This is a genomic window from Candidatus Eisenbacteria bacterium, assembly GCA_030017955.1.
Lineage (GTDB): Bacteria > Eisenbacteria > RBG-16-71-46 > JASEGR01 > JASEGR01 > JASEGR01.
Window position 1 is genome coordinate 1 of sequence record JASEGR010000004.1, and the last position, 57,671, is coordinate 57,671.

45 protein-coding genes and 1 tRNA gene (1 of these 46 running past the window's edge) are annotated in these 57,671 nt (G+C 52.6%); 44 read left to right on the top strand and 2 right to left on the bottom strand.

Annotated elements, in window-relative coordinates; translation table 11 throughout:
* From QME66_01035 to QME66_01160, 26 genes are all read left to right on the top strand, one after another.
* Window positions 1-395 (top strand): transposase (locus QME66_01035; protein MDI6807552.1); only part of this gene is annotated, 395 nt, incomplete at its 5' end.
* Window positions 396-877: 482 nt separating this feature from the next.
* Entirely contained in the window at window positions 878-2,431 is a 1,554-nt protein-coding gene (gpmI, locus tag QME66_01040; GenBank protein MDI6807553.1) for a 2,3-bisphosphoglycerate-independent phosphoglycerate mutase, read from the top strand.
* Window positions 2,432-3,511: 1,080 nt separating this feature from the next.
* Window positions 3,512-4,594, top strand: a complete 1,083-nt coding sequence (locus QME66_01045; protein ID MDI6807554.1) for an ATP-dependent 6-phosphofructokinase — start codon at window positions 3,512-3,514, stop codon at window positions 4,592-4,594.
* Window positions 4,595-4,696: 102 nt separating this feature from the next.
* Window positions 4,697-5,182 carry a GNAT family N-acetyltransferase gene (locus QME66_01050; GenBank protein MDI6807555.1) on the top strand — a complete coding sequence of 162 codons (486 nt, stop codon included), beginning with the start codon at window positions 4,697-4,699 and terminating at the stop codon, window positions 5,180-5,182.
* A 347-nt stretch (window positions 5,183-5,529) separates the two neighbouring features.
* A complete protein-coding gene (locus tag QME66_01055) occupies window positions 5,530-6,198 on the top strand; it encodes a hypothetical protein (protein ID MDI6807556.1) in 669 nt (222 codons plus the stop codon).
* Between the two features lie 33 nt (window positions 6,199-6,231).
* On the top strand, window positions 6,232-6,855 hold the full coding sequence (locus QME66_01060; protein MDI6807557.1) for a DUF1801 domain-containing protein: 624 nt from the start codon (window positions 6,232-6,234) through the stop codon (window positions 6,853-6,855).
* A gap of 123 nt (window positions 6,856-6,978) precedes the next feature.
* A complete protein-coding gene (locus QME66_01065; protein MDI6807558.1) occupies window positions 6,979-7,104 on the top strand; it encodes a hypothetical protein in 126 nt (41 codons plus the stop codon).
* Entirely contained in the window at window positions 7,091-7,549 is a 459-nt protein-coding gene (locus QME66_01070; GenBank protein MDI6807559.1) for a VOC family protein, read from the top strand. The genes QME66_01065 and QME66_01070 overlap by 14 nt, the downstream gene beginning before the upstream one ends.
* 93 nt (window positions 7,550-7,642) lie before the next feature.
* On the top strand, window positions 7,643-8,119 hold the full coding sequence (locus tag QME66_01075; protein MDI6807560.1) for a (2Fe-2S)-binding protein: 477 nt from the start codon (window positions 7,643-7,645) through the stop codon (window positions 8,117-8,119).
* A 1-nt stretch (window position 8,120) separates the two neighbouring features.
* Window positions 8,121-10,268 carry a molybdopterin-dependent oxidoreductase gene (locus tag QME66_01080; protein MDI6807561.1) on the top strand — a complete coding sequence of 716 codons (2,148 nt, stop codon included), beginning with the start codon at window positions 8,121-8,123 and terminating at the stop codon, window positions 10,266-10,268.
* A gap of 156 nt (window positions 10,269-10,424) precedes the next feature.
* The gene (locus QME66_01085) at window positions 10,425-11,462 is read left to right on the top strand and encodes a LacI family DNA-binding transcriptional regulator (GenBank protein MDI6807562.1); all 1,038 of its coding nucleotides are present in this window, start codon (window positions 10,425-10,427) and stop codon (window positions 11,460-11,462) included.
* Window positions 11,463-11,484: 22 nt separating this feature from the next.
* Complete coding sequence (locus tag QME66_01090; protein ID MDI6807563.1) at window positions 11,485-15,792, top strand: T9SS type A sorting domain-containing protein; 4,308 nt, start codon at window positions 11,485-11,487, stop codon at window positions 15,790-15,792.
* Window positions 15,793-15,962: 170 nt separating this feature from the next.
* Window positions 15,963-17,132, top strand: coding sequence for a hypothetical protein (locus QME66_01095; GenBank protein ID MDI6807564.1), 1,170 nt, complete (start codon window positions 15,963-15,965; stop codon window positions 17,130-17,132).
* Between the two features lie 263 nt (window positions 17,133-17,395).
* The gene (locus tag QME66_01100) at window positions 17,396-18,274 is read left to right on the top strand and encodes a hypothetical protein (GenBank protein MDI6807565.1); all 879 of its coding nucleotides are present in this window, start codon (window positions 17,396-17,398) and stop codon (window positions 18,272-18,274) included.
* A complete protein-coding gene (locus tag QME66_01105; GenBank protein ID MDI6807566.1) occupies window positions 18,271-19,884 on the top strand; it encodes a hypothetical protein in 1,614 nt (537 codons plus the stop codon). Before QME66_01100 ends, QME66_01105 begins: the two co-directional genes overlap by 4 nt.
* Before the next feature lie 5 nt (window positions 19,885-19,889).
* Window positions 19,890-22,070, top strand: coding sequence for a glycogen-binding domain-containing protein (locus QME66_01110; GenBank protein ID MDI6807567.1), 2,181 nt, complete (start codon window positions 19,890-19,892; stop codon window positions 22,068-22,070).
* Window positions 22,071-22,093: 23 nt separating this feature from the next.
* Window positions 22,094-22,489 carry a glycogen-binding domain-containing protein gene (locus QME66_01115; protein ID MDI6807568.1) on the top strand — a complete coding sequence of 132 codons (396 nt, stop codon included), beginning with the start codon at window positions 22,094-22,096 and terminating at the stop codon, window positions 22,487-22,489.
* A 61-nt stretch (window positions 22,490-22,550) separates the two neighbouring features.
* Window positions 22,551-23,747 (top strand): carboxypeptidase regulatory-like domain-containing protein, encoded by a 1,197-nt coding sequence (locus QME66_01120; GenBank protein MDI6807569.1) that lies wholly within the window; start codon window positions 22,551-22,553, stop codon window positions 23,745-23,747.
* Window positions 23,744-24,451: a hypothetical protein gene (locus QME66_01125; GenBank protein MDI6807570.1), complete on the top strand. Its 708-nt coding sequence runs from the start codon at window positions 23,744-23,746 to the stop codon at window positions 24,449-24,451. The genes QME66_01120 and QME66_01125 overlap by 4 nt, the downstream gene beginning before the upstream one ends.
* Window positions 24,452-24,523: 72 nt before the next feature.
* Window positions 24,524-27,652, top strand: coding sequence for a glucodextranase DOMON-like domain-containing protein (locus QME66_01130; GenBank protein MDI6807571.1), 3,129 nt, complete (start codon window positions 24,524-24,526; stop codon window positions 27,650-27,652).
* A 56-nt stretch (window positions 27,653-27,708) separates the two neighbouring features.
* Window positions 27,709-28,935: an extracellular solute-binding protein gene (locus QME66_01135; protein ID MDI6807572.1), complete on the top strand. Its 1,227-nt coding sequence runs from the start codon at window positions 27,709-27,711 to the stop codon at window positions 28,933-28,935.
* A 2-nt stretch (window positions 28,936-28,937) separates the two neighbouring features.
* Window positions 28,938-29,834: a sugar ABC transporter permease gene (locus QME66_01140; GenBank protein MDI6807573.1), complete on the top strand. Its 897-nt coding sequence runs from the start codon at window positions 28,938-28,940 to the stop codon at window positions 29,832-29,834.
* A 143-nt stretch (window positions 29,835-29,977) separates the two neighbouring features.
* A complete protein-coding gene (locus QME66_01145) occupies window positions 29,978-30,802 on the top strand; it encodes a sugar ABC transporter permease (GenBank protein MDI6807574.1) in 825 nt (274 codons plus the stop codon).
* Between the two features lie 209 nt (window positions 30,803-31,011).
* Complete coding sequence (locus tag QME66_01150; GenBank protein MDI6807575.1) at window positions 31,012-31,755, top strand: hypothetical protein; 744 nt, start codon at window positions 31,012-31,014, stop codon at window positions 31,753-31,755.
* A gap of 179 nt (window positions 31,756-31,934) precedes the next feature.
* Window positions 31,935-32,789 carry a hypothetical protein gene (locus QME66_01155; protein ID MDI6807576.1) on the top strand — a complete coding sequence of 285 codons (855 nt, stop codon included), beginning with the start codon at window positions 31,935-31,937 and terminating at the stop codon, window positions 32,787-32,789.
* A gap of 160 nt (window positions 32,790-32,949) precedes the next feature.
* Window positions 32,950-35,340: a FlgD immunoglobulin-like domain containing protein gene (locus tag QME66_01160; GenBank protein MDI6807577.1), complete on the top strand. Its 2,391-nt coding sequence runs from the start codon at window positions 32,950-32,952 to the stop codon at window positions 35,338-35,340.
* A 350-nt stretch (window positions 35,341-35,690) separates the two neighbouring features.
* Here QME66_01160 and QME66_01165 read toward each other — a convergent pair whose 3' ends face one another.
* Both QME66_01165 and QME66_01170 read right to left on the bottom strand, forming a co-directional pair.
* Complete coding sequence (locus QME66_01165; GenBank protein MDI6807578.1) at window positions 35,691-37,829, bottom strand: alpha amylase N-terminal ig-like domain-containing protein; 2,139 nt, start codon at window positions 37,827-37,829, stop codon at window positions 35,691-35,693.
* Entirely contained in the window at window positions 37,829-38,563 is a 735-nt protein-coding gene (locus QME66_01170; GenBank protein ID MDI6807579.1) for a hypothetical protein, read from the bottom strand. The genes QME66_01165 and QME66_01170 overlap by 1 nt, the downstream gene beginning before the upstream one ends.
* A 237-nt stretch (window positions 38,564-38,800) precedes the next feature.
* Between QME66_01170 and QME66_01175 the strand changes: the two genes are divergently transcribed.
* The 18 genes from QME66_01175 to QME66_01260 form a co-directional block, all read left to right on the top strand.
* Window positions 38,801-42,055: a 5'-nucleotidase C-terminal domain-containing protein gene (locus QME66_01175; GenBank protein ID MDI6807580.1), complete on the top strand. Its 3,255-nt coding sequence runs from the start codon at window positions 38,801-38,803 to the stop codon at window positions 42,053-42,055.
* A gap of 12 nt (window positions 42,056-42,067) precedes the next feature.
* On the top strand, window positions 42,068-42,304 hold the full coding sequence (locus QME66_01180) for a hypothetical protein (protein ID MDI6807581.1): 237 nt from the start codon (window positions 42,068-42,070) through the stop codon (window positions 42,302-42,304).
* 147 nt (window positions 42,305-42,451) lie between these two features.
* Window positions 42,452-43,138: a phosphate propanoyltransferase gene (gene pduL, locus QME66_01185; GenBank protein MDI6807582.1), complete on the top strand. Its 687-nt coding sequence runs from the start codon at window positions 42,452-42,454 to the stop codon at window positions 43,136-43,138.
* Window positions 43,138-43,416: a BMC domain-containing protein gene (locus tag QME66_01190; GenBank protein ID MDI6807583.1), complete on the top strand. Its 279-nt coding sequence runs from the start codon at window positions 43,138-43,140 to the stop codon at window positions 43,414-43,416. The genes pduL and QME66_01190 overlap by 1 nt, the downstream gene beginning before the upstream one ends.
* A gap of 96 nt (window positions 43,417-43,512) precedes the next feature.
* The gene (eutM, locus tag QME66_01195) at window positions 43,513-43,812 is read left to right on the top strand and encodes an ethanolamine utilization microcompartment protein EutM (protein ID MDI6807584.1); all 300 of its coding nucleotides are present in this window, start codon (window positions 43,513-43,515) and stop codon (window positions 43,810-43,812) included.
* Window positions 43,813-43,916: 104 nt separating this feature from the next.
* Window positions 43,917-44,234, top strand: a complete 318-nt coding sequence (locus tag QME66_01200; protein ID MDI6807585.1) for a EutN/CcmL family microcompartment protein — start codon at window positions 43,917-43,919, stop codon at window positions 44,232-44,234.
* 83 nt (window positions 44,235-44,317) lie between these two features.
* Entirely contained in the window at window positions 44,318-45,769 is a 1,452-nt protein-coding gene (locus tag QME66_01205) for an aldehyde dehydrogenase EutE (protein MDI6807586.1), read from the top strand.
* Window positions 45,770-45,777: 8 nt separating this feature from the next.
* A complete protein-coding gene (locus QME66_01210; protein MDI6807587.1) occupies window positions 45,778-47,100 on the top strand; it encodes a 4Fe-4S dicluster domain-containing protein in 1,323 nt (440 codons plus the stop codon).
* Between the two features lie 114 nt (window positions 47,101-47,214).
* On the top strand, window positions 47,215-47,775 hold the full coding sequence (locus tag QME66_01215; GenBank protein ID MDI6807588.1) for a BMC domain-containing protein: 561 nt from the start codon (window positions 47,215-47,217) through the stop codon (window positions 47,773-47,775).
* A gap of 73 nt (window positions 47,776-47,848) precedes the next feature.
* Complete coding sequence (miaB, locus tag QME66_01220; protein MDI6807589.1) at window positions 47,849-49,186, top strand: tRNA (N6-isopentenyl adenosine(37)-C2)-methylthiotransferase MiaB; 1,338 nt, start codon at window positions 47,849-47,851, stop codon at window positions 49,184-49,186.
* Window positions 49,177-49,515, top strand: coding sequence for a LapA family protein (locus tag QME66_01225; GenBank protein ID MDI6807590.1), 339 nt, complete (start codon window positions 49,177-49,179; stop codon window positions 49,513-49,515). Before miaB ends, QME66_01225 begins: the two co-directional genes overlap by 10 nt.
* Window positions 49,516-49,517: 2 nt before the next feature.
* Window positions 49,518-50,660 (top strand): tetratricopeptide repeat protein, encoded by a 1,143-nt coding sequence (locus QME66_01230; GenBank protein ID MDI6807591.1) that lies wholly within the window; start codon window positions 49,518-49,520, stop codon window positions 50,658-50,660.
* Window positions 50,605-51,207 carry a tetratricopeptide repeat protein gene (locus tag QME66_01235; protein ID MDI6807592.1) on the top strand — a complete coding sequence of 201 codons (603 nt, stop codon included), beginning with the start codon at window positions 50,605-50,607 and terminating at the stop codon, window positions 51,205-51,207. The genes QME66_01230 and QME66_01235 overlap by 56 nt, the downstream gene beginning before the upstream one ends.
* Entirely contained in the window at window positions 51,170-53,797 is a 2,628-nt protein-coding gene (gene mutS / locus QME66_01240) for a DNA mismatch repair protein MutS (protein MDI6807593.1), read from the top strand. Before QME66_01235 ends, mutS begins: the two co-directional genes overlap by 38 nt.
* Window positions 53,794-55,605 carry a DNA mismatch repair endonuclease MutL gene (gene mutL / locus QME66_01245; GenBank protein MDI6807594.1) on the top strand — a complete coding sequence of 604 codons (1,812 nt, stop codon included), beginning with the start codon at window positions 53,794-53,796 and terminating at the stop codon, window positions 55,603-55,605. The genes mutS and mutL overlap by 4 nt, the downstream gene beginning before the upstream one ends.
* Window positions 55,592-56,527: a tRNA (adenosine(37)-N6)-dimethylallyltransferase MiaA gene (miaA, locus tag QME66_01250; GenBank protein ID MDI6807595.1), complete on the top strand. Its 936-nt coding sequence runs from the start codon at window positions 55,592-55,594 to the stop codon at window positions 56,525-56,527. The genes mutL and miaA overlap by 14 nt, the downstream gene beginning before the upstream one ends.
* 176 nt (window positions 56,528-56,703) lie before the next feature.
* Window positions 56,704-56,778: transfer RNA gene (locus QME66_01255), tRNA-Gly, on the top strand.
* A gap of 45 nt (window positions 56,779-56,823) precedes the next feature.
* Window positions 56,824-57,671, top strand: partial view of a DUF512 domain-containing protein gene (locus QME66_01260; protein ID MDI6807596.1) — the 5' portion only. Its footprint extends 472 nt past the window's final position; the window shows 848 of its 1,320 coding nt (coding positions 1-848); it begins with the start codon at window positions 56,824-56,826; the stop codon falls past the right edge of the window.

Below are 57,671 nucleotides of genomic sequence, written 5' to 3' on the forward strand. Positions count from 1 at the left end.
GTCGTATCGGTTTCCTCGATGTTCAGAATCATCAGAGATTGACTTTTCTCACCAATCACTTTCTACTCCCAGCTCTGACCATCGCCCAACTTTACAAATGCCGCTGGCAGGTCGAACTCTTCTTCCGCTGGATCAAACAACACCTGCGGATCAAATCGTTTTATGGAACATCCGAAAACGCTGTCAAAACTCAAATATGGACCGCCATTTCGGTCTATGTCCTGGTCGCCATCATCAAAAAGCAACTCAACCTGCAAATCAGTCTCTACACTTTTCTGCAAATCTTAAGCGTCACGATCTTTGAGAATCGTCCTATTTTACAAGTGGTTACGGATTTCAATGACCTGACCCAAGAAAGACATCCCCGTAACCTCCAGCTATTCTTGGACTTCTAATCGGACACCAGTGATGTAGGAAGCATCTTTTTTTGACTCAAGGGTTCTGGTCGTAAGGCCGGAACCCTCGTTTTTTTGTACACTCGCCAGCCGGTTACTCCTGGAGATGTCCTTTCCCTCCTGCCGAAAATGTCGATCCTTCTCGGACTTGCTCACTCGAATTTGTGAACTCGGCCTTCGGACGGGGCGTGCTCGCTCCGCTGTGCGCCCGTCGCTAAGCTCGTCGCTCCTGCTCGCCGCGACAGCGACCCTCAGACAGCACAAATTCGTCCCCTTCGGGGTCGTTCCCTCGTCCAGGAAGGGAGTCCAGAGATTTTCAGAAAGTCGGTTCAAGGACATCTCCGGACCGCCTGACAACTGCCCTCCTCACCGATGCCGGCCTGAGCCCCACGACCAGCAAGGCATTGTCCCGAAGTCGAGAGCTTTTCTTCTTGGGAGTTGTGTGGTAAGTTAGCACGCAGAAAGGATGCTCCAGTAACCGCATGCCGGAACACGTGCTAAAACCAGGTTTCCCCGTAATGCTTCTCGTCATGGACGGGTGGGGACTCGCAAAGGATGGCCCTGGAAATGCGGTCTCACTCGCCAGACTCCCGAACATGAAGTTTTTCGGGTCCAATTTTCCATGCTCCAGGCTCCTGGCTTGCGAAGGAGCGGTCGGACTTCCCCAGGGTCAAATGGGTAACTCAGAGGTCGGCCATCTCAACCTGGGGGCGGGAAGGATTGTTTATCAGGAGTTCACAAGAATCGACAAGGCCATCGAGGACGGGTCCTTTGTCAGAAACGAACAATTCCTTAGGGCAATAGATCATGCCAGGAAAAGCGGTTCTTCGCTTCATCTGATGGGGTTGGTTTCGGACGGAGGAGTTCACAGCCATGTAAGACATTTGAGCGCGCTCCTTGGTCTCGCCCTCAAACGCGGTATGGAGAAAGTATTCATTCACGCCTTCCTTGACGGGAGAGATGTCCCACCGAAAAGCGCATTGGAGTATCTGGGAACGCTTGAAGATGACCTGAAGAAGTTGCGAAGCGGAAAAATAGCAACCGTGATGGGGCGCTACTACGGCATGGACAGGGACAAGAGATGGGACAGAGTAGAGAAGGCTTTTGATGCGATCGCCCGTGGCAGCGGAATCAAAGTGAAGACCTCGCTGGAAGCCGTCGAACGCGCCTACGAGAGGGCAGAAACCGATGAGTTTGTCTTGCCGACGGTCATAGAGACTACGGAAGGGAAACCGGTAGGACCTGTGAGTGAGCATGACTCAATAATATTTTTCAATTTCAGGCCCGACAGAGCCAGGGAGATAACACGAGCGTTCACAGAGATCAAATTCGATGGATTTGAGAGGAAGCGAATCTACAGTGACCTCTGTTTTGTCTGCATGACTCAATACCAGGCGGGAATCCCGGCTGCAGTCGCTTTTCCCCTGGTGGAGATAAAGGATACGCTTGGCGAGGTGCTTTCGAAGCGAGGCCTGACCCAGCTTAGAATCGCTGAGACCGAGAAGTATGCGCACGTGACATTCTTTTTCAACGGTGGAGATGAGAAAGCGTTTCCTGGAGAGGACAGATTCCTGGTGCAATCTCCGAACGTTGCAACTTATGACCTTATGCCCCAAATGAGTGCCTACGGTGTGGCCGATGAGGCAGAGAAGCGGATTCTCTCCCGGTCTTACGATTTCATAGTTTTGAACTTTGCCAACGCGGACATGGTTGGGCACACTGGCGTTATCCCGGCTGCAGTCGCTGCGGTCGAGGCCGTTGATGAGTGTGCAGGACGAATTGTGAGTGCTGTTCAGGGCCTTGGCGGGACTGCCTTCATAACTTCAGATCATGGAAATGCCGACGCGATGCTGGATGAGGAAGGAAAGGAGCAGACTGCTCACAGCATGAATCCTGTTCCCGCCATCCTTGTCTCTCGGAAAAAGTTCAAGGGCCTGAGAGACGGAATTCTTGCTGATGTTGCACCGACCGTGCTTGATATTATGGGCATAGAGAAACCGCCCGCAATGACAGGTCAATCCCTACTAATCCGCTGACCACTGAAACAAATCCCCACGCTCACGGAATTCGTCGCGGGCTCAAGCCGGCAGGCGACACGGATGTTCATCGCAGATCCGCTAGCGCAAAATCTCTCAATCGGACACTGGTTTTCCCCCAAAATGCAAGAGGACACCTTCCTGCCACTGGCTTACACCAACCAGCCATTCCACCCGGAGACGGCGAGAAAGATTTTTGGAATAGATTCGCAACTCTTTCGGTTTCCATGATATTGGAAGCCGTTGAAGAGTCGAATTCACTGTCCAAGACAACATGGTTCGTGAGCTGGCTTATTCGTGGCACAAGGATTGCTCAACTCTCCTAGTGAAGCACGCCATTGAAGTGGTCGAACGAGGCACCGACTACGGGGCGGGACAACCCGCGCGCGAGCGCGGGTCCTGAAAAGAGATGGGGTGGGGTGACGAAAACGACACCCGAGACTTTCACAGCATGCTCCACCCCAGTTTCAATAGAATCCCTGCCGTGTTCGTGATTGACTAGGACGTGGGCTGATCCTGTAAAAAAGAAATCGAGTTGCACGCATTCCTTGCGCACGACACTAGCGGGGAAATTTTGAAGGGGCAAGCAATTGCCCCTTTTTCATTTCTCAGGCCACATAACTCATCCGGTCACGATCTATGACTCGCGTCGGCATCGGTTCCCCGGCACGAACTCGACTGCGCTTCCGGTGCTCGTCAGCCACTCGCTCTTCGAGATGTCCGTTCCCTCCTGCCGAAAATGTCGATCCTTCCTCGACTCGCTCACTCGAATTTGCGAACTCGACCTTCGGTCTCAGACAGCGCAAATTCGCCCCTTCGGGGTCGCTCCCTCGTCCAAGAAGGAAGTCCAGAGATTTTCAGAAAGTCGGTTCAAGGACATCTCGCGACCGACGCCACCGAACAACGATCCTCCAATTTCTTGCGGCTTGACAGACGGAAGTGTGGGGGCGTAGAAGGATAGAGCGCGCCGTGAAAGCGACGAGCATTCTTCATGCCTTGCAGACGTCCGTTGTGCGACACAGGTAGTTGGCGCCGGGCAGCAGAACTAAGCTGTCGGGATTTTCGAGAAAGGCTGGGCCGATGAAAAAGATAGCGATACTGACCGGGGGTGGAGATTGTCCTGGGCTTAATGCGGTGATAAGGGCGGTCGTGAAAACCGCCTACCATGACTATGGAGTGCCCACCGTCGGGATCAAGGATGGATTCAAAGGTCTGGTGGAGGGCAGATGGAAAGACCTCAAAGAGAGCGATGTTTCCGGAATTCTCGATAAGGGCGGCACCATCCTGGGAACTACGAACAGGGACGACCCGTTTCACATAAACAGGATTGTGAACGGGAAAGAAGTCAGTGTGGACGAGTCGGACCGAGTGGTATCGAATCTTAAGGAAATCGGTGCGACGTGCCTCATTGTGGTCGGCGGAGACGGTTCCCTCAAGATTGCGAGCGAGCTATGCGCAAAGGGTGTTCCGGTGGTCGGCGTTCCGAAGACAATTGACAACGACCTTGAGGCAACCGACATCACATTCGGTTTTCACACTGCCGTGGCGACTGCGACTGAGGCGATTGATAAGCTTCACACGACTGCGGAATCTCACCACAGGATAATGCTTCTTGAAGTTATGGGAAGGTACGCAGGCTGGATTGCAATCGAGTCCGGACTTGCCGGCGGAGGCGATGTAATCCTCATCCCGGAAATACCTTTCAAGATCGGGAAGATCGTGGAGACAATTGAAGGTAGGATAAAAAGGGGAAGAGGATTCAGCATAGTTGTGGTTGCGGAGGGTGCCCATGCCGAGGGTGAAGAGATGACTTTCGGGCGCACAGTGAAAGGAAGCCCTGAGCCGAAGAGGCTCGGCGGAGTCAGCATCGGACTTGCCCAGAAACTCGAAGAAGCAACCGGCTATGAGACGAGAGCCACAGTTCTGGGACATCTCCAGAGGGGTGGTTCACCAACACCTTTTGACAGAATTCTGGCCACCAGGTTTGGCGCTCATGCCGCTTCTCTAGCGATTAGTGAAAGATATGGGACGATGTCGGCATTGAAAGGTGAGCGGATCAAGGAAGTCCCTATCTGCGATGCAATCGGAAAGATGAAGAAGGTAGACCCAAACGGTGATCTCGTAAAACTCGGGCGCTCCCTTGGCGTCAGTTTTGGCACCTAAAATAGTGACAGGCACCTATTTTTTGGCCCCGATGTTCTGAGAAATGGAATCGGTGCATGACCCGCGAGTGAACGGTCACTTACCTGGCCTCGAGAATTCACGATGACATTCGAAATCCGAGAACTGAACGAAAGCCATAAGGACTGGGCAAGGCACCTGCTCGAAGAGTGGTGGGGGTCAAGCAAGATTGTAACCCGCGGGAGAATCCATGACGCCGACGCTCTCCCTGGGTTCGTTGCTGTCGAAGAAAGCAGGCCGGTCGGTCTTGTCACATACCGAATCGAGAACAAAGAGTGCGAGATCGTCTCGATGAACAGCTTGGTCGGAGGGAAGGGAGTTGGTTCAGCACTGATTGCCAATGTGAGAGATGTCGCCACCAGGGCACAATGCAGTCGGCTCTGGCTTATCACAACAAACGACAATCTTGCTGCGCTGCGTTTCTACCAGAAACGAGGTTTCGTACTTGCCGCTGTCCACAGAAATGCCCTTCAGGAATCGCGCAAGCTCAAGCCCACAATTCCCATGGTCGGATTGGATGGCATTCCTTTGAGGGACGAGATTGAACTCGAGATTCTGCTCCGGGGATGACTGGATGGGGGGAGTTGAAAGCCTGGCCAAGGTTGGCAAACTCCCCGGCTCACAGAATGCAGTGCACCAGCAAGAAATCCATTGCCCGTTTGAGCATTCCTCTGACCCTCACAGTGCTTATCCAGTCACCTAGTGACCGCACGCAGTACAACCCGGGAAAAGACAAAACGACCCGTCACTCCAACTAGATTTGAGAAGCGAGATTACGGCTTTCTTGCGGCCAGCGTGAGTTTAGGTTATGCTGCGCCGTCGCAGTGTTTATCATGTTATTCTTGCAGTATACATTTTGTCACACGTTGGGAGAGACGCAGGCAGCTGCGGCTGCCTGCTGAGCTATGGAGGGTGCGATGAATTTGAGAAGGGCGCTTTTGATTGGGCTGGTTGCGGGACTTGTAATGGGATTCGCTTTGTTCTTGACAGGCGCCATGGCTTCCCGAGTGGTCTATGGGCCCCAGTTGGCGCCAGAGGGCAAGTTCGAGCCGGAGAAGCTCAACGCGTGGTACTTTCTGTGGACCAAGCTCGTTATTGGCGCGGTCTTTGGAATGCTGGTCGCCGTGTTCTATGGGAAGCTTCCCCTGTCAACACGCATCCAAGGTGGATTGTCTGGAGCGAAGTACGCGTTTGGACTTTGGGTGATTGTCTCCGTCTGGAGTCTTAGCCATCGCGTTGCCTACGAGACTCTTGAAACGCAAAATCAGATCTTCTGGCTGCTCTATACGCTTGGGGGCTTCCTGGGCCTTGGCTTTGGATTCGGGCGTGCCTTGAAGAGATGGGGATATCGCGCTTCTACGGGGTCTGAAGTGACGAAGAACGTGAAACTCGCGCTTCGGGCAGTGGCTATGTCTCAACCTTCGCACGCGCCGGATTCAAGACCGTTGCTTACCGCACGCCGCTCGCCCGATTATGCGCCACGATCCCAAGGCTATCGCGCCATGAGCTTCCTCGATCACCTAGACTGCAAAAGCAAGAAAGCCGAACAGGCGGATCCAGGCAACCGGGTTTCGCCCTGTGCCTGATCCTTGACGATAGCGCTCAAAAAGGAGATTGATATGAAGCATGATCAGAATAATGAACCAGCAACAAACGTGGGTAACTACCTCGCGACGCTTCCTCAGGAGGTAAAGGCCACTCTTGAAAATCTACGCCAGGCAATCAAAGCCGCAGCACCGAAGGCCGAAGAGGTCATCAGCTATCAGGTACCGACTTACAAATATCACGGGCCATTGGTCCACTTTGTCGCGCGCAAGAACTATTGCAGTTTCATTGTGGCAAGCAAAACAACCTTGACAACATTTGAAATCGACCTTAAAGCCTATGATACTTCCGGGACAACCATTCATTTCTCGGTTAGAAAGCCGCTTTCTGCCTCACTCGTCAAGAAGATCGTTAAAACGAGGATAAAAGAGAATGACAATGCTAAACGTGCTGAGGTAGCATCAAAATGGTCAGCTCAATATCACTCCGATATTAAACCGGAACAGATCAATTGTACAGGTTGTAAGTCTGATGGAGTTAAATTCGGCTTCACAGAGCATGTGTGCGAAATCAGAAAATGCAATATTGAAAAGAAGACCCCGCATTGTGCCGCTTGCAGTATGTATAAATGTGAGAAATTGGTAAGATTCATTCAGTTAGCCCCTCAAATAGGTACAGCCTTAGAGGCATTGCGGTGAAAACCAGGAACCAAGAGGATTCGCTAGCAACCGGGTCAACCTGAGCGCGAGGAGCTCGGCGTTGCTACGCGGAAAGGTCATTGGCGCGCCAGGTAGGCCGCGCCGTTAGACAGGAGAATGAACATGAAGAAGCAGAAGTTCAGCCCGGAACGACCGGATAGGCTCGCTGACAAGTCAATATTCACCGAGACAATGGTCGAGATGAGTTGGATTGATGTCAAGAAGGAGGCCCAACATGGCTCCTTCTAAAGTAAAGTATGTCCACACTAATCTGACGGGTTGCGACTGGCGACGGCTGGTCAGCTTCTACTGCGACGTGTTTGGCTGCGTTTCCAAACCGCCGGAGCGTGACCTCTCCGGCGACTGGCTGGACCTGCTTACATCACTCGAAGGTGCGCGCGTGACCGGAGTGCATCTTCGCTTGCCCGGATTCGGGGACGATGGACCGACGCTGGAGATTTTTAGTTACGATCAGATGCTCGAGGGAAGAATTCCGGCCACGAATGAACCGGGGTTCGGACATCTGGCATTTTCAGTCTGCGACGTCGATGAAGCGCTTCGTGCAGTTCTGGCGCACGGTGGGAGTGCCGTGGGAGAGGTAACCACGACGCGAGTCCCGGGAGTCGGGGTGCTTCACGTCGTCTATGCGCGGGATCCGGAAGGGAATATTATCGAGCTGCAGAACTGGAGTTGACGTTATTCAATCAAGAAGATAGATATAGGGCGAAAGACGAAGGGTAGTGGTCATTAATCGCACTGTGTCTTTCTTGACTACAAGGAGACGATCATGGAAGAAAATGTTCAGTTCAAACTGAATGGAAAGCCGGTAAGACTTACAGTGGACAGTGACCGGATGCTTCTGTGGGTCTTGCGGACCGACCTGGGGTTGACAGGAACAAAGTATGGGTGTGGCGAAGGCTATTGCGGCGCCTGCACGGTCATTGTCAACAATGAAGCAGTCCGCTCTTGTCAAACAGCCGTCAAAGATGTTCGAGGCAAGGAGGTTGTTACCATCGAGGGATTAGCCAAGGACGGCCAACTGCATCCCTTGCAGAAAGCGTTCATGGAGAACGACGCCATGCAATGCGGGTATTGCACGCCCGGCATGATCATGAATGCCTGCGCATTGCTGCGGAAGAACCTCCGACCTTCGGTCTCACAGATAGCCGAAGGCATGGACGAAAACTTGTGCCGCTGCGGGTCCCACAATCGGGTTATTCGTGCCATCCAGGCGGCATCTAAGGAAGCCGGGGGAGGGTTCTGACATGAAAGACGAACAGGAATTCGAACTCGACCTCACTGAGGAAACGTCAGTTTCTCAGATGAGCCGCCGGCAATTTCTCAAGATAACAGGCGGAGGGATTTTTCTTTTCTTCACAATCGGTGACCTGACGGCTCTCGCGCAACAGAGACAGGGGTTTCGTCTTCCTACCGATTTCAACGCTTTCCTGAAAATCGGAGAAGACGGTCGCGTGTCATGCTACACGGGCAAGATTGAGATGGGGCAGGGCGTGTTCACTTCTCTGGCGCAGGAGCTGGCTGATGAGCTGGATGTCTCTCTCGACGTCGTGGACATGGTCATGGGGGATACCGACCTCTGTCCCTGGGACATGGGAACCTTCGGCTCTATGACAACGCCCTACTTTGGACCGGCACTCCGGGCTGCCGGCGCAGAAGCGAGGCAGGTCTTGGTGGAGATCGCTTCGGAGCAGCTCAAGGTATCAGCGGACAATCTGACGACTCAAAATGGCGTCATTTTTGACAAGACGAATAGACAAAATCAGATTTCCTACGCTGAGCTGGCCAAGGGCAAGAAGATTGAGCGTCACCTTCCGGGTGTGCCCAAGAAAAAGCCGTCAGAGTTCAGGATCATGAGCAAGCCGGCATTGCGTAGAGATGCCCGGGAAAAAGTCACAGGTGAGGCAAAGTATGCCGGAGACATTCAGCTTCCCGGAATGCTGTACGCAAGAATACTCCGGCCTCCGGCGCACGGTGCCAAGCTCGTGGATGTCGACCTTTCTGAGGTTAACCAGGTGAAGGACGTCCAGATTGTCAGGGAAGGCGATTTCATTGCTGTCTTGCACAAGCATCCGGATTCGGCAGAGATTGCCTTATCGAAAATGAGGGCAAAGTTTGACGTTCCTCAGTCTAACCTCGATGAAAGGAACATCTTCGAACATTTACTTAAAGTTGCTCCTGAAGGCACGGTCGTGGCAAAGGATGGCAATCTTCAGGCGGGGGAGAGCGGGTCAAGAGCAGTCATTGAGGAAACCTATCTGAACGACTACATCGCGCACGCGCCAATAGAACCACATACGGCCGTTGTTAGCATCGAAGGGAACAAAGCAACCGTTTGGCCTTCATCTCAAACGCCATTCTCGGTCAAGGAGGAAGTTGCGAAAGAGCTTGGCTTTCCTTCCGCAAATGTGCGAGTCATATCACCCTTCGTCGGCGGCGCCTTCGGCGGAAAGACGAGAAATCTTCAGGCCGTAGAGGCCGCCCGGCTGGCAAGACTGAGCGGGAAACCGGTCCAAGTTGCCTGGAGCAGGAAAGAGGAGTTCTTCTACGATTCCTTCCGGCCTGCTGCTATCGTCAAGATAAGGTCCGGCATTGCAGGCGGAGGGAGTATTAGTTTCTGGGACTACTATGTCTATTTCGCGGGCGAGAGGGGGTCAAAGCAGTTCTATGCCATCCCGAACCACAGCACCGTCGCCCACAATCCAAGCTGGACAGATGCTCCCGGCTCTCATCCTTTTGCCACCGGACCGTGGCGAGCGCCCGCAAACAATACGAATACGTTTGCAAGAGAATCCCAGATAGACATCATGGCCGCGAAGGCAGGGGTGGATCCTCTGGAATTCCGGTTGCAGAACTTGACTGACAAGAAGATGCAGCGCGTCCTGCAGACTGCAGCGGAAAAGTTTGGATGGATGCCGGGCAGGGCACCGAGCGGCAGGGGCTGCGGTATCGCGTGTGGAATAGACGCCGGAACATATGTTGCCACGATTGCTGAGGTGGGGGTTGACAGGACGACTGGCGGCGTTCGGGTGAAACGCGTCGTCTGCGCCCAGGATATGGGATTAGCCATTAACCCGGAAGGTGCTGCCCTTCAAATGGAGGGCTGCATAATGATGGGACTTGGGTATGCTCTGACCGAGCAGATCCATTTCAAGAATGGAGAGGTCCTCGATCTCAATTTTGACTCTTACGAGATTCCGCGGTTTTCGTGGTTGCCCAAGATAGAGACGGTCATCATCGATAACAAGGATTTTGATTCGCAAGGCGGCGGCGAGCCGGCGATAATCACAATGGGGGGCGTTCTTGCCAATGCCATCTATGATGCTGTCGGTGTGAGACTTTTCCAGCTCCCGATGACTCCGGCCAGGGTGAAAGAGGCCGTGAAGAAGGGATAGGCCCCTCACCCTACCCTCTCCCCAACGGGGAGAGGTTAGTGAGGGGGCAGGATGCACGAAACGCTTGTCAGAGAGGGGAAATTCTGGTAATATATCACTGATTTTGTTCTTTTTTTGTTGGTTGTTAGACCGCTCCACCACTTCCAAGAGCTTAGTTTGGGACCGAAGAGAAGCCCTACAATCAGAGACGTCGCGCGGATAACGGGTGTTTCGCGTTCAACTGTCTCACTCGTGATCAACGACTCACGAAGGATAAGCGCCCCAACCGCAGGGAAAGTTCTCGCCGCGATCAGGGAGCTCGGTTACGAACCGAACGTCATGGCGAGAGGACTTGCCAGAAGAAGGGCAAAGATGATCGCCATTCTGGTCCCACAAATCTCCTCACACGTTTTTTCCGACTTCTATTTCTCCGAAGCAATCAGCGGCATCAGCGATGCACTCAGCCGCAGGGGATACAGAATGCTCATTGAGATAGCGACCGAGGATTTTCTTAAGGAGGGCGAGCATCTCAAACTCTTCAGGGAGAGGCAGATTGACGGAATGCTCCTTCTTGGCACTCTGGACACGGACAGGTACATCGTTGAGCTTTCAGAAAAAGGCCACCCGCTCGTCCTTGTAAACAGTTCACTCGACGGAATTCCCTGTGTTCTTGCAGACAATCTCTCCGGGTCAAGGGTGATGGTGAATTACCTTGCTTCGCTGGGTCACAGGCGAATAGCTTTTATCGGAGGTCTTGAAAGCACGACTGTCGGCATGGATAGAACACTTGGCTACAAGGCAGGTTTGAAGGAATCCGGAATCAGGATAGATAGCAGGCTCATCACTTATGGCAATTACTCCGAAGAGAGCGGCTACGATTGCATGAGAAAGCTCTGGAGCGCAGGCAGCAAACCTACCGCAGTCTTTGCTGCAAACGACATGATGGCAATTGGAGCGCTTAAGTTTCTGAGGGAAAGAGGGATTAAGGTCCCGCATGAGATGACGGTAGTTGGGGCAGACGACATAAAGCTCGCTTCCTATGTCGAGCCGCCCCTAACGACCATCAGACAGCCGATGTACGAAATAGGAAGACTTGCCACCGGCATGCTGCTCGAAGGGTTATCCGGCAAGCGCGGCCGAAATAGAGAGACTGTAAGGACAGAGCTGGTAGTAAGGTTATCGTCAGCTCCTCCGTCATCAGACGGCGGAGCCTAGGACAGACTGGGGGGTGCATCTGATGAAAACTGCGGCTAATGTTGTGCTACGGGAAAATGAACTCGGGACGGGCTCGACCCCCCGCATTCCGGGGACTAGGTCTGCGAGCAAGAAGTCATTGTTCTCCCTGAAAGCGCTGCTTTCGGTCTGCCTTCTTGTGCCGCTCGCGCTAATGACATTTGAGAGACAGTGTTTCTCCGGGACAACCGCTCCTGTCTCTGAAGACCTTCTTGCCTTGAGCTCTCCCGGAATGTGGCAGAGGGAGACTCTCGCTGGCATTGACAAGGCTCTCGACTCGCGATCAGGTGCATCGTCGGACATAATTGCCGTTTACATGTCGCCTGAAGGCGGGAAACTCAGGATCCGGGTCAGTCTGCTCTCGATGACAAGCATCGCCTCAACTGAGAATTCATTTGAGAAGGAACGAGCCGGAGTAGGACTGCTTTTTGACTATGCAGATGGCGGTTCAGACAGAATTCCTCTCGTCGCGGGAAGCGCCTCCCCGGTCCTCTGGGAAAGATCAGTGCTCCTTGCAAGCGGCGGCAAGGCATGCTATCTGAATGAGTACAGCCCTTCTGAATCGCAGCGAGCTCCGAAAGAGCAGGGTTTGACGCCTGGGGCTTCCGGAATATTCCCAGAGAAAGACATGGCTGTCGCATCTTTCCCTGATGACGGCGTTTCGAAGTCAGCCAGGATTTTCGTGTACACCACAGTGGATGGAAGGATTTCGGACTATCTGCTTGTTGAGCCGAATTCGATTCTGACCTACGAAGCGAACTGCGCATTTTTCCATCACGGGAACCAGGCCTTAGCGTACACAAACGTTTTTCACGGCGAATCCGGAAGGGAAGCAGACAGCGGATTCGATGAGACACTTGAGGTTCACCAGTCCACCGGCATCCCCGGAAATTTCCATCTGTCCGGTCTTCTTCAGACAAGCGCAGAGTGGGACGCAAGAACAGGCGACCCGCAGGATTTCAATGCATGGCTCAGGGCTGGTGTGACGGCAGGGTGGGCCGGCATGGGGACATCTGCATATGCCCAGAACATCATGCCTTTCTCGCGGAACGAAATGAATGACTGGGCTGTCGAAACCATGACGCAGATGACGAACTGGCGTTATGGATACTATCCGAGAGTCGCTTGGGTTCCTGAGAGGACATGGCTCTCGCCTTCGACCTATCCGAACGCAGGCGTCAGCGACTGGATTGGGGACAACTGGACGAATCACGGAGTATATGCAGTGATTCTTGACGATAATGTTCACGGTCAGGGATATGACAATCATCAGATCCACACAATGTCAGGCTCCTCCCTGAAGGTCATCCTGAGGGACAACGATTTCACCGGAAAGATGCACGCCGGCGACGGCGCTGGCGCCTTTGCAATTCTTACCAATCTCGCGAATTCGGGACTCGGGCCATATCGGATCGTGACCTACGCCGACGATTGGGAAATGGCTGCTGAGATAGGCGAGTGGGCAACGTCAATGCCGAATGCCAAAGAGACTTATGACTGGATGATAAACAAGTGCCAGACCGAGAGCTCATGGGTACACGTCTGGAAGCTTGCCGATGCAATCTCGAACGGCAATTTCAACGGCTCGCCTTCGATGTCCGTAACAAATGGTTCCCATCCCTCCATTGGCGGGACTGACGGCTATGGCGGAGGGAACAACGGCTGGTACACCGATTGGGCGGCATACATCCCCTGGGTGAACGGCGGGGACGGATACGGGAATTGCGATGCAAGGGGCGGAAACTGCAAGAATTTCGGAACAATCTGGAATGATGCATACAACGCTCTCATGGCTGCGCCCAACAACAGCATCTCTCAGGCGGGATGGTACGTGCTGATGACAAACCTCTTTGAAACCGCGTGGCACGATTACATGGGCGGCCCGATAAGCGGTTGGGAAATGAAACATTCAACACACATTAAGAACGCATCGACCTATGCAGAGGCGTCGAGGTGGGCGGGAGGACTCTATGCAAACCCGACAGGTGCTTACCTCTCTGACATAGACAATGACGGTTATCAGGAACTCATCATGTACAACAACCGGATTCTTGCCGTGTTTGAATCGGTCGGTGGAAGGGCCGTAAACGTCTTTGCCAAGGGCTCCGGGTACTGTTATCCGGTGATTGGAGTCGACAACGTTTACTGGTATGGGACTGAGGCAGACTACAACGACGGGAACCACGTCGGCGCATTGAGCGACGTTGGTCCTAATTACCAAAACGACGACTACACGATGGCTGTCTCCTCGGGGAGCGGAAACACGGTCTCTGCAACGTTTTCACACTCAGGTGTCACCAAGAAAGTGAGCCTTACACTGGGCGATCCTTATCTTGATGTTATCTACCAGGTCGGCGGAAATACGCAGTACATCCAGACAGGTTTCTCACCTGATCTGGTTGACTTGATCTGGAACGCCCGCCTGGACAGGATTTGGGACCCGGGCGTCGCCTACATGGGGCAAAGAAACCCCAACACCGGTGCGACTTGCACATATGTCACCGGGACGGGCGGTGCCTCGCACAACAAGGAGATAAGCGGGAGAATAATGAACGGCGACGAAATACGGGGGACGGAAGCATTCGAGTTCTTCGTGTTCGGAGGCTACACGCCGACGCCGGACCCTCAGGGCAACATTGCAATGCTCGATTCCCTTGCGCTCATTCTCACCGACAGGGTGCCGCCACAGGTCGTCACGTCGAATTATTTCCCCGGGACTGACGTTCTGACTGTTGGGTTCACTGAAACCGTCTCAAAGTCGATTGTGAACATCACGGGATTCGCTTTTGACGACGACCATGACGGAGTTGCCGAGGCAAGGCTTACATCAGGCTCAACCGTCACGAATCCGGCTAACGCCAGAGTTCTGACGATACAACTGTCATCTTCCGATGCAGCGGCATTTGAAGCGCTCACCAGAGATTCACTCCTGCTTCTCATGGATCAGAACACAGTCGTTGACATGAGAGGGAATGGAAATGCTCAGGTCACGAATCTCGACATGAAGAGGATCTATTTCGGAGCACAGACTTCGATCACCATTGACGGGAGAATCGACTTCGCCGAGTGGGACAAGTGCAAGATGATCGTCCCTGATTCGCTTGATTCGCAGTGGACGTCGTCGAATGAAATCGACGCCCTGTACGCGACCTGGGATTCGACCTATCTTTACCTCGCGCTCGACGGGATTGTTTACGCGAACAGCTGGCTCATATATCTCGACACTGATCCGGGCGGCCCTCTGGGGGAGACCGACCTTAGGAACATAAACTACTGGGATAGAAATGCGCTCTTCACGGCCCCGGGATTCAGGGCCGACTTTCAGTATGGAGCTTACCAGCACCAGGGGCAGTGGGATTCCAACAGCTTCTACAGCATCGAATCCCCGACAGTGGCAGTAGATTCGACCAGGGCGATAATCTGCGCGTTCGACCCGAAACATAACTTCGGGCAAGCAGGCGGATCAGAGCTTGCCATACCCTGGAACGTGCTTTATGGATTGGGAGCCGGCAGGGTGCCTGCGAACTGCGGGGTCTCAATTGTCGCGTCACTTGCCTGGGATGAAGGAGACTTAGGCGGAGACTCCGCTCCCAGTAACGTAAGCGCGACTCTTCCGACCGTCGACCATGTCTTTACGTTCACTGTAGACTCAAACGGCGATGGGTACCCTGACCCGATAGACAGGACTGGACCTCAGATCACGAATGCAGCCGGGACAAACGATACGACTGTCACAGTGACTTTCAACGAGCCGCTTGATGAGACGTCGGCTGAGACTACCTCCAACTACACGATATATGAAACCGTGATTCCATCAAATACTATTCAGGTCAAACTTGCGACTTTGCTCGGCGACAAGAAGACAGTCTCTCTCAGAACGGGAAGACAGAGCGCGGTGAACTACACTGTCTCAGTATCCGGTGTCAAGGACGCTACCTGTAACGCGAATCAGATAATACCGAACAGTACATTCCAGTTTAGCGGATACACATCGGTTTCCCTGCCGGGCAACCTTGTTGATTCCAGAGTTCCGGTGCTGTTCCAGAACTTCCCGAATCCTGTGCAGAACGGGACGCTTATCGTCTTTCACTCTCCACTGGATCTAAGGGTCGAGAAGGCCATTGTGAGAATAGTCTCTCCGACCGGAAGGCTGATCAGGGAGCTGGAAAGCAACGTATCGGGATCCGGCATCTGCTCTGTTTCCTGGGACGGCAGAGATAGTAGTGGAAAATTGTGTCCGTCTGGTTTATATATTTACACGCTCAAACTGGGTAACTTTGTTCAGACAAAAAGACTCGTTGTAGTACGCTAGGCCGAAAGACTCCTCGCGAAAAGGGTTCTCCTTCGAGACGGCTGGGAAAGGGGATTTGTCTGTCTCTTCTCGCTGCCAGGTCACTATCGTCACACCATCACGACACAGCCAGATACATCTCCCCTGGGATCCTGTTTCCCCCATTCATCTTTGTCCTCTCGGCGCTTCTCATGACACCATCGCTTCATGCGGCTACCGGAAAAGACAGGGGTAAGACCATAGTGATTGACGGTTACTCCAGTGATTTTCTTCCCGAAGAGGACGTCTTTGGGTTGAGTCCGGGCGGCCAGCAGCAGGAATCGTCCGGTGACTCGAAGTGGGGAGTGAACAATGACATCAATCAGATAAAACTTACATGGGACAAGGATAGCCTTTTTGTCGCGGTGGACGGGATCTGCTGGGACAACAACATCATTCTTCTCATGGACTATATGCCCGGGGGCCTGACGGACATGACAAGTGTCAATGCGTGGAGAAGAAATTTCTTCTTCTCAGGCGGGTTCAAGCCGGATCTGTTTCTTGCAACATGGGACAAGAACTCGACGCCACAGATTTGGGAAGCCACCGGCCCATCCAGCGTGACTCAGATTGCTTCAACCTCGTTTCGTTCAGTCGCCACATTTTTTTCCGGAGAAACAGGGAGATCGATGGAGGCCGCGATTCCCTGGTCTCTTCTATTTGATGGCAGTACGAGGAAGCTTAACCCTGCGACCGGCGACACCATGTACACGGTTCCTTCCTACTTTGATTCCACGTTCAAGTTTCTGGCCGTCTTGACCGGAGGAGCTGACGGCACGAGCGGACCGGATGCAGCACCCGACAACCTGGACGGGATGACAGTCGATTCGTCGCAGCCGGTTACCCTCGACAATTTCGCTTTTATTTCCCTCGACTGGAACAAAGATGGGTTTGTGGACTTCGGGGTCTCCATAAGGGATTCCATCAATTTCAAGGTCCAGCCGCCCGTCGTGGGCATAAGGCTTAAGGCTGGAGGCATTTCTCTGAACAGGAATGCATTCTCTCCGGCGGCAGGAGAGATGCTCACATTCTCTTTTGACATTCTTCCCAGAGGGTCTTCAGGCAGGACAACGGCAGTGACTGCGGAAGTCTATGACATGAGCGGAAAAAGAGTGAGGCAGCTCTGCGAGAATTCTTTGAGGGATGCCGCAAATCCAAGAAACGACGCCGACGGAATCCCGGTAACCACCGACGTGTGGGACGGAAGGGGAGAAGATGGACACTTCGTCCCTTCCGGTATATATATATTGAGGATCACTGCAGGTGCGCCAAACACCCCCGGGAACAACAGGTTAAAGAAAGCGTTTCTGGTGCTGAACTGACACAATGGAGAACAGGTCTATTTCTATGATGATGGTCACTCAAGGCAATGCCTCATCGCTGGCTCCGCTCCGGGATGACCCATCTATAGGCTCGCCAGGCGGGGAATCCCTGCCCCTTCCAGCCTCTAGAGGGCTGGTTTTCCCCTTCCTCGCTCGCCAAGATGGGTTCCCCATCCCTCCCGCGAAAGCCAGCTCACGGGTCATTGCCTTGAACGAACATCTACGTACCGATATCATCATTTTCTCAGGCAAGGAATTAGGTCATGTGTCCCCGAATTGACGTCAAGGCGAGAGTTAGCGGTCTATTCGTCCTCATGCTTCTTGTTAGTGCCGGGAACGCCTACGGTTTTTTCGAGCATGCTGAGTACGGTGCAAGACCCGTCGGCATGGGCAAGGCATACACTGCAGTTCCGGGTGATGTTCTCTCGATTCTGTGGAATCCGGCCGGGCTAGGGTTCCTTGACACAAAGGAGATTTATCTTTCGGGATCGAGACCTTACATGGTAGAAAATTTGTCATCGGGGTTCGCCGGATTCGGCATGCCGTTGGGTACTCTGTCATGCGGGCTCGGATGGAGTCACACAGGAGTAACCGGGCTCGTGGGCGAGGACGAATTCATCTTGTCCCTTTCGACGGCTCCATTGGGTGACAAGGTGACAGTGGGCGGGAATGTGAAGCTAATGAGAGTAGGTCTCAATCCCTCAGTCGCCAATTCGCCCATGGTAACTGCTTCAAGTGAAACAAGACCGTCTGCGGACGTTGGGGTACTCTGCAGATACAACAGGAAGCTTCTGTTTGGCGCTTCTTTCCATGACATTCTTGAGCCTTCATTTGATTTCGTCAGCGACCCGCTCGGCGCCGCGACAAAAGTAGAAAGAAGCGAGCGATACGGAGTGTCATGCATGTGGCATCCAAGTTCGACGGTCTCTGCCGACGGCGAGCACACACGTGGAACGTGGACGCTCAACCTGGGCGGCGAACTCTGGTTCTACGATGTCTTTGCGGTGCGAACCGGGATTTCGCGTGGTGAGCTGGCAGGCGGAATCGGCATTAAAGGACAGGGTTGGGAGGCATCGACTTCATTTCTTACGCACAGGCTTCTCGGAAACTCATACATCTTCTCATTTCGGGTATTCAAGTGAAGAAGCTCATGGGATGGAAAAGAGCGTTTTCCTGTGCGCATATGGTCCTCACGTCGCCGTCTTTCGGACAGGCCGTCATGAGGAATGCCGTGGTCCTGCTTCCGGTCTGGCTGTTGATAATGATCTGTCCACTGGCCGTAGAGGGTGCCACGAAGGCCGAGGGTTACTATGAGCTCAATCTCGACGTGAGAAAACAGGACAGGTCGTTCAGGTGGGACTTCGACTCGAACCATTGGGACACACAGTCCAATTTCGAGCTCCGGTTCCTCTCGACTCCGAGGCCGAATACTGAGGCATTCATCAAGACGCATGCCGAGTGGGACCCAGGTAACAACAGCGACCCAAGACCAGGATTCCAATTCACGGAGGGGCACGCGAAGTACAGGTTTGAGAGAGGAAAGAGGGGGTTTGAAACCATTGCGTTTTCGAGAGAACGGCGCTATTGGATTGACAACCATCTGATAGGGCTGGTCTATGAAGACAGGGCTTCGGACAACGGGAACGCACAGGGGATGAGGACAGACATCTGGGGCTTTGGTGGAGCGAGTATGTCCTATATCCTGTCCGACTTCAGCGGACAGAGCACACCGGGCACGGGAAGCCTGCCAAACGAGCCGGTAAATACCGATAATGCGCACATCGTAAGGGTGAGAAAACCTTTCATGCGTGATGATGTGAGAACAGGTTTGACATTCATCAGAAAGGAGAACAGATTTGCGGGATCGCGGGGTTTCTTTGAAGTCTATTCAAGTGATGTAAGGATCATGCTCGGCCTCACAGACATTGGAATAGAATATGCCCAGAGCAGACAGAGCGAGGACATTGTTGTCGAGAGGCAGGGCCTAAGACCAAAAGAGCTCACCAAGAAGAAGCTCTCAGACGCGCTTCCGACCGACGGCGCTCTCAAGCTTGAGATAAGAAGCATAAAGATAGGGACTCCTGTCACGGGCTATTACCAGATTGCCCCGAGCTACAGGGCACTCGGAAGGCACTATAAGAATGACATCGGAGACGGGACGAGAGATGAAGTTGGTTATTACATAAACTCGTGGTATCTTCTTCCCAAAAGAGCGGTCACGCTCACTCTCAACCATGGAGAGTACAGGAAGTCCTACGACGAGAAAAAGTTCGTCACGGAATGGTACGGAGAGGCATACACGGAATACGTCAACGGTTTTACGAGCAAATTCTACTACAGGGACAGAAAAGAATCGAACAGGACCGTCTCCACAATACCCGAGATAATAAGGAACCGGGACGTCCTTGGAGAAATGTCGGTGCAGAGCAATCTCGCATGGCTCAGAGTGCAATTCAAGATCAAGGACATGGGAACAGTTTTCAGAAAAGAACTTTTTTCAACAGAGACAAGCGTGAACATTACAAAGAATACGAAAGTCTATAACAGATTTGTCTTTGGAAATGATCCGACCAGAACAAGAACGGCCTATTTCTCTCAGATTCAGTACAGGCCAAAGCCCAACATGGAGATTTTCATTCAGTACGGGCCGTGGTGGATTGGCGATTCGCCAAACCCCGTTGACGACGGTGACCTTGCAGGAAGCAGTGAGAACAAGGACATAATAAAGGTAGTGACAAGGAGCTGGTTCTAGTATCGATGAGAGGTGACGTGACTCATTCAAGGTCTCTCAGGTTCTTAATCGCGATCGCTACCGTTCTCATTTTGGCTGCCTTGTGGACAGGGCCATCGTCTGCCTCTCTTTCCGTAACACCCGGAGGCATAAAGTTCACTTACACGGATGCCAATGCCAAACAGGTCTTTCTGGCAGGAGACTTCAACGGGTGGAATACTTCGTCGCTGCCGATGACGAAGTCCGGAGATACATGGTCGGTGGTTGCGAAGCTTGCTCCAGGTCAGCATGAGTACAAGTTCTTTGTGGATGGAAACTGGGTTGCCGACCCGGACAATCCAGTTACAGTTGGCGGCTACGGGAATTCGGGAATTCAGATCGCAGCCGACGGCTCAATCCTCGAGGCCCTTGCACGAACCGGGCGCAATCTCAATTCGAAGTTCAACGTGGCCGGGAGGTATCTTGGAACCTACGTCATACAGAAGAATCTGAGCGAAGGCGGCTATTTCGATCTCATCAAGCCCGATCACGATATCGACGTGGACCTCACCGTTGAAATAAACGAGAACATGAACGCACATGCGCTAACGAACATACACAACAACGCCGAGAATATCGAATCTTGGAAAACACACCTCAATTTCAACAGGGGACACATGGAGCTCGCTCTGCCTGAGATTTACCTCCTTGCATACGACAATGAGGGGACACCCGGTTTTGGTGATTCGCTTCACGTCCTCGGAGACGTCGGGATATATCACCACGGTTTCGGCTACAACACACAAGGGCTCTTTGTGAAACGGAACTTCCCGTTCGGCCTGGAGCTTAGCGGCATCTATGCAGATGACTCAAGGACAGGAGGAACGGCGAGACCTGCATATACGGTCCTTTCAACAAACAAGAGAAATATCAGAAGCATGGTCTCGGAAGGCTCCACGGTCCTCTTGTGGTCCGCCTATGCCAACCGTGCTGCTGAGAACATCGGAGGTGTGAGACTGACGAGACACTTCGGAGACAAGTTCGTGGTTGGCGGCCTCTACAGAAACGACAGAGGCTTCAACTTTGGGAGCCTCACTGAAATGACCTACCATACGGACACGACCGCCGCGACAGACGCTGAGAAACTCGTCGGCCAGGGCACAGGTTACGAGGTCATTATGGGAAGCGAAGCCCTGGGGTGGGACGCTTATTTGAAGGTCGGAAAGGCAATGAGGTTCTTCGGCGAGTACGCAGAAGGGACTTCCAGGATAAACGCCCAGAGAAAGTACGCGATCTCGAAGGCCGTCTCAAAGCCGGATTCCTCCGGCATGACCGTCGAGATTGGCGATTATGAGACGTCCAGGAAGAATTGGACTTACGACTCAAGTGCGAGATGGATTTTCGGGTGTGAGCTGGGCGTAAGTGCGGATGCGTCATTCATGGTATCAGTCGAGTCGGAGAAGCACAGCTTCAACGATTTTGCTCTTGATGGTTTCACCGCAACTCCGTCGCTTTCTCCCAATCCCGATAGCATTCCGGCGGTCTCAAGTTCAAGGCTCGGGGCAAAGGTCAGAACATCGCTCAAGGTGTGGCCGTTTTTCCTTGAGCTGAGCGGCGAGGAGCATCACTTCAAGTATGATTCTAGGTCTCACTGGGGAAGCCAGATGTGGTTTGACTATGTCAACTTCTGGCTGGATGAACACATCCTGAGCTACGACAAGATGACACTGCTTGGTGGAACCGATGCTCTGATTCTAAAACCGTCTGCAAGGCTCTTTCTCGATTCACAGTCAAGAAACTGGCTCGAGTATGCAGGGACGTTCTCGGGCGCCGGCTTCAGCTACAGGCCCAGCTATATTGAGACACTGATAAGGTCCAAGTTCTGGTTTTCCAGGACTCTCTCACTCTACAACGATGCAAGATTCGCCAGCTACAACCACAAGGGACTTTCTCTTAAGAAAAGCTTCTTTTCGAATTTCGTCGAGCTGGGCCTTGAGTGGTCAAAGCAGGTAAGGCTTGAATTCGGATTCGGAGTCGATCCTTATGTTCTGGATGAGGTTCTGAATGAATACACATACATTGGGAGGGACATGTTCCTTTTTGGGAAGAGTGCTGACGCTATGACTGCGGTGACAAACTACAAGAACATAGGGAAGATAATTGAGGATGCCGAGAACTCAATGAGCAGGGAGAGAAGGATAAGCGTTGAGGCGAAGCTCAGGTTCTAACACATGTTCCCGGGAAGAATGACATGAGGGCGATACTTGGTTTCTCTCTTATCTTCGGCCTTCTTATCTCCGGGTGCACTGGCCTGGGTTTCATAAAGCCGCGCCTTGATCCGCCTGCGAGGGTTCACGGCGGCTATCTCTTCAAGTTCTATGTGCCGTATGCAACGGTTGTCCAGCTTGCGGGTAACTGGGAAGACAACAACTGGCTGGCTGGAAATGCTCAGAATGCAGGAACGAGGATAGGCGAGATGCAGGACTCCGAGAAGGACGGGGTGTGGACTATAGTCGTGAACCTCGCCCCCGGGCGATACCAGTACAAATTCGTTATTGACGGGCAGACGTGGAAGGAAGACCCGAACAATCCCGAGAAGACAGACGACGGTTACGGCGGGTTTAACTCTCTTTTCATCGTGAAGTGATGGCCGGCGATAGGTTCATTGACCCTGTAGGACAGGCGTTCGGATTGGGATGGTGAATAAGATGAAGAAAGCGTATTCCCTGACAAGCATGGCAGTCCTGGTTGCGGGTGTTCTCTTCGCACTTGCATTCCTTTCATGCACAAAGGATCCACCTTCTCCTGTGCTCAATCCGCCCGGAAAAGCCTTCCTCACAAGGTTCCAGACGATACAGCTGACGGGGAGTTTCAAGAATTGGAGCCTTGATGTCACGAGTATGTCCCTTGTCGGCGATTATGTTTGGGAAGAGAAGGTCTCGCTTACAGCCGGCGACATCGGATTCAAGTTCCTGATAGACGGTAACGGGTGGGCCGACGTGTTTGGGAAAACCAATGCGGAGAAAACGCTGGCTGGGCCCGTGGAAAGAATGGGCGACGTGTACGGAGCCGACCTCAAGGCGACAATTCCATCATCGGGTGTTTGGGTTTTCAGGCTCTATGAAGACCTGTTGAGATACACGATTACCCCGTCGGTCTCCGTTACTGGTGCGATTAGCGGCAAGCTTACCTTCAGTCACGATGGTACCGCGCCTTTCCCGAAGGCAACTCTTACGGCTTACAAGGTGACATCGCAGGACACTACGACGTCGGCCATTTCCGAGTCCGATACTCTTACGGGCGATTTTGCTCTCTCAGGGCTTTCCGATGGAAGCTACTTTGTGAGAATCCAGGCGGCTGCATACAGGGACACAACGATTGCCGGCATTACTGTGTCTGGCGGCGGAACGACTAACATTGGAACGGTTGCGCTTCAAAGAGTGGCATTTGTGGGCGGGTGGCAGAAGCTTCAGCTTGTGGGCGATTTCCCGCAGAGCAATTGGACCCTTGCCCAGTCACCCTACATGGCTCTGATTGCCGATTCTACCTGGAGCGTCACAATATCTCTTTCGGCGAGCACTATTCAATTCAAATTTGTGCCGAGAGGCGATGGCACTTGGGATCCATCTTATGGGACTAGCAGCGGCCAGACAGGGTTGACCGGTCCGACAAGTCTTGTCTCCGGAACCGGCACGCACCTCACAGCTGCGATACCGTCCACAGGCAATTGGAAGTTCGTTCTTCATGAGAAGGGGTATTTGGGGAGTTCAACTCAGGCATGGTACGAAATTTCACCGGCTACGGTCCAAGTGACCGAAAAGGGAAGTGCTGCTGGTACCTCTGGGGCTGATTTGCGCCGCGCGAGAGTGCCGGCGAAGATTTTGGAAAGGGGGAAGACGCGATGAGGAGATTTGCGGTCCTGGCTCTGCTGTTTTGCGTTGGCTGTCATGCCGGACTGAAGATAGGTGTTGACAAGGGAGGAACAGCAAAGGCCAAAGGTCCGGTTGAGGTGGAGGGGGGCGTTTTGTTCAGCTTCTCGGCACCCGATGCAAAGTCAGTCAATTTGGCCGGCGAATTCAATTCGTGGTCAAACAGTCAGACCCCGATGAGTGATCCTAACCATACCGGAGTGTGGCAGGTAACCATCCCTCTGGAAGCGGGAAAGTATGCCTACAAGTTCGTGATTGATGGCGGGGTCTGGCAAGAGGACCCGAACAATCCAGAGAAAACCGATGACGGCTATGGCGGTTTCAACTCAGTGGTCAACGTCGGAAAAGGTGCGGCGGCCAAGAAAGTCGCTCCTGCTTCGCAAGCAAGTCCATCACTCAGCCCGCCAAAGCAAGTCCAGGGCGGGATCCTCTTCAGATTCTATTCGCCTGGCTCGAGCGTTGTGTATCTTGCCGGTGAGTTCAATAGTTGGTCGGCTTCAGCTCTTCCGATGGCCGACCCCGACAAGGACGGTATCTGGGAGGTCATTGTGCCGCTCGCGCCGGGGAGGTACGAGTACAAGTTCGTGGTTGAGGGAAGGGACTGGAAAGAAGATCCGGGCAATCCGGACAAGGTAAGCGATCCTTATGGAGGATCAAACTCCGTTCTGACCGTTGAGTAGAAGCGAGAATCATCAGCATCCGAACGGTCATCTGAAGGTTATTCCTTTGGGAGTGATGGCCCAAGCAAAGCGATGAAGACCGCAATTCGTCTTTCGTTCTCCTTATGTCTTTTTGTCGCATTTCAAATCCAGAGCATCAATGCCTCGGTCACACCAGTAGTCTCTTCGCTAAAATCAAAGGGGAAGCCAATCAATCTCGCGATTCTCTGGCACCAGCATCAGCCGCGATACTACAAGGATGAATCCATCAACGAGTATGCCGAGCCATGGGTACGGCTGCATTGCATCAAGGACTATTTCGACATGGCGGCCATGGCAGAAGAATTCCCGCACTTGAAGCTGAATATAAATATCACGCCGGTTCTCGTCAGGCAGATCGAGGACATCATTGCGATCTATGAAAGCGGGAAGCCATGCGACAAGGCAATGAGGCTTTCTCTCAAGGATGCGTCAACTCTCACGGATGACGAGAAGTTCTATGTCCTCAGGAGATTCTTCGACGCCAACTGGCGGAACATGATTGACCTGTATCCGCGATACAAGGAACTGAGGGATAAGAGACTGGGCCTCGGAGAAGGAGACCTGAGAAAAAGCATTTCCATATTCACCGCTTCAGATCTTCGTGACCTTCAAGTTTGGTTCAACCTCGTATGGTTCGATCCGGATTTCCTGAAGGGAGACGTGATGCTCCCATCCGGGAAGAAGATCTCCCTGAGAAGATTTGTCGAAAAGGGGAGAGGGTTCACGGAAGCGGAAAAGGTGGAGATTCTCCGCGATCAGATGGAGATTGCGAGAAATGTGATCCCGATCCACCGGGAGCTCCAGAAGTCCGGAAAGATTGAGCTTATTACGACTCCGTACTTTCACCCCATTCTCCCTCTTATCGTTGACACAAACATAGGAGCGAGCCGCGAAAAGGATGTCCAGCTTCCGCGGATGCGCTTCTCCTATCCAGAAGATGCGAGGGAACAACTCACCATGGCCTACGAGTTTGCTGCGAAGACCTTCAGCAAGAATCCCGCGGGGCTCTGGCCCAGCGAGGAAGCAGTTTCCAACGATATCGTGCCAATAGTGAAGAGGGCAGGATTTCAATGGATGGTAACGGACGAAGGCATTCTCAGAATGTCCCTGGGCAAGTCGGGGCTCTCCAACCCGGAGAAGTGCAGAGCATATTTCGTCAAAAGAGACGGGGAAGAGCTTGGTGTTTTCTTTAGAGATACGCGACTTTCGAACAAGATCGGGTTTGATTATTCTCCCCTGGACCCCGTTGCCGCCGCCAACGATTTCCTAAACCAGCTCCATCAGATCCAAGTGAGTCTCGCAAACTCCGAAGAGGAGAACATAGTCGTAGTCGCCCTCGATGGAGAGAACGCCTGGGAAAACTACAGGAATGACGGTAAGGAGTTCCTCAGAAGCCTGTACTCGCAGCTGACCCAGGCGAAGTGGGTGAAGACCGTGAAGCTCAGTGACTTCTTCAAGAAAGCTAATGCAAGTAAGAACAAAACCTACGTTGACCTTTGGCCGGGTTCCTGGGCCGGGAATTCATTCAAGACCTGGATTGGAGAGAAAGAGGAGAACACGGCTTGGGAGCTTCTCGCTCAAGTGAGAGGACTCCTCGAGGAGGCGAAAGCCTCAGGCACAACCGATCCGGATAAGGTGAAGAAAGCAGAGCTTCTCATCTACGCTGCCGAAGGCTCTGATTGGTTCTGGTGGTACGGCGATGATCAAAACTCGGGATATGACGAGGAGTTCGACAAAGCATTCAGAAAAACCTTGATGGATGCCTGTTCGCTTCTTGGCAGGGAAATTCCTTCGCTTTCAATCCCGATTGTCGAGAAGGGAGCGGTGGTCCCCAGCGGAGGGATAGCCAAGCCGGTCACACCCCAGGTGGATGGCATGGTTGGACCAGGGGAATGGGACTCCGTCCCGTTTTATGAGGACAGCGAAAGCGGAAAAGGTGCAATGAAGGGCGGGACCGAGATGCCGGTAAAGGGCTTCTATCTCGCTTCCGACGGTGATGCAGTTTTCGTGAGAATCGATTTTACGGAGCCGCTTAGCTTTTTCAGCCCGTCTGGGAAGATAATCAAGATTTATTTCTCGTCCCCATCCATGCCGGGCCGCGCGGTTCAGTCTTTTTCGAAGAGAGAACTTGGAGATGCTCTGCCCGAGACCATCTATCCCCCGTTTGCGCCTTCCGGGAGGGTGCGGCTTGACCTTCTGGCCGCCGAAGATTCACTCTCGACTGCCTACCTGGAGATTCCGCGGACGCCGGGTGAAGCAAAGAGTGAGAAAGAAATATGGGTGCGATCCGAAAAGGTGGGGTTTGGTCTGGGCGGGACTCTTGAAGTGAAAATCCCGCTTTCCTCCTTGAATGTTACTCCAATGGATGAGCTCAAATTCTCAATATTCCTTGAGGATAAGAAAGGTGACTACTTCAACAACCTTGACATCGCGCCAAGTGAAGGCTACGGAGCAATCACGATACCTTTCAAAGAGAACGTCATGGTCTTGAATGAAACAAATGACCCTCTTGGCGACGACCGCGGTCCCGGCAGCTACATCTATCCCTCAAATTCTGTTTTCATGAAAGGCGCCTACGACATTGAGAATGTAAGAGTGCTCGAAGGCGGCGATGCGGTTTTCTTCGAGATCAAGATAGCCGGGGAAGTCACAAAGCCGTGGGGCGGAAAGATTGGTTTCTGCCTTCAGGATATTGACATATATCTGGATACGGATGGCCTGAAAGGTTCGGGCAGAACCGACCTCTTGACCTCAAGGAACGCGAAGACAAGCGATGACTCCGCCTGGGAGTTCGCAATAATGGCCAACATGGACGAAGTCATGCTCTATGACAAAAACATGAAGAGATTTCCTGATGCAATAAAGGCCTACGCGGATCCTTCACGAAAAACGATAGGCATCAAGGTGTCGGAAACTGTTATCGGAGCACCGGCCGATACATGGAAGTTTCATCTTTTTATGATTGGGCATGACGGTTATGGACCGGGACGGGTACGCCCGATAACCAGAATTCCAGGAGAGTGGACTTTTGGAGGAAGCATTAACCCGAGCCTCGAACCGCGGATAATTGACATGATTGTTCCTGAGAACAGCTCTCAGGAATCGATACTCGGCGCCTACAAGCTGACAGGGAAACTCTCCGAGCTGCCCGGGCTTCAGTTTCTTGGAGCAGAACGTTAACGCGCGGCGCAAATCGAAGCACTGAAATTTAAGACTCTTCCAGCAGAGGAGGTCGTGTGAAAAAACTACTTTTTCTTCTCTTCCTTTCTCTTCTCCTGGTTTCATGTGCAAGAAAGAGAGCAGGCGAAGAAGCAATAGTCATCTGGGAACAGATGGACCCTGCTGAGAGAACGATTCTTGATGAAGTCCTCAGAGAATACGAGGCGAAGAATCCGACAATCAAGCTCTCGCATCTGAACTACAACACTGAGGAAGTGAGGAATCAGTTTCAGACTCACGCTCTTGCCGGAGGCGGCCCGCAATTGGTGTATGGACCATCTGATCAGGTCGGCCCGTTTTCTGCCCTCGGCATAATAAAACCTCTTGAAGAAATCTTCGGGAGCGAGTTCTTCTCAAAGTTTGTCCCGGCTAGTCTCGATACCCTGAACGGTCACATCTATGCAGTTCCAGACCAGGTCGGGAATCATCTCTTTCTCATATACAACAAGAAACTCGTCAAGAAGCCGCCTCATACCAGCGACGAGCTCATATCCATTGCGAAGAAGCTCACGATTGACCGAAACTCGGACGGTACTCCCGATCAATATGGTCTGGCGTTTGACTCGACGGAACCATTCTGGCTCGTACCGTTCTTGGGTGGATTTGGCGGCTGGATCATGGATAGACAGGAAAACCCAACGCTCGACACACCTGCGATGGTGAATGCCCTGGCCTTCATGAAAGACCTGAGAATGAAATACAAGGTCCTTCCGAGAGAGTGCAACTACCAGCTTATGGATACTCTTTTCAAAGAAGGAAAAGCCGCAATGATAATAAATGGACCCTGGTCGCTTGGCGGATACATGAGTGCGGGCATGGAGATAGGAGTCGCCAAGATACCCAAGATAAGCGAGACAGGGCTCTGGCCTGCGCCGATGATTTCAGCAAGAGGGTATTCGATAAACGAAAATGTCAAGGGAAACACCCTCAAACAAGTCAAGAAACTGGTGGAATACCTGACGTCACCGGAGGTCGAGCTCAGATTCGCGAAAGGACTCTCGATCCTTCCGAGCAGGAAGGAAGCTTATGACGATCCCTTTGTCAAAGAAAGTGAGCTTCTCAGGAACTCCGGGGAGCAGGTACAGGTCGGGCACCGCATGCCGGTAATCCCTGAAATGAGAGCCATCTGGGATTCCATGGGACCATTCACGCAGAAGACAATGAGCGGAGCAGTGACTCCGGAGCAAGCCGCAAAGAAGATGCAGGCGCTCGCCATTCAGAAGATTAAAGAAATGAAAGATTGACCATGGCCGCCCCCGGGAGATCAAGAAGCAAGAGTTTTCCATACCTGCTCGTACTTCCCTCTGTCCTAGTAATGTCTTTTGTGGTTCTTTATCCGCTTCTCCATAACCTTCGCATTTCGTTTACGAATATGAGCATGTATCACTTCAGGGATGCGCAGTTCATCGGTCTTGCCCACTACAAATCGATCATTACCGAGCAAGCTCTCTACAAAGTGTTCTGGAAGACAGTCGTTTGGACGGCAGTAAACGTTTTCTTCCACGTCTCAATAGGCGTTTTCCTCGCAGTGGTGATGAACCAGGCCCTCAGAGGAAAAAGCGCTTTGAGGGCATTTCTCATTCTTCCCTGGGCGGTGCCCCAGTACATATGCGCTCTGACATGGAAGGGAATGTTTAATTACCAGTACGGATCTGTGAATCTCATCTTGCAGAAGTGGTTCGGACTCCAGCCGATTCCCTGGTTTTCGGATGCCACCTGGGCCTTCATAGCGCCCATGATCACGAACATATGGCTTGGATTTCCTTTCATGATGATTGTTGCGCTCGGAGGGCTCCAGAGCATCCCGAAGGAGTACTACGAAGCCGCAAGCGTTGACGGGGCATCCGCATTTGCCAAGTTCAGGGAAATAACACTTCCGCTCTTGAGACCAATCCTGGTTCCAGCCACGATACTCGGGACAATCTGGACGTTTAATAATCTGAACGTAATCTGGCTTGTCACAGAAGGAGGGAAGCCCGCTGACGAGACTCACATACTTGTGACCTACGTTTACAAGGCGGCATTTGCGTATTACCGGTACGGATATGCGGCGGCATTCTCCTTTGTGATATTCCTCATTCTCCTGGTCTTCGCAATCGTCTTCATGAAAGTTTCCAAAGGGAAGGAAACGGTTTACGTATAAAATAGTGACAGTCACCTATTTCCCCCTCACCCCGCCCTCTCCCCCTTGGGGAGAGGATTAGAGGTGAGGGGATCCTTTTTCGCTCCAACGCGCGATTCGGGGCATGGTGAACTTGCAGGTTAGCTCTTGCTGAACGGGGAGACATGAGACACCTAACTAAGCTCATCTCATACGCAATTCTGATTCTTGCGTCGGCTGCGTCGATCTATCCGATCGTCCAGGTGATCGGGATCTCCCTGCGTCCGGACGACCGGCTGTTCTCAACATCGCTTGCCATTATCCCTGAGCGCGCGACATTCCATGCGTACTACGCCATTCTCTTCGAGAAGGATTTCCTGCTCTGGCTCAGAAATAGCTCGATCGTTGCGCTCTTTGTGACGATCCTCGGCGTCTCGCTTGCCTCGACAAGCGGGTACGCATTCTCAAGGTTCAGGTTCAAGGGACACTCTGCCGGGCTTTTCTCGTTTCTCGTTACGCAGATGTTCCCTGCCACAATGCTCCTTCTTCCTCTTTATGTCCTCATGCGCCAGTTCCACTTGCTCAACAGTCTCTTGGGACTTGTCGTAGCCTACACAGTAACCGCTCTTCCGTTCTGCGTCTGGACTATGAAGGGTTACTACGACACGATTCCGAGGGAGCTCGAAGAAGCCGCTCTCGTTGACGGAAGCGGCGAGTTTGGAGCTTTCCTCAGGATTATTCTCCCGGTCGCTGCGCCTGGGCTTGCCATAACAGCTCTATTCTCCTTCATGTCGGCCTGGTCTGAGTACATCGTCGCGAGGGTAATCCTGAGCGACAAAGGTCTCTTTACACTTCCACTTGGACTGGAGGGCTTAAGCGGGACATACCAAACTGAGTGGGCAAACTACGCCGCAGGGAGCATACTCGTGTCACTTCCGGTTGTTGCGGTATTCCTGTTCCTCGCGAGGTTCCTCGTCTCAGGCCTGACTCTTGGTGCGGTGAAAGAGTAGAGCTTTCTCTCAGCTTTCGTGCTTTTTGCATTGCTTGACGTTGGCTTTCCCCTGTGGTATACTACGGAATTGGCTGAGGGGTTTTGTATTTGGCAGTTGTTAGACCGCTCTACCAAACCATGTCAGAATGGGGGTGGTTACAGCAAGAAAAGAGAGTTACGATTCCTGTCCCGCATTGAACCATTTGGAAGCATCGAGGAGGAGTAGACATGAAAAAGGCATTGTTAGTTCTGGGATTCATCGCATCGCTTGTTTTTGCATCGCCCTCTCCGGCGATATACGCAGTTGTTACGGTTGACGGAAACAATGATTTCCCCCCGGCAGCGCTTGTGGATCCGGACGGTGGTGATACTGAGTTCGGCCCGATCGATCTCGGTGATATTTTCATCGCCAACGATGGAACGAACCTCTACATCGGCTATGGTCACGACCACGACGGCTGGGGCGGAGTTCAGGTTGGGATCGCAATTGACTGCAAGCCGGGTGGTGGAAACGATGACCCGTGGGGCAGAAGGATTGATTTCGTTGGGGGCTTCGGCCCTGACTTTGTTGCTTACACCAATATCGACTCCGACTGGGAGGACTTGGTTGAGTGGAATAACCCGAATTTCGGTTGGAACTATAACGGCGGCCTGAACTCGTTAGGCTGGGTCCAGAACACACCATTCGACGAGGTTGCGATTCCTTTCTCAAAGATCAATCCCGGTCTTGAGTGCGGTCAGCACATTCTGATTGAAATGTGGATTACCCAGGATAACTGCAACAAGGGACCGCTGGACCTCATGTTCAACGATCCTCTTCAGTTGAGCACTCCTGGCGGGACAATCTGGGAACTTCCCTGCGACGGAAGCCAGGATGTCCAACTTGGGCAGGCATTCCTCTATACAATCGCCTGCTGGCCGACTGCCTCCGAAGCCAGTTCCTGGGGCACGATCAAGGCGCTCTTCAAGTAAGAGCTGTTGAAGGAGGAGGCTATTGCGTTGAGACGCTCCGGCATTCTGGGTGATGCCGGAGCGCTTTTCCTTTCGCGCGTAACCCGGGCTCCAAAGGAGAAATATTGGGAATAGTCAACTTCTTGGGCTTCATCCAATCTTCCTGGAGATCCTGCAGGCCGTCTAAAGGGAGGAGAGAGATGAAAAGAATTGTCGGTGTTCTGGCTCTTGGAGTTGTGATGTTGCTTTTTGCTCCTCAGGTTTCGCTTGCCGCCCTGGGTTGGTGCGGCAATGCCTATCCGTGCTCGGGGAGCACTCACTCATCCAGCTCGGATATCACTGTTTACATTCAGGCATGGAAGGACGAGGTAACGAACAAGGAAGGAAGGGGAGCTGGAATATCCGCGAAGTTGTTCTACAAGCAGGTTTCAGCGGCGAACTACGATAGCGTTGCCATGCCATTCTTTGGCGACAAGGACGTGAACAACGACGAGTACTCGGCGCCCATACCGGCGTCCGCTCTGACGCCGGGCGTGCAGATGCTCTACTACTGCACGTTCTACGATTCGACTGACATGACAACATGTACGGGGCAGGATCAGGCAACTTGTCCCGGCGGGTCCCATGCACCCCCGTTCACACTCAACATAGCTTCAGGCACAACAAGAGACGTGACCGTGACATTCACCTTTTGTCAACCCGAGACGGATCCCGATCCCGGCAATGTCTGTGTTACCGGGAGTAATCCGGCTATCACGACGTGGGGTTCAGGTGTTCAAATGACGAAGCTCGCCTGTGACCTGGCCGAGCCAAGAAACCATCACTACACAGTTGACGCAGTATTCCTGACCGGCAGCAACCCAAGCGTGGAGTACAAGTATAAGAGAGATGGTTGTTCATCCTGGCAGCCCGATCCGAACAAGAGTTTCATCATCAATGATTCAAGTGCGACACAGATACTTCCGGCCGATGGATGGGGAAACAATCCTGCTTCGTGCTGTACGGTTGACGCTCAGAACCGGACCTGGGGAACAATAAAGGCCATCTACAGATAATCGGGGAGAAGAGGTGATGCTGCCGGGCGACTGAGGTCTTGCAAGGAACATTTCGGCCCTGAGGTCGTTCTCGAAAGAAATAAACTGGCTAATCGTTTCCAAGGATTGGTTGAGTTTGAATCAAGGGGATTGTGTGGACAACCAGCACGGAGGTGAATCGATGATGAGAAAAGAGAGTTTTCTCCTGGTTCTCCTGGCGCTTGTCCTGTTTTCAGGACAGGTCATGGCAGCCGGATTTGGCACTCCGACTATCGACGGCACTCTGGATGCCGTCTATGGCACGGCCGAGGCCACTGACAAGAGCGGAGATGGTAATGGAAATGCAGTGATGGATTTGCTCAACCTTTATGTCTGCAATGATGTGAACTACTGGTATTTCTACTTCACGATCAACGCCGACATAAACGCGACAAGGTGGGGAAAGTACCTTATCTACATGGACACCGACAGCACTAACGGCTCCGGCGCAACTTCGGATGCCTGGGGAAGAAACGTAGTGGTCAGCGACCCCCATAAGCCCGAATACAGCATTGCGTCGTGGGTTGACGGACTTCCGTATGACGCTGGTGACACGCAGGTATGGAAGTGGATGGGAAGCTCGTGGTCTCTTACCGGAACAGTGAGCGGTGCGGCGTTGAGCTACGGAACAACATCTGCAATCGAGTGGAAGATTGCAAAAGCAACGCTTGGCTCTCCAACCAGGATATGGTGTGAGGTGTGGTCAACCGGTGGAGGCACGACCGACAATGCTCAGGACACTTCCAATGACCCTGCTGAGGACTGGAACGCTACTAACTGGAGCACCACCGCGATACTTCTTTGCTCAACGGCTGTGCCTGAGATGGCGGGCGGGGATATAACCCCTCCTACATTGGTCTCTGTTTCTTATCAGAGGCCCGGCCCTTCAGCCTCCATTGCCATTGCCACTTTCAGCGAACCAGTCGATAAGACAACCGCCGAAACGCCTTCGAACTACACGATTCCGGGCGTTAATGTCGTTTCTGCGACAAGAAGCGGGACGGATAGTTCCGTGGTTACTCTCGGCTGCATCGGCGCGCTGAGCTACGGGACGTGCCACCAACTTACTGTCATAAACGTAAAGGACACCGCAGGGAACCCGATTGTGAACAATGGTGTGACAAATGTTGCCTGCGCATTTCTCTCCCAGCTTCTTGTGAGAGGACACATGGCACTCCACCTTTCAACCTCGCATCCGGGTGGCAATCCATCACCCCCGGATACTTTCGCTCTCGAGGGGAGCATAACACCGCTCACATGGGACCCGACCTGTGACTACTTCATGGTCGATCCCGATGCTGACAGCATCTTTGTCGCCACAGTAGATTTTTCGCTTCCCTGCACATGCTCGACCGGCGGAGGAGGGGCGAGGCTCGAGTTCAAGTTTACTCATGACTGCGGTGAGTGGGAGTCAATATCAAACCACGTGTACGACATTTCGACGGCGACTGTGATAGACACAATTGACATATGGTGGAATGACCTTGCTCCCGCGAACTACACCACCAAGCCAATTGACGTCGTGTTTAAGGTTGACATGTCGGCAATTTCGCCGGCTCCTGGAGACACGGTCGCCTTGAACGGTAGCCAGAACCCGCTCAACTGGAACGTTCCTTCGACAAGGGAGCTCAAGGATGACGGAGTCAGCCCGGACCAGGTGGCAGGTGACAAGATCTACACCGGCAAGGTCAGATTCCCAAAGACCACATTCGCGACTGTCGAGTATAAATATGTGCACGGTCTCAACTACGAATGTTTCAGCCAGGGAAACAGGTCTGTGTATCTCAACGATGCCATTTACGACACCTTGAATCCACTCATTCTCCCGATCGATGTATGGGATAGGTGCACGGTCACTAGACAGGACGTGAAAGTGATTTTCCGGGTGAATACGTGGACGATGTGGCCGCCTGTCGGACCAAGCGACACGGTCTCAGTCAACGGCTCAGTGAGCCCGCTTGACTGGAATGTTCCTTCGGTGACTGTCCTCAAGGATGACGGTGTTGCGCCGGATTCTCTTGCCGGCGACAAGATTTACACGGCTGCAGTCATCTTCCCGGATTCGAGCTCATTCTCGGTTGATTACAAATACCTGATAGGCACGGGCTATGAGTGCGTCGGATACGGCAACAGGACATTCGGCATCGACGACGTCAAGTATTCTATTGCTCATCCTGAGACTCTTGCCGTTGATCTCTGGAACTACTGTGGTGTCACGATAGGGCGGGGGGCGGAAGGACTCATTGACAGCCGTGAGCCTCTGTCCCTCTATCAGAACTATCCGAATCCGCTCTTCGGCAGCACGAACTTCGAGTTCACTCTTCCGAAGCCGGGTCACGTCAGTCTCAGAGTATTCAATGCGGCAGGCCGGCTCGTCAGGACGCTCGTGAATGAACCGCTTTCTCAGGGACGCCATTCGATTTCCTGGGACGGTAAGGACGCCGCGATGAAGTCCGTCGGAAGCGGAGTCTATTTCGTAGAGCTTTCCTACGCGGGAGAGTCCAAAGTCAGAAGAATGATCGTTCTAAAGTAGCACGACAAATCTCAAGCGGGCATCGGTGACGCAGCCGTTTCGCAACCGCTGGATAGTTGGCATATGGAGTTGCGGTGGCGATGAGCCGTGAGCTGGCTTTCGCGGGAGGGATGGGGAACCCATCTTGGCGAGCAAGGTGGGGATACCCAGCCCTTTAGAGGCTCGGGGCACCCAGGCTGAGCCTGGGTCGTGGTAAGGATTCCCCGCCTGGCGAGCCAATAGATGGGTCATCCCGGAGCGGAGCCAGCGAAACGCTCATTCGCCACCGCACACCGCGGCGATACAAGCGGCATGTGGACAACGGGGCGGCCGATGAGCGCCCGAATTCGTTAAGTTGTCTAGGCCAGCTCTTAGCGAGCTTCCAGAATCAGTCCTGAATAGGGAAGAAGCTTCAGCTTGAGCTGGCCTTTCTCTACCTTGTAGGACGAGCCAGTGAGGACGTCAACGAGACTCACGGCGGCCTTATCCCTTACTCCGGGAACGGCCACCTTTAGAGTCTCTGCATACCCGCCTGCATTCACCACGACTATGAATCTTTCGTCCCCGAACTCCCTCATGTATGAATAGACTCTGCTTCCTTTCTCAGCGGAAAGCGGGACGAGTGTCCCTCTTCTAAGAGAGGCATGCGATTTCCTGAGGGCGGTGAGTTTCTTGTAATAGTCAAGGAGCGCGACGTTCTGGTCCTTCGAATCCCACGGGAACGTTCGTCTGCAGTCAGGGTCCTTTCCACCGGTCATTCCAACCTCATCTCCATAGTAGATGCAAGGCGCTCCCGCGTATGTCATCTGAATCAGCGCAGCCAGCCTGAGCTTCTTTTCGTTTCCCTTGCACAGGGTCAGGAACCTCTCAGTATCGTGGCTCCCTATCAGGTTCATAAGGACATCAACTGCCTGCTCCGGGTAGTCCATGCGTATCATTCCGAGATTCGCATCAAAGGTGAAGGCATCAATGTTTTCATCGGCTATGAAGCCGATGACGTTCTGCCTGAACCTGTAGTTCATCACAGAATCGAATTCATCGCCCTTGAGCCATGGCTTTCCATCGCCCCATATTTCTCCCATGATGTAGGCGTTGCTCTTGGCTGACCTGACGACTTTTCTGAATTCAACCCAGAAATCGTGCGGCACTTCGTTGGGCACATCGAGCCTCCAGCCGTCGATTCCGAATTCCCTTATCCAGTAAGATGTCACGTCAAAGAGATACTTCCTCACATCGGGATTGGTTGTCTTCAGCTTCGGAAGGTCGCCGTATCCCCACCAGCAGTCGTAGTTTGGCTTCGGCTCTTTGACAACAGGAAACCCATGGAATGTGTACCAATCCCAGTAGGGTGATTCCTTACCCCGTTTGATGCAGTCCTGAAAAGCCCAGAATTCGTCTCCGGTGTGATTGAATACGCCGTCCAGGACGATTTTCACGCTGTCCTGATGAGCTTCGCTCATGAGCCGTGTGAAGGTCGTCAAATCTCCAAAGTGAGAATCAATCTTCATGTAATCTTCTGTGTCATACTTATGGTTTGAAACCGACTCGAAGATCGGATTGAAGTAGATTGTCGATATGCCAAGATCTTCCAGGTAGGGTAACCCCTGTCTTACGCCTTCAAGATCTCCTCCGAAGAAATTGAAATACTCAGGCTTTCCGCCCCAGGGCCGGACGTTTGGCGGGTCATTCGATGGATCACCGTTTTTGAACCTCTCCGGGAATATCTGATAGAAGATGGCATCTCTTGCCCATTCCGGTGTTGAGAAGACGTTCAGACTGGATGGATAGTAGGAGAAAGGAATTTCTCCGCCCGGAGGCATATCTTTCCCCTTCTCTTCCGTCTTCCCGCCCGACCAGTAGAGAATAGTTCTCTTTCCGTCCTCGATTGAGAAGAAGTAATCAACCTTGTCGGTACTTGCGTTCAGAGGCACCCTGTAATATTCGAACACGGCATCTCTCGCATAAAAAGACATGGGGATGACAGCTTTTGCAGGCTTCAGAGTGCAGAGAGAGCAGCCTGCTACATCATTTCTTTTCACGCGGAGCTTGACTACGATTTCCTGCTCAGAGGGCATGATGAGGTAAGGAGATTCCGGCTCATGGAAAATGGCTTCTTCGAGGATTTTCCCGTCTCCCACCTTTGACGGGAGATTGAGCTTTTCATAGTCGCCAACCCTGATGACTGAGTTGAGTCCGCCAAACCCATCCGGGGCGCCAAGCTTGTTCTTCGGATCTTGATACCATTTCTCGTTATCGACAACGAACTTGTACTGGTACTCGCCGGGTAGAAGAGGAATCGTAATCTCCCATATGCCGTTCCGATCTGCATCATTCATAGGATTGGCTGCCTTGTCCCAGTTGTTGAACGTCCCTGCAAGCGAGACCGTCTTTGCCGGGATGGGAGGGTTGAAGCTGAAGAGTGTGGGAATCGTTTGAGCAGGGAAGGAGTTTGATGCGAAAACAAGGAACACCAGGCAAGCAACCATCCACACAATTGCCGTCCGTTTCACTAGCGTCGCTCCTCCCGTGGTCTTTCCTGCATTCTTTTCCAGAGTCTCCCAAAGACCCTTTCCAGTGCAAGTCCGAGTTCTTCCGGTTTGTCCGTCACTTCAGGCTCATTCTGGAAGACTGCATATGGGACCGTTATGCCCTTAAGTTTTGTGTAGCCGTCTGTTCCAGTCCCAATCTTGTCCCAATCATTTGTCTTGTAGTAGAACTCCATCTTTGCATCGGGAAGCGAGTGGTAGAGTATAGAGTCCTTGAGCTCGGGTCTGAAGCGCCGCCTGTTCTTCCTGCACGACTCCTCGTAGGAGACACTGATGTAGACTATACCGCCTTTCCTAAGGATCTCATCGGCAAGGAAAGAAAACGCCTCCCTGATTCCATTCTCGCCGCCCCGTGCAAACTCGACGATGGCCGTGACGCTGTCGTGATAGTTGGGATTCCGTGCGATTCTCTTCCGGTATGCAAGGTTTATTTTCTCGATCATGAAGTTCCAGAAAAAGTGCTCTTTGAAATAGTAGTCTGAAGTGGTATGAAGTCTTTCCTTCCCGTGTTTCTCAAAAATATCGTCTTCCTCGAATTTCTCCCAGAGATACGGGAAGTCATCTATCTCTTCGAACTCACCAATATGAAAACGTTTCTTTCGTGTTTGAACATCAACACTCTTGAGATAGTCAATGACTTCGCTTTTTCCCGCGGCAGGCCGGCCAATAAGCACGATAAGATCCAAAGTCTCCTTCATGTTACCTCCTTAGAGGACAGGAACCCTCGTATGAAGAGGGTTCCACAAAGAGTGGGTTTAGAACCTGACAGACCTGGTTTGAGCTATTCCTGATTTCAGAGACAGTGGACCGTATCGATGCCCTCCCGTCGCGTCAATCTTCGAAATGATTGCTGGACTTTCAGGGAAAGTCAAGAGAAGATTTGGCGTGACGTTAAGACGAAACAATACTGTTGAATACAAAGGAGGTTAGGGAAGATGAGCAGGAAGATGACTTTACTTTCAATTCTTTTCACATTTCTTTTTCCAGGCGTCTCTGGGCAGTACGCATCTGCCGGCTATCCGCCTTCTGATTCAGTCAGAGTCACGATTATCGCAACCAGCGATGTCCATGGAAGCATATACCCATTCGACTACTATGCTGAAAAGTCCGCCGACATCGGGCTTGCAAAGGTCGCGACAGTAGTCAGGAAGATAAGAGACGAGAAGAAAAACGTTATTCTCCTCGATTGCGGAGACACAATCGAGGGAACCCCACTGACTTATTTCTTCAGCACAAGGGAGAAAAGCGCACCCAATCCGATTGTCCTCGCGATGAATTACCTGAAGTACGACTGCATGACAGTGGGAAACCACGATTTCAACTTCGGTTTTGACATTCTGAGGAAAGTGAAGAAAGAAGCAAACTTCCCATTCCTTGCGGCAAACATTGCCGACACGACAGCAAAATCGCTGTTTCAACCCTACGTCATCAAGGAAATTTCAGGGGTCCGTATTGGAATCCTGGGACTCACGACTCCGGCTGTGACCCTCTGGGAAAATCCGAGAAATCTGGAGGGCATCAAGTTCCTAGACACAATCGAATCTGTGAAGGCTGCGGTGAAGACCCTCCGGGAGAAGGAGAGAGTCAACGCGGTGCTGCTTGCCGCACACATGGGACTCGAAAATGATGCCCAAACCGGAGCCCCAAGAGTAGGCGCGCTGCCCGGAGAGAACCAAATCGAGAAGATTATCGCCCAGGTTCCCGGGATTGATTGCGTAATCATGGCACACACGCACGAACTGATCTCTGACCAAAGGCTTGGTGAAGTTCTTGCGACACAGCCTGGCTTCCGGGGAAAATATGTCTCGGAAATCGACCTCGTCTTTGCAAATGAGAATGGAACTTTGACGCTGGCAAGGAAAGCGTCATCCCTGGTGCCGGTTGAGGGCATTGGGCCAGATGCGAAACTTCTTTCGCTTGTATCCACTTACCACGAGAAAACTCAGAAATATCTGAATACCGTCGTTGCCGAGGCAGTAGAACCTCTTTCCGGATTGAAAACATGGTTTGAAGACACTGCTCTGCTTGACCTCATTCAGAATGCGCAGCTCGACGGAAGCGGCGCAGATGTTTCGCTTGCAGCTGCGCTCACTCCGTGCCTGGGAATTGACAAAGGGCCTGTCACCATAAGAGAACTTTCTGCACTCTATCCGTACCACAACACCCTTTGCGTCGTTGAAGTGACTGCGGGCGACCTTAAAAGGGAGCTTGAATACTCATCGGCGAAGTTCGGGCGGTACGATTCAGGTCCGTTTGGAGGAGGATTCCCGGCCGCCGGGAAACGCAGGTCAGGGCTTGAAGTAGCCCAGGGCATCTCCTACAGAATAGATTTGAGAGAGCCGGAAGGCCGAAGAATCGCGGATATGACTCTGAATGGAAAACCTCTCCAGCCGGGAGACAAGATCAAGCTCGCAGTGAATAGCTATCAATTAAGGAGCGCCGAGTCTCCAGGTCTCAGAGACGCAAAACCCATTTCGCAATCTTCGGAAGATGTAAGAGGGATGCTCATTGATTTCGCGAGAAAGAAAGAGTCTCTTCACAACGACTGCGACAGCAACTGGTCAGTTTTTCCCGACTACGTAACGAGTGATGCGAGCAGAGAGATAGACCTCCTGCTGCGGCTGGGCGAGATAAAACCCGACAAAGACGGGAAAATCAACCCGGACAGTCTGTTTCAGGACGGGTCAACAAAGGCCGAGCACCTGAGAAAGAAAGTACAAGAATCGTTTGTTACACTCTCGCTTCTTCAGACCACGGACTTCCACGGCTCGCTTCTGGGCGGCGGTACCGAAAGATCCACGGAAAAGCCGTGGGGAGGCGCGGCTGTCGTCGCCAGATACATTGAAAAGGCAAGAGAACGAAATCCCGCAGGGACTTTTCTCTTTGATTGCGGAGACATGTGGCAGGGCACGCCCATCTCGAATCTTTCGTTCGGTAAGCCCGTTGTCGAGTACATGAACATGGCGAAGTACGATGCCTCCGCGCTTGGTAACCATGATTTCGATTGGGGAATTGATACTCTTAGGGCGCGCATCAGGGAGCAGACCTTTCCCATGCTCGCCGCAAACGTGGTTGAAAAGAAGACAAGAAAGATCCCATCGTTTCTCAAGCCTTACGTGATTCTGGAAAGAGGAGGACTGAAGGTCGCGGTGATCGGGCTTGCGACCCCGGAGACGCCGGTGGTCACGCTTCCAACTAATGTTGCCTCGCTCGATTTCACTGATCCTGCAAAAGCCGTAAATGATCTCGTCCCTCAACTGAGAAATATGGGAGCACAGGTGATTGTCGTCCTGGCGCATTTTGGAGGTCAGCAGCGCGGCTCAGGAGAAATTACCGGGGAGATTGGCGACCTCGCAAAGGCAGTAAGCGGGGTTGACGCGATTTTCGGAGGACACACTCACACCTTTGTCGCAGGACAGGCGGCCGGCATTCCTGTTGTGATTGCCGCGTCAAACGGCAGGGCGATTGGCGAGATACTGCTGACGTACGATCTGAGAAAACAGAAGGTGGTGGAGTCATTTCAGAGGATCACAAAGACATACGTGGAAGATATCTCCATGCCGAAAGGAGATAACTTTGTCCTGCGCATTGCGCAGAACGTCGCGCAGTACCAGGAGAGGATCGGCCCGCTCATGGAACGGGTCGTCGGGTCTGCGGAGAACCGCTTGAGCCGCTCCGATCCCTCGCTTGCGAATTTCGTCACTGACTGTATGAGGGGTGCTGTGTCGGCTGACATTGCAGTCACAAATTCAGGAGGACTCAGAACCGACATCGAGCCGGGGAACATCACGGTCGGGGAGGTCTACGAGCTCATGCCTTTCGACAACACCCTGGTTACCATGAAACTCACGGGCGAGCAGGTGAAACGATTCATCGAGGAAGGGGGCGGGCGCGTGAGAGTATCGGGCCTCAAAGGCCGTGTTGATTTCTCAAAACCCGAAGGCCAAAGGGTGGAAGAGCTTCTGCTTGAAAATGGGAAGCCGGTGGAGCCGCTCGCCACATACATAGTTGTAGCGAACGATTTCATTGTTGCCGGCGGAGACGGCTTCAAAGTTTTCCAGAAGGGGAAAGATGTCACCAACACACAGCGGCTTATACGGGACGAGCTTATCAAGTGCGTCGAGAGCCAAGCACGCGCAGGGAAGAAGATCAAAGCCGACTTCACAAGCCGGCTCGTCAATTCCAGGTGATGCGGTGACGGCATGACAGTTTTCGTTGACGATAACCCAATCGAGATGGAAAAGGGTTTCGCTGTCCGCCATGCAATCCTGCGGTTTAGCGAAGAGGCGTTCAAATCGGTTACAAAAGGTTCGCTGTACGTGGCGGATTCCAAGGGCGATGAAATTGACCTCGATGGAGCGCTCTTCGACGGGATGCGCCTCTACCTGAGACCCTTTCCCCATAGGGGAGAGGGTAGGGTGAGGGGGAGAGGTTGCTGAATCAGACATTAATCCTCTCCCCATAGGGGAGAGGGTAGGGTGAGGGGCAAGATTGCGGCAACTTCCTTGACAACGGTTTCTCTGCTCTGTTAAATTGGCGAGGTAAATGCGGAGTTCAGCGTAACAGCTTCGATGAGAGAAACTGATATGTCTCAGTACGTTAAGTCTCGGCCTGCTTCTCCCGCCGATGAGATTGCTGAAGAGGTTCTGAGGAGGGTTAGGGAGAGACTTGAGAAGTGGCCAAGTGTATCGGCCCTAAAGAAGTTTGTTCCTGTCGGAGTCTCAGCCAGACATGTCCACCTCTCAAAGGAAGTTTTCTCGAAACTCTTCGGAGAGAACTGCGAACTCCAGAAGCTCAAGGACCTGACTCAGACAGGCCAGTTCGCAGCCAAAGAGACAGTGACGATCATTGCGCCCAATCTGAGAACGCTTGAAGATGTCAGGATTCTCGGACCGGTAAGAAACTACACCCAGACAGAGCTTTCAAGATCGGACGGCCGCCGGCTCGGCCTGGAGTTGCCGGTGAGGGACTCCAGTGATCTTGCGAACACGCCTGGCGTTGTGCTTGTCGGACCCAGAGGTTCTGTTCAGATCTCTGAAGGAGCAGTGAGAGCGATAAGACATATCCACATGACTGATGAGGATACCCGGGAGTTCGGCGTCAGGGACGGCGATACCGTGAGCGTGAAGGTGGAAGGAGAGAAGGGACTCACATTCGACATGGTGAAAGTCAAGGTTGACCCGACGTATTGCCTCGAGCTTCATCTTGATACTGATGATGCAAATGCGGCGGGGCTTTCTGACGGTGACTTAGTAGAGCTGATAAGGGGGTGATGAATTTGGCCAATGAGGCTTTGGGCATGATTGAAACAAGAGGTTTTATTGGGATGGTTGAGGCTTCGGATGCAATGGTGAAGGCAGCGAAGGTCACTCTGGTAAAGTACGAAAGGATCGGCGGCGGATACGTCACGGCGCTTGTGAGAGGCGACGTCGGCGCCGTCAAGGCTGCTGTCCAGGCAGGTTCGAGCGCCGCAGAAAAGGTTGGAGAGCTGGTTTCTGCGCACGTAATCCCGAGCCCTCATCTATCCCTGGAAGATACAATGCTGAAGTAAGAAGCACTTTTCAGGAGCCTGAGCCCGTGCTTCAGAAGCGATGCGGGCTCCGCTTCTGCTTGCCGAACGTGAATTCTCTGTTAAGGAGGAAGTGAAATGGAAGAAGCGTTGGGCCTGATTGAAACAAGAGGATTTGTCGCCATGGTAGAGGCATCTGATGCCATGGTGAAGGCTGCAAAGGTGCGGCTTGTCAGCTATGAGAAGATAGGAGGCGGCTACGTGACGACGATTGTCAGGGGAGATGTTGCCGCCGTCAGGGCTGCCACGGAAGCGGGCGGAGCTGCTGCAGGCAAGGTGGGTGAAGTTATCTCCATCCACGTGATCCCAAGGCCGCACGCAAGCCTTGAGGATGTTCTTCCTATCGGACGAGCCACGGAGACCTCGGGTAAGAAGTAGGGAGCGACCGGAGTTCCCTGACTTCTTGATACCTTCATTCGGGTTCTCCGAGCAGGGCCTTCGGACATTGAAGCACTGCACTTCGTGATTTCAAGGAGGCAGAGTTGATCATAGGTGAGGTTGTAGGAACTGTTGTTGCGACAAGGAAGGAAGAAACTCTCGTAGGTCTTAAACTCCTGGTCGTAAGAGAAGTCGATCCATTTGGAAAGGCAACAGGTTCATTCAGTGTGGCGGTCGATGCCGTGGGTGCAGGAGTGAATGAGACTGTCCTCTGCGCGAGCGGAAGCTCGGCGCGGCTCACAGAACAGACAAAGGATAGGCCCGTCGACACCGTGATCATGGCAATCGTTGACTCGATTGAAATGGACGGGAAGTTTATCTACGTGAAGAGCCAGGGAAGGCCCAGAGAACCTGTCGCCTGACAGTTTCTGAAGAAAAACAGAATCACGGATTCCACTTCTGAACTGCAGCATCGCGGAAACAGAAAACCAGCTTGGTGCCTGCCATGAAGTATGACGATGACAGAATAAATGCCATAGTCGAAAGAGTTGTCGAAAAACTTGGCCATGAACTCAAGAGGAGACCGGCGTCGACACTTGCGCAATTGCAGAGGGAATCTTCAGACGCTTCTGAGAGCGGCGTTTTTGGAGAACTTGACAGTGCTGTGAAGGCTGCGAGAGAGGCGCACCTGGCGCTTATTTCTCTTTCAGTGATTAAGAGAAAGGAAATAATTTCGGCGATAAGGCAGACGGTGAAGGATAATGCAAAGCTGCTTTCCGAGATGGCGGTTGAAGAAACCGGACTTGGCAGAGTCGATGACAAGATCAGGAAGAACTTGCTGGTCGGCGAGGCAACTCCGGGCATCGAAGACCTCGAACCCATCTCGTTTTCGGGAGATCACGGCCTTACCCTTGTGGACTGGGCTCCCTTTGGAGTAATCGGCTCCATAACACCGGTAACAAATCCTTCCGAAACCATCATAAATAACGGCATGAGCATGATGGCCGGCGGAAATGCTGTCGTCTTCTGTCCGCATCCGACCGCAAAGAATGTTTCAAACAAGACCATCGAGCTTTTGAACCAAACCGTAGTAAGGACCGGCGGACCTCCGAACGTTTTCACGTCACTCGCCGAACCATCAATAGAAGCTGCGCAGGCATTGATGAAGCATCCGGGCATAAGACTTCTCGTTGTCACGGGCGGCTCCGCAGTCGTGAAACAGGCGATGCAGTCCGGAAAGAGGGTAATTGCAGCAGGTCCCGGGAACCCGCCAGTCGTCGTTGATGAGACTGCCGATATCGAAAAGGCGGGGAAGGACATCGTAAACGGCGCCTCGCTTGACAACAACATTGTCTGCATTTCCGAAAAGGAGATCATCGCAGTCAGTTCAATTGCGGACGGTCTGAAAGCTGCGATGACCAGGAATGGCGCCTGTGAATTGAAGGGTCATCAGATAGAGAGGTTGAAGTCGCTTCTGCTGGAAAAGGACAACGGTCCCAGGAAGCATGCTGTGATGAACAAGAAGTACGTCGGCAAAGACGCGAAGCTCATACTTGGCGAGCTTGGCATTCGCGCCCAGGACGATATCCGACTTATCGTTGTCGAAACCGATAAGGATCATCCATTTGTGTGGACTGAAATGATGACGTCTGTGATTCCGCTTGTCCGCGTTGCGGATGTTGACGAAGGGATTCTCCTTGCAAAAGAGGTGGAGCACGGGTTTGCGCACACTGCAGTGATGCATTCAAAGAATATCGAGAAGTTGAGTAAGATGGCGAAGTACATGAATGCATCGATTTTTGTAAAGAATGGCCCTTCATATGCCGGTCTCGGGTTTGGAGGAGAGGGATTCACCAGTTTCACGATTGCAAGCCCGACCGGAGAGGGCTTGACATCCGCGCGCACCTTCGTTCGGCCCAGAAGGTGTGTTCTCGTTGACTACTTCAGGATAGTCTAGCGAAGCTCATGCCCATTAACATAGCAGCCGCCATAGAGCAGGCCGGTGTTGCCGGCGCCGGCGGGGCTATGTTTCCCACCCACGTTAAAGCCAAATCCAGAGCCGAAATAGCCATTGCAAACGGAGCCGAGTGCGAGCCTCTCCTTGCGAGCGACCGCGTAGTTATGGAAAATCTTGCGCATGAGGTAGTGAAGGGACTCGACCTCATGCAGAAATCAACGGGTGCAAGAAAGGGCATTGTGGCGGTAAAGGCGAAGAACAAGTCGGCGCTTGAAACCATCAGGAATGTCGCGTCAAGGTACGGCGACAAAGAAGTCTTTCCGCTGGATGATGTTTACCCTGCAGGTGATGAGCATGTGCTCACATATGAAGTGACCGGCAGGGTCGTTCCACCCGGCGGGATTCCCATACAGGTTGGTGTGGTCGTGAACAACGTAACGACGCTGCTTCAGGTCTCAAGGGCGCTCGATGGAAAGGTATTCACGTCAAGGTTCGTCACGGTTTGCGGCGACGTCCCCATCCCCAAGACTTTGTCTTTTCCTTTGGGGACGCCGGTGAGGGAGGCGCTCAGGGTCTGCGGACTTACTAAAACGGATGATATTGACGTCATAATCGGCGGTCCTATAATGGGATACGTCCCACGAACTCTCGATGAACCGCTGACAAAAGGGACAGCGGGCATCGTGGTACTCAGGAAAGACCACATACTTGTGGCTAAGAAGAAAGTGTCGTCTTCCATTGAAGTGCTGAGAGGGAATTCGGCCTGCGACCAGTGTTTTGACTGTACGGAGCTCTGCCCGAGATATCTCCTTGGGCACGACATCTATCCTCACAAGATCATGAGGACCGTGAGCCTCCTGATTGACACGGCAGTGGACGAGATAACAAGTGCACTTCTATGCTCCGAATGCGGAATCTGCGGGCTCTATGCCTGTCCTCAGCTTCTGAGGCCGGAAGTTGTCAACAAGAAGATAAAGCAGGAGCTTCTGAAGAAGGGATTGCGTCATGATTCGAGGGGTATCTCGGAGGAGCAGAAATCCCTGAGGGACGGAAGAAGAATCCCCATGGCGAGAATGAAAGCAAGATTGGGGCTTGAGAGTTATTCGCCGCCGGACATGTTCGACTTGCGGGTTCTCGAGGTGGAGAGGGTGTCAATTCCGCTTTCGCAGCACACCGGCGTTCCATCTGTGCCCATCGTGTCGGTAGGGCAGCGTGTAAATGAGGGCCAGCTCATTGCCAGGATCCCGGATGGGAAACTTGGTGCTAATATACATGCCTCCATTAGCGGCGTCGTTGAAAGCGTGAATGGCGCAATTACAATTCGCGGATAGGGAAGCGAGAGTTCTTGAAACAACCGCTGAAGCAAACCGCGGCAACGTTTGAAGCGGACAGGCCAGCGAGAGGCGGTGCCATGGTGCTGAGGAAACAGGAAACGGGGCTTTAAGTTGAGTGAATCGCTGAGAGACACGATAGGAGTGGTTGAGCTAAACAGCATAGCCGCCGGTTTTCTCACCGCTGATGAGATGGTTAAGGTAGCGCCAGTGAGCCTTCTTGAGGCGGCACCTGTCTGCCCTGGAAAATTCGTGATTCTGGTTGCAGGAGACGTTGCCTCGGTAGATGCGTCCGTGAAAAAGGGATTGGAGACAGGAGGAGCGTTTGTTGTTGACCAGCTCTTTCTGCCTTATGTCGATCCGGGAGTCTTTCCTGCGCTTCTTGGCACAAGTGACGTTCGGGAAATCGAAGCAATAGGTGTGATAGAGACTTTTTCAGTTGCCGCCACAATCGCAGCTGCCGACCGCGCCGCAAAAACTGCGAAGGTCAGACTCATCGAGATAAGGGTTGCAAAGGGACTCGGTGGGAAGGGCTATGTAAGTTTCACCGGCGAAGTCAGCGACGTGGAGTCTTCTGTCCGGGCAGGCGAAGAGGCCGCAAAAGAAAGAGGGCTCCTTGTGAAGGGCATCGTTATACCTAGACCGCACAAAGACTTTTCTGCTAGGATTCTCTAGGGTCGTGAAAGACCCCGATCTGTGCACAGTGCCATCCCTCGTCCAGTTCACCATATTCTAGGGTGAGTTCGTAATGAGAAACGACGCCACATTTTTTATCAAGACATTCGGGTGCCAGATGAATGTCTGGGATTCCGAGAATATCCGCGATCTGCTCCTGAGTCATTCTCTGTCTGAGGTATCCCGCCCGGAAGAAGCCGACATGATATTTGTTAACACATGCTCGGTCAGAGACCATGCCGAAAAGAGGGCGCTCGGCTGGATAAGGGAGCTGGATGCCACAAAAAAGAGGAATGATGGTCTCATCGTGGGTGCCATGGGATGCTTTGCGCAAAGACTCGGAAGGGACATTCTCTCGGTTCTTCCCAACGTAGATTTTGTCATCGGTACGGATGCTTACGAGAGATTCGATGCAATCCTCGAGAGGCTCAAGGCGGGCGAGAGACAGATAATTGACACCGGGCCTGAAAAAGGTTTCAGGAGCTCTCCTCGGCCGGGAAGAAAGAGACTCAGGGCATTCGTGTCCATCATGAAGGGATGCGAGAACTTTTGTTCCTACTGTGTTGTGCCCTACGTGAGGGGGAGAGAGAGGAGCAGGCCGCTCGCCGACATTATTGAAGAAGCGGAATGCCTTGTGGAGCACGGGACAAAGGACATCACTCTTCTTGGCCAGAACGTGAACTCGTACCGTTTTGGGGAGCTTGATTTTGCTGGGCTTCTGAATGAGATTTCCAGAATCACGGGCCTTCTCCGGCTTAGATTCACTACTTCGCACCCGAAGGGCCTTTCTCCCGAAATTCTGGATTCGATGTCATCCTGCCCGACCGTCTGTGAACATCTTCACCTTCCTGCGCAATCCGGCTCAAACAATATTCTCAAGCTGATGAACAGGGGCTACACTAGAGAGCAATATATGGATCTCGCGGAACGAGTCAGGTCCAGGATCCCCGGCATAAGCATCACAACCGACCTCATGGTTGGCTTCCCGGGAGAGAGTGAATCTGACTTTGAGGAGACTCTTGACCTTGTGAATCGCGTGGGGTTTGACTCCTCGTTCGCGTTCAAGTACTCGCCAAGACCAGGGACTGCTGCGTCGAACCTTGTGGAGACTGTTTCAACTCAAGAGAAGGAGAGAAGGCTCGATGTACTTCTGAAGCTTCAAAAGCGAATCGCAGATGAGAAGAACAAGGGCTTGACAGGGAAGATTCTTGAGGTGCTCCCTGAGGGCAGAGCAAAGGGTGCAGATGGTTTTCTTACGGGAAGGACAAGGTCCAACAAGACTGTTCTCTTTGAAGGCAAAGATGATGAAATCGGGAAACCGGTGATGGTTGAGATTCTCGATGCCAGGGGTCTCACACTTTACGGGAAAAGACAAGGCGGAGGAAATGGAGGTTCCCCAACATGTGGTTAGTGAAGATGTTTCTGACCGGGATTGTTCTTGCCGCAATCCTTCTTTTTGCCATCCTCAATCTTCAACAGGAGCCGGTGACCGTGCGATTCTGGTTCACGCACAACTATGAGCTCAAGGTCCAGTTCATCATTGCTCTTTTTGGCTCATTTGTCCTTGGCGCGTTCGTCTGGTTTCTCTTCACAATCGGGCACGAAATGAAATTGAGGGGAAGAATTTCGCGGCTTGAAAAGGAAAAGAGAAAACTTGGCGAGGAACTAACGGCTTTGAGGAATCTCCCGCTCGAAGACGTGCAGCCGCTATCCCAGGGTGAAGAAGGAGAGAGGAGCTGAAGATGTCAGACCCCGGCATACTAATACTTCTTCTTCTCGCCGTATTCCTTGCGGTGGCAATCTATTCACTTTCCAGGAAGAAAAAAGCCAAACCCGCTGAATCCGAATCTCCCTATACGAAAGCGCTTAACTGCCTCATTTCGGGAAGCAACGATGATGCCCTCAGATTCCTGAAGGAGACCGTCCACAGGGATTCGCAGAACATCGACGCCTATCTTAAGCTTGGCGACCTTCTGAGAAAGCAAGGTCAGGTGGAGAAGGCGACACAGATTCACAGAGACCTCACCGTGAGACCCCTTGCGGACGGGAAGCTCAAAGAGGCGGTTTACGAGAGTCTCGTTGAGGATTTTGTGGCTTCGGCGAAATACCCAAGTGCGATACTGGCAGGAGAGAAGGTCTTGGATCTGAACAAGAAGAACGTGAAGGTCCTTAAACTCCTCGGCCGGGTCTACGAGAATTTGAAGCAATGGGACAAGGCGTGCGAAATTGAGGAGGAGTTGGAGAAGCTCAGCGGGTCCAAGGAGCCGGGTCGGCTTGCTCTCTATAAGAGCTGGATAGGTCGTGACTTGCTGAGGAGGAAAAGGATAAGGGAGGCCAAGAAAGCCTTCAAGGATGCTCTCAGGTTAGATGGAGATTGCGTTCCTGCCTTTCTATATCTCGGAGACATTTACAGGGAAGATGGACGCATTGACCGGGCAATCACTCTCTGGAAAGGTATAGCATCGCGGTTTCCGGGAATGGCCTACATTGTTTTTGACCGGCTCGAAAAAGCCCTCTTTGAAAAGGGCAGATTCGGAGAGATGATGGAGTTCTACGAGGAGCTCGCTCAGCGCAATCCTAAAGATTCGAGTACTCTTCTTTCTCTGGCCACTCTTCAGAAAAAGAGAGGCGACAAAAATGAAGCTTTGAGATTGGTAAGGGAAGTGCTTGAGTTTGAGCCGGAGAATGAAAGAGCGAGAGCGGAACTCATAATGTTGTATCATGAGGATGGCAGGAACGATGATGCCTATCGCGAGGCAGCGAAGCTTGCAGAAAAACTAAAGAAAGAAAATGAAAAATACAGGTGCAGGAATTGCGGCAACAGGTCTGATGAGCCTCTTTGGCGCTGCCCTAGTTGTCTTCAGTGGGATACCTACCTGGAATAGCGTTCCCGGCACTCAGGGTCCGAGAGCAACACAGAGCGAGTCTGTTGACGAACTCTTTCAGACAGGCGTTTACCTCTACACCATCGGTTCTTTCTACGCCAGCGCATCCTATTTCGAGAAGTGCCTGAAGAAACATCCAGACGATTCCATGGAGAAACAGGCGACGTACTGGCTTTCGCTCTCTCTCATAGGGAGCGGACAAATCCCCAAGGCACAGAAGGAACTTGAGAAGCTCGTTCGAAAACCCCTGAATGAACCGCTCATGAGTCAGAGTCTCCTTTCTCTTGGTGACTGCTACCGGCTTCTTGGGAACTGCAGAAAGGCAGGGGAAGTCTACGAAAAAGTTGTCAGAACAGGCGGCTCATATGTCCCGCTTGCTATGAGGAACAAGGCGCTGTGTCTTGAGCTTGAAGGCATGAAGGCCGACGCAATCCGGGTTTACCAGGAGATTCTGCTCAGATTTCCGAACTCTTTGGTTTCCGCTGAGGCAAGGGAGAAAGTTCACAAGAATGGACGCAAAATTGGAGTCCCCCGGGGCTCGAAATAAACGTGCCCCTGGCACCTCAACGCCTGTGATGGAGCAGTACGTAAGGATGAAGGCGACGTACAGGGATTCCATCCTCTTTTTCAGGATGGGCGACTTCTACGAAATGTTCTATGAGGATGCAAAGCTTGCTTCGAAAGTGCTGGGGCTCACCCTCACTTCAAGGGGCAGGATCCGCGGAGAGGCGGTCCCGCTCGCAGGGATTCCGTGGCACGCTGCCGACGGGTACATTGCAAAGCTTCTCAAGTGCGGATACAAAGTTGCCGTCTGCGAACAGCTTGAAAAACCAAGCCCTGGAAAGAAATTGGTGAAGAGGGATGTTGTTGAGGTCATAACGCCGGGAACGGTGCTGAGCGACAACCTTCTTGATGAGAAGGAATCTGTTTTTCTTGCTTCGATTTTCCCTTCCGATGAAAGGTACGGGATCGCAATTGCCGATGTTGCCACGGGCGACTTCATGGCTGGTGAAACGGATGTCTCGAAGATCAATGACGAGCTATCAAGATTCTCAATCCGGGAGGTCCTGCTTCCCGAGGAATTCTCTTCGTCGCCCGAGATTCCCAGGATAACTGGAAAGTCTTCGAGAACATTCATTGACGGCAAAAGCTTTGACTATGAGCGGGCAAAACGACTGCTGAAGGAACAGCTTTCTCAGGGCGATCTTCACGCGTTCGGATGCGATGACCTTAGAGATGGAATAAGGGCTGCCGGTGCTCTCATCCACTACCTGAGAGAGCTAAAGAGGTCCGACTTAAGCCACTTTGACTCGCTCAAGAGACTCACCGAATCAAGCAGCATGTTTCTTGATGAGACTACTCTCAGAAACCTGGAAATCCTGAAGTCACCCTACCAGGGTGGAAGATCGCTCGCCGGCGTTCTGGACAGAACACTCACTCCGATGGGTTCAAGAACTCTCAGGGCTTTCCTGGTCAGGCCGCTCCTTGAAACCAGGGAGATTGTTGAAAGGCATGATGCAGTTGAGGAGCTGGTGACTGACTCTCTTCTCAGGGGGAGACTCAGAGACTTCATGAAATCCCTCAAGGATACGGAGAGGTTCGTCGGAAAACTCGCTTTTGACCGAATCAATCCCAATGAACTCTTTCTGATGGGTGAGACTCTTAAGGTCATTCCCGAGATAAGGCTCCTCCTTGAAAACAGAAGCTCTGCTCTTCTCAGAGATATCGAGTTGAAACTGGGCGACCATTCGGAGTATGCAGCTCTCCTGAGTGCGGCACTTGTGCCCAATCCTCCGATGACTCTCTCAGAAGGCGGAATAATCCGCGAGGGCTTCAACAAGGAATTGGACGAGTTGAGAATGAGCTCGAAGAATGCAAAGCATGCAATTGCCGAGCTTGAGAGGAAGGAGAGGGAGATCACTGGAGTCCCAAATCTTCGAATCGGGTACAACCGGGTTTTCGGATATTACTTTGAGGTTACGAAGTCCAACCTGAAAAAGGTTCCGGAGTATTTTGAAAGAAAGCAGACACTCACCGGACTGGAGAGATTCACCACAGAAGAGCTAAGAAAGTTTGAGAGCCAGGTTCTGGGAGCGGAGGAGAAGGCAAACTCACTCGAGATTGAAGGCTTCGAGCGGCTCAAAGAAGAAGGCAAGGCGAAGATTCACTCCCTCAAGCTCTCGGCGAATGCCCTTGCCCAATTGGATGCTCTGGCTTCGCTGGCTGAAGTTGCTGCTGAGAACTCGTACGCCAGACCCAGTGTCGATGCATCAAATCGAATCGAGATAGAGGAGGGGCGGCATCCGGTAGTTGAGAAGACTCTTCCCCGTGGAGAGTTTGTTCCGAACGATACAACATTAGATTCCTCATCGACGCAGATCGCGATAGTGACCGGCCCGAACATGGCCGGCAAATCGACCTACCTAAGACAGGTTGGTCTGATCATCGTGATGGCGCAGGCGGGGAGTTTTGTCCCGGCGAAGAAGGCCTCTATCGGAGTGGTGGACAGGATATTCACAAGAGTCGGCTCGTCAGATGAGATCACGACAGGACGCTCGACATTCATGGTCGAAATGAACGAGATGGCATCAATCACAAGAAATGCAACAGGAAAGAGTCTCATTCTGCTGGATGAGATTGGAAGAGGTACGAGCACGTTTGACGGCATGAGTCTCGCGTGGGCCATCACCGAGTTTCTTCACGGAGATGAAGGGTTCGCTCCAAGGACTCTGTTCGCAACGCACTACCAGGAGCTCACCGAGCTTCCATCTCTCCTTCCAAGGGTGGTGAATCTCAATGTCGTGGTGAAGGAGTGGGGTGATGAGCTGGTCTTTATCAGAAAGATAGAAGAGGGTGCTTCGGACAGGAGCTACGGAATCCAGGTTGCCAAGCTTGCGGGCCTTCCCGGTAGAATCGTGGAGAGGGCAAAGGAGGTCCTGAGAGAACTCGAAAGAGAAGGGGCAATGAGGAAGAAAGCAATGGCGCCTAAAGACGCCGCGCTTGAGCTTCAGCTTTTTGATGAGAAGGAGAGCGAGCTCATTCGTGAGCTTGAGAGACTTGACACTGATGAGATGACTCCCATCGATGCGCTCAATGCACTGGCGAGATTGAGAAAGGAATACGGGAAGAAAGAGTGATCGCTTCGGGGAGAATAAAATTACTGCCTCCTGACCTGGTCCAGCTAATAGCTGCCGGAGAGGTTGTCGAAAGGCCTCTCTCTGTCGTCAAAGAGCTCGTGGAGAACTCTCTGGATGCCGGGGCGAGAAATATCTGGGTTGAGATTGAAGGAAGTCCGGATGCGCATCTCCTTGTATCAGACGACGGCGAAGGGATGAGCAGGGAAGAGGCCGTCCTGGCATTTGAGCGGCACTCGACAAGCAAGATAAGCGAGTCTGAGGACCTTGACAGAATCGTGACTTTTGGATTCAGGGGTGAAGCCCTGCCATCGATAGCATCGGTGGCAAGGGTGAAGCTCACGACCTTGAGAGAGGGCGACCAGACCGGATGTGAGATTGAACTTGAGGGAGGGAAGGCCCTGGATGTCAGGGATGCAGGAAGAGGGAAGGGTACATCCGTCCTTGTGAGAGACCTTTTCTTCAACACGCCCGCGAGAAGAAAGTTCTTGAAGACAGTAAGAAGCGAGATGAAGGCGATTGCGAAACTCATCACTGCGTTTTCGCTCACAACCCCCGCCTGCGCGTTCTACGTTGTGCACAATGGAAGAAAGACCCTCACTCTTCCTCCTGCGCAAGACTTGAGAGAGAGAATGACGACCATCTTTGGCGAGAGGACTGTGGATTCAATGGTAGAGCTTCTGCCGGGAATGAGCGGCGTCGAGCTGAGAGGATTTCTCGGAAAGCCAGAGCTTTCCAGAAACAGCGCAGAGCACATATACATTTTTGTGAACAGCAGATGGATTCAGAGCGCGCTTCTCATGAAAGCACTCAAGGAAGGGTACAGAGACCTTATTCCACGTGACCGGTACCCGATGGCTGTTATTTCTCTCATCGTAGATCCGGCTCAGGTGGATGTGAATGTTCATCCATCAAAGAGAGAAATAAGATTCAAGGACGAAAGATTGGTCTTTGAAACTGTGAGAGGATGTGTGCGGCAGTCACTTTCACCCCACGGAACGGAGCTTCCGGCAGGAGAACACGGCTGGATTGGACATGAAACATGGATTGGACATGGCGGAGAGGACAAATTCCGTGGACCGGGAGTGCGCGGTCATCTCAGAGATGGGGGCACTGGGGAAAACCGGGGCTTCCCCTACGAGTCGCGCCCTGACATGGAAGCCGGGATTTCCTTTGTCAGGGAGCTCCTGACCAAGGAAGGCGGCGAAGAAAGCCCGAAGGCCGAGACTGATCGGGAGGATGTAGGCCTTGTCAACCTCTGGCAGCTTCACGGGACATACATTCTTGGCGAAACAAAGGGAGGCCTGGTTCTCATCGACCAGCACGCCGCTCACGAGAGGATACTTTACGAACATGCCATGGGAAGCTTTAAGGGACAGGATCGGGCAAGTCAGCAGCTTCTCTTTCCCCTCGTTCTTGATTTTGCGAAAGATGAGTTTGAGAATTTTCTCGAAATGTCTCAATGGCTCAAGAAATTGGGTTTTGACCTTGTGGTTTTTGGAGAGAGAACTGTGCTTGTCAGAGGGATTCCGTCTTCATTGAGGAGATGGGATGAGGGGCAGGCGTTGAGAGACATTGTTGATTTCTTTTCAGAAGACTCGGGAGATGAATTTCCGCCTGAGGAAAAAGCTGCGAGAGCTTTTGCGTGCTGCGGCGCCGTGAATGCGGGCGAAGTGTTGAATCAACAAGAGATGAACTGGCTTATTAACGCTCTGTTTCTCACAAAGGTCCCCGACGGAGACCCGCACGGCCGGCCCACATTCATAAGAGTTTCTCTGGCTGAGCTGGAGAAAAGATTTGGCAGACGATAAAGCGCTGTCCGCCGTTCTTCTCATCGTTGGCGCCACCTGCTCCGGAAAGACCGAAGTCTCGCTTCACATCGCCGAGCGCCTCAAGGGCGAGATCATTTCGGCCGATTCAAGGCAGATCTACAAAGGATTCCGCATAGGAACTGCACAGCCTGACGCCGACGAGAGGAAGAGGGTACGCCATCATCTTGTGGATTTCCTGGACCCCACTGAGAGATACAGCGCCGGGAGGTTCATGAGCGATGCGAGGGAAGCGCTCTCCAGTATCACGGCTCGCGGCATGAAGCCGATTGTCGTTGGCGGGACAGGGCTCTACATAGAGGCCCTGGTCAGCGGAATTTTCCAGGAGCCGGCCCGGGACGAGGCACTGCGGGCAGCCCTGAGAAAAAGAGCGGAGTCGGAAGGACTGTCTTTTCTCCATGAGGAGCTTGGACGGGTTGACCCAGATTCTGCGAGAAGGATCCACGTGAATGATGCCAAGAGGATTACCAGAGCACTTGAAATCTATTACCTAACCGGACGTAAACTTAGCGAGTTACAGATTCTCCGAAAACCAGTTGTAGAGTCCTCCATCCTGATCTTTTTGAACAGGCAGAAAGACGACCTTCAAAGAAGGATAAGGGAGAGGGTCATGGGGATGATTTCCTCCGGGCTAGTGGACGAAGTTCGCGGACTTCTCGACGCAGGCGTGCCGGCCGACGCGCCTGCGTTTGAATCGCTTGGTTACGGGGCGGCAGTCGATCATCTTCAGGGCAGGATTTCCCTTTCCGAGATGACTGAACGTATTGAGAAAGAAACAAGGAATCTCGCAAAGAGACAGCTCACGTGGTTCAAGAAGATGAAGGATTTGACACCGGTTGAGGTAAAAGAAGGCGAACCTCCGGGGGCAATTTCGTCAAGAATCATGGACATCCTGGCACGATGAAGTCCCCAGCGGCCTCTTGACTCAAGGCCCTGTGGGGATTAGCTTGATAGTGTTTTCATCCTCTCCACTTGGGGAGAGGGTAGGGTGAGGGGGCAGCATTTCCCTCTCCCCCTTGGGGAGAGGGCAGGGTGAGGGGTAAGCACTTTCCTTCAAGAAATACAGAGTACATTTGCGGGGCGGGCATAACTCAGTGGTAGAGTATCAGCTTCCCAAGCTGAGAGTCGCGGGTTCAAATCCCGTTGCCCGCTCCAAATCTTTTTATCCTCTCCCTTCTGGGGAGAGGGTAGGGTGAGGGGATGGCTGTCACAGTAAAAAGAGTAGAAAAGGAGTCGGCCTTCGGGAAGGCGGGATTGGTCCCGGGTTCCAGGATATGTTCAGTGAACGGGAATGCAATCAGGGACCCGATCGACTTCAACTATTTCTCGTCAGAGGAGAAGCTCGCCATTGAAGTTGAAGAGGACGGCAGGCCCAATCTCATCCACGTGACCAGGAGGGAAGGGGAGTCGCCCGGGATAACGTTTCAGGAGATGAGACCGAGAGCGTGCAGAAGCAAGTGCATCTTCTGTTTCATTGACCAACTGCCGCACGGGCTCAGAAAAAGTCTCTACATAAAGGATGAGGACTACAGGTTCTCTTTTCTCCATGGCAACTTCGTTACTCTTGCTAATCTCAGGAGCGGCGAGCTGGAGAGGATTGCCAACCAGCATCTGAGTCCGCTCTATGTCTCAGTCCACTCGACCAACCCGGATGTCAGGCGAAAACTCCTCGGGCTCACTGGTGATGCCGACATCATGCAGAAGCTCCTTTTTCTTGCCGAAAGAGGCATAAAGCTTCATTGTCAGGTAGTGATATGCCCCGGAATAAATGACGGCAGTGAACTCGAGAGAACCATTGATGATCTCATCGGGCTTTCTCCTTCTATTCAGTCCATTGGGATCGTGCCGGTCGGGATTACGAGATTCAGGAAAGGCTTATATCCATTGGCAATGGTCAACAAGGAAGGCGCACTGCACGCACTGGACTTTGCCGCATCATGCGGCGCCCGGCTCAGGAAGCTGCATGGCAAGAACATAGTGTACGCTGCGGATGAGCTTTTCCACATCGCAAAAAAGGAAGCCCCGGCGGCTTCCTACTATGACGATTT

What these genes read in the sequence shown, in the direction of transcription:
- QME66_01090 (MDI6807563.1), top strand. Translation starts at nt 11,485, where the DNA reads ATGAAAACTGCGGCTAATGTTGTGCTACGGGAAAATGAACTCGGGACG.
- QME66_01055 (MDI6807556.1), top strand. Translation starts at nt 5,530, where the DNA reads ATGAATTTGAGAAGGGCGCTTTTGATTGGGCTGGTTGCGGGACTTGTA.
- QME66_01100 (MDI6807565.1), top strand. Translation starts at nt 17,396, where the DNA reads ATGTGTCCCCGAATTGACGTCAAGGCGAGAGTTAGCGGTCTATTCGTC.
- QME66_01145 (MDI6807574.1), top strand. Translation starts at nt 29,978, where the DNA reads ATGAGACACCTAACTAAGCTCATCTCATACGCAATTCTGATTCTTGCG.
- QME66_01155 (MDI6807576.1), top strand. Translation starts at nt 31,935, where the DNA reads ATGAAAAGAATTGTCGGTGTTCTGGCTCTTGGAGTTGTGATGTTGCTT.
- QME66_01045 (MDI6807554.1), top strand. Translation starts at nt 3,512, where the DNA reads ATGAAAAAGATAGCGATACTGACCGGGGGTGGAGATTGTCCTGGGCTT.
- QME66_01050 (MDI6807555.1), top strand. Translation starts at nt 4,697, where the DNA reads ATGACATTCGAAATCCGAGAACTGAACGAAAGCCATAAGGACTGGGCA.
- pduL (MDI6807582.1), top strand. Translation starts at nt 42,452, where the DNA reads ATGTCTCAGTACGTTAAGTCTCGGCCTGCTTCTCCCGCCGATGAGATT.
- QME66_01060 (MDI6807557.1), top strand. Translation starts at nt 6,232, where the DNA reads ATGAAGCATGATCAGAATAATGAACCAGCAACAAACGTGGGTAACTAC.
- QME66_01070 (MDI6807559.1), top strand. Translation starts at nt 7,091, where the DNA reads ATGGCTCCTTCTAAAGTAAAGTATGTCCACACTAATCTGACGGGTTGC.
- QME66_01180 (MDI6807581.1), top strand. Translation starts at nt 42,068, where the DNA reads ATGACAGTTTTCGTTGACGATAACCCAATCGAGATGGAAAAGGGTTTC.
- eutM (MDI6807584.1), top strand. Translation starts at nt 43,513, where the DNA reads ATGGAAGAAGCGTTGGGCCTGATTGAAACAAGAGGATTTGTCGCCATG.
- QME66_01075 (MDI6807560.1), top strand. Translation starts at nt 7,643, where the DNA reads ATGGAAGAAAATGTTCAGTTCAAACTGAATGGAAAGCCGGTAAGACTT.
- QME66_01095 (MDI6807564.1), top strand. Translation starts at nt 15,963, where the DNA reads ATGACACCATCGCTTCATGCGGCTACCGGAAAAGACAGGGGTAAGACC.
- QME66_01115 (MDI6807568.1), top strand. Translation starts at nt 22,094, where the DNA reads ATGAGGGCGATACTTGGTTTCTCTCTTATCTTCGGCCTTCTTATCTCC.
- QME66_01205 (MDI6807586.1), top strand. Translation starts at nt 44,318, where the DNA reads ATGAAGTATGACGATGACAGAATAAATGCCATAGTCGAAAGAGTTGTC.
- QME66_01080 (MDI6807561.1), top strand. Translation starts at nt 8,121, where the DNA reads ATGAAAGACGAACAGGAATTCGAACTCGACCTCACTGAGGAAACGTCA.
- QME66_01170 (MDI6807579.1), bottom strand. Translation starts at nt 38,563, where the DNA reads ATGAAGGAGACTTTGGATCTTATCGTGCTTATTGGCCGGCCTGCCGCG.
- QME66_01175 (MDI6807580.1), top strand. Translation starts at nt 38,801, where the DNA reads ATGAGCAGGAAGATGACTTTACTTTCAATTCTTTTCACATTTCTTTTT.
- QME66_01120 (MDI6807569.1), top strand. Translation starts at nt 22,551, where the DNA reads ATGAAGAAAGCGTATTCCCTGACAAGCATGGCAGTCCTGGTTGCGGGT.
- gpmI (MDI6807553.1), top strand. Translation starts at nt 878, where the DNA reads ATGCCGGAACACGTGCTAAAACCAGGTTTCCCCGTAATGCTTCTCGTC.
- QME66_01225 (MDI6807590.1), top strand. Translation starts at nt 49,177, where the DNA reads ATGTGGTTAGTGAAGATGTTTCTGACCGGGATTGTTCTTGCCGCAATC.
- mutS (MDI6807593.1), top strand. Translation starts at nt 51,170, where the DNA reads ATGGACGCAAAATTGGAGTCCCCCGGGGCTCGAAATAAACGTGCCCCT.
- QME66_01190 (MDI6807583.1), top strand. Translation starts at nt 43,138, where the DNA reads ATGAATTTGGCCAATGAGGCTTTGGGCATGATTGAAACAAGAGGTTTT.
- QME66_01110 (MDI6807567.1), top strand. Translation starts at nt 19,890, where the DNA reads ATGAGAGGTGACGTGACTCATTCAAGGTCTCTCAGGTTCTTAATCGCG.
- QME66_01160 (MDI6807577.1), top strand. Translation starts at nt 32,950, where the DNA reads ATGATGAGAAAAGAGAGTTTTCTCCTGGTTCTCCTGGCGCTTGTCCTG.
- QME66_01125 (MDI6807570.1), top strand. Translation starts at nt 23,744, where the DNA reads ATGAGGAGATTTGCGGTCCTGGCTCTGCTGTTTTGCGTTGGCTGTCAT.
- QME66_01150 (MDI6807575.1), top strand. Translation starts at nt 31,012, where the DNA reads ATGAAAAAGGCATTGTTAGTTCTGGGATTCATCGCATCGCTTGTTTTT.
- QME66_01210 (MDI6807587.1), top strand. Translation starts at nt 45,778, where the DNA reads ATGCCCATTAACATAGCAGCCGCCATAGAGCAGGCCGGTGTTGCCGGC.
- miaB (MDI6807589.1), top strand. Translation starts at nt 47,849, where the DNA reads ATGAGAAACGACGCCACATTTTTTATCAAGACATTCGGGTGCCAGATG.
- QME66_01235 (MDI6807592.1), top strand. Translation starts at nt 50,605, where the DNA reads ATGAGCCTCTTTGGCGCTGCCCTAGTTGTCTTCAGTGGGATACCTACC.
- QME66_01140 (MDI6807573.1), top strand. Translation starts at nt 28,938, where the DNA reads ATGGCCGCCCCCGGGAGATCAAGAAGCAAGAGTTTTCCATACCTGCTC.
- QME66_01130 (MDI6807571.1), top strand. Translation starts at nt 24,524, where the DNA reads ATGAAGACCGCAATTCGTCTTTCGTTCTCCTTATGTCTTTTTGTCGCA.
- QME66_01065 (MDI6807558.1), top strand. Translation starts at nt 6,979, where the DNA reads ATGAAGAAGCAGAAGTTCAGCCCGGAACGACCGGATAGGCTCGCTGAC.
- QME66_01230 (MDI6807591.1), top strand. Translation starts at nt 49,518, where the DNA reads ATGTCAGACCCCGGCATACTAATACTTCTTCTTCTCGCCGTATTCCTT.